Origin of the sequence: Paramesorhizobium endophyticum, from assembly GCF_014640615.1 — a bacterium.
GTDB classification, from domain to species: Bacteria; Pseudomonadota; Alphaproteobacteria; order Rhizobiales; family Rhizobiaceae; genus Paramesorhizobium; species Paramesorhizobium endophyticum.
Map to the genome: position 1 here is coordinate 1 of NZ_BMHH01000002.1, position 55,072 is coordinate 55,072.

General features: G+C 60.7%; 62 protein-coding genes and 3 tRNA genes. 56 read left to right on the forward strand and 9 right to left on the reverse strand.

The window, feature by feature from the left end:
• The first annotated feature begins 656 nt into the window (after positions 1-656).
• From proS to IEX53_RS02415, 3 genes are read left to right on the forward strand one after another with little or no spacing between them, the layout of a single operon-like run.
• Positions 657-1,985 carry a proline--tRNA ligase gene (gene proS / locus IEX53_RS02405; RefSeq protein WP_188821128.1) on the forward strand — a complete coding sequence of 443 codons (1,329 nt, stop codon included), beginning with the start codon at positions 657-659 and terminating at the stop codon, positions 1,983-1,985.
• Positions 1,982-3,271 (forward strand): lipoprotein-releasing ABC transporter permease subunit, encoded by a 1,290-nt coding sequence (locus tag IEX53_RS02410; protein ID WP_188821130.1) that lies wholly within the window; start codon positions 1,982-1,984, stop codon positions 3,269-3,271. The genes proS and IEX53_RS02410 overlap by 4 nt, the downstream gene beginning before the upstream one ends.
• Positions 3,271-3,969: an ABC transporter ATP-binding protein gene (locus IEX53_RS02415; protein WP_188821788.1), complete on the forward strand. Its 699-nt coding sequence runs from the start codon at positions 3,271-3,273 to the stop codon at positions 3,967-3,969. Before IEX53_RS02410 ends, IEX53_RS02415 begins: the two co-directional genes overlap by 1 nt.
• A 120-nt stretch (positions 3,970-4,089) precedes the next feature.
• Here the strand turns inward: IEX53_RS02415 and IEX53_RS02420 are convergent, their stop codons facing one another.
• Both IEX53_RS02420 and IEX53_RS02425 read right to left on the reverse strand, forming a co-directional pair.
• Positions 4,090-4,689: a PilZ domain-containing protein gene (locus IEX53_RS02420; protein WP_188821132.1), complete on the reverse strand. Its 600-nt coding sequence runs from the start codon at positions 4,687-4,689 to the stop codon at positions 4,090-4,092.
• A gap of 76 nt (positions 4,690-4,765) precedes the next feature.
• Entirely contained in the window at positions 4,766-5,383 is a 618-nt protein-coding gene (locus tag IEX53_RS02425) for a PAS domain-containing protein (RefSeq protein ID WP_188821134.1), read from the reverse strand.
• A gap of 412 nt (positions 5,384-5,795) precedes the next feature.
• On the opposite strand from IEX53_RS02425, the gene IEX53_RS02430 reads away from it, so the two are divergent.
• Together IEX53_RS02430 and IEX53_RS02435 are read left to right on the forward strand one after the other, a co-directional pair.
• A complete protein-coding gene (locus IEX53_RS02430; protein ID WP_188821143.1) occupies positions 5,796-6,515 on the forward strand; it encodes a rhomboid family intramembrane serine protease in 720 nt (239 codons plus the stop codon).
• Positions 6,516-6,622: 107 nt separating this feature from the next.
• A complete protein-coding gene (locus IEX53_RS02435) occupies positions 6,623-7,054 on the forward strand; it encodes a CBS domain-containing protein (RefSeq protein WP_188821145.1) in 432 nt (143 codons plus the stop codon).
• Between the two features lie 42 nt (positions 7,055-7,096).
• Here the strand turns inward: IEX53_RS02435 and rlmB are convergent, their stop codons facing one another.
• Complete coding sequence (rlmB, locus tag IEX53_RS02440) at positions 7,097-7,951, reverse strand: 23S rRNA (guanosine(2251)-2'-O)-methyltransferase RlmB (RefSeq protein WP_188821147.1); 855 nt, start codon at positions 7,949-7,951, stop codon at positions 7,097-7,099.
• Positions 7,952-8,172: 221 nt separating this feature from the next.
• On the opposite strand from rlmB, the gene IEX53_RS02445 reads away from it, so the two are divergent.
• The 13 genes from IEX53_RS02445 to IEX53_RS02505 all read left to right on the forward strand — a co-directional run bounded on the left by IEX53_RS02445 (position 8,173) and on the right by IEX53_RS02505 (position 23,221).
• A tRNA-Tyr gene (locus IEX53_RS02445) sits at positions 8,173-8,257 on the forward strand.
• Positions 8,258-8,284: 27 nt separating this feature from the next.
• A tRNA-Gly gene (locus IEX53_RS02450) sits at positions 8,285-8,358 on the forward strand.
• A 135-nt stretch (positions 8,359-8,493) separates the two neighbouring features.
• Positions 8,494-9,669, forward strand: a complete 1,176-nt coding sequence (gene tuf / locus IEX53_RS02455) for an elongation factor Tu (protein ID WP_188821149.1) — start codon at positions 8,494-8,496, stop codon at positions 9,667-9,669.
• A gap of 161 nt (positions 9,670-9,830) precedes the next feature.
• A tRNA-Trp gene (locus IEX53_RS02460) sits at positions 9,831-9,906 on the forward strand.
• A gap of 317 nt (positions 9,907-10,223) precedes the next feature.
• Entirely contained in the window at positions 10,224-10,424 is a 201-nt protein-coding gene (gene secE / locus IEX53_RS02465) for a preprotein translocase subunit SecE (RefSeq protein ID WP_110754669.1), read from the forward strand.
• Between the two features lie 22 nt (positions 10,425-10,446).
• Entirely contained in the window at positions 10,447-10,977 is a 531-nt protein-coding gene (gene nusG / locus IEX53_RS02470) for a transcription termination/antitermination protein NusG (protein WP_188821151.1), read from the forward strand.
• Positions 10,978-11,209: 232 nt separating this feature from the next.
• A complete protein-coding gene (gene rplK / locus IEX53_RS02475) occupies positions 11,210-11,638 on the forward strand; it encodes a 50S ribosomal protein L11 (protein WP_188821153.1) in 429 nt (142 codons plus the stop codon).
• A 4-nt stretch (positions 11,639-11,642) separates the two neighbouring features.
• A complete protein-coding gene (gene rplA / locus IEX53_RS02480; RefSeq protein ID WP_188821154.1) occupies positions 11,643-12,341 on the forward strand; it encodes a 50S ribosomal protein L1 in 699 nt (232 codons plus the stop codon).
• Positions 12,342-12,692: 351 nt separating this feature from the next.
• Positions 12,693-13,211, forward strand: coding sequence for a 50S ribosomal protein L10 (rplJ, locus tag IEX53_RS02485; RefSeq protein ID WP_188821156.1), 519 nt, complete (start codon positions 12,693-12,695; stop codon positions 13,209-13,211).
• 48 nt (positions 13,212-13,259) lie between these two features.
• On the forward strand, positions 13,260-13,634 hold the full coding sequence (rplL, locus tag IEX53_RS02490) for a 50S ribosomal protein L7/L12 (protein ID WP_188821158.1): 375 nt from the start codon (positions 13,260-13,262) through the stop codon (positions 13,632-13,634).
• A gap of 232 nt (positions 13,635-13,866) precedes the next feature.
• Positions 13,867-18,009 carry a DNA-directed RNA polymerase subunit beta gene (rpoB, locus tag IEX53_RS02495; RefSeq protein ID WP_188821160.1) on the forward strand — a complete coding sequence of 1,381 codons (4,143 nt, stop codon included), beginning with the start codon at positions 13,867-13,869 and terminating at the stop codon, positions 18,007-18,009.
• Between the two features lie 204 nt (positions 18,010-18,213).
• Positions 18,214-22,416, forward strand: a complete 4,203-nt coding sequence (rpoC, locus tag IEX53_RS02500; RefSeq protein WP_188821162.1) for a DNA-directed RNA polymerase subunit beta' — start codon at positions 18,214-18,216, stop codon at positions 22,414-22,416.
• A gap of 130 nt (positions 22,417-22,546) precedes the next feature.
• The gene (locus IEX53_RS02505) at positions 22,547-23,221 is read left to right on the forward strand and encodes an ATP-dependent Clp protease proteolytic subunit (RefSeq protein ID WP_188821164.1); all 675 of its coding nucleotides are present in this window, start codon (positions 22,547-22,549) and stop codon (positions 23,219-23,221) included.
• Between the two features lie 5 nt (positions 23,222-23,226).
• On the opposite strand, the gene IEX53_RS02510 is transcribed toward IEX53_RS02505, so the two are convergent.
• A complete protein-coding gene (locus IEX53_RS02510) occupies positions 23,227-23,511 on the reverse strand; it encodes a hypothetical protein (protein WP_188821166.1) in 285 nt (94 codons plus the stop codon).
• 463 nt (positions 23,512-23,974) lie between these two features.
• Between IEX53_RS02510 and rpsL the strand changes: the two genes are divergently transcribed.
• The 31 genes from rpsL to rplQ all read left to right on the forward strand — a co-directional run bounded on the left by rpsL (position 23,975) and on the right by rplQ (position 42,709).
• The gene (gene rpsL / locus IEX53_RS02515) at positions 23,975-24,346 is read left to right on the forward strand and encodes a 30S ribosomal protein S12 (protein ID WP_188821167.1); all 372 of its coding nucleotides are present in this window, start codon (positions 23,975-23,977) and stop codon (positions 24,344-24,346) included.
• A gap of 62 nt (positions 24,347-24,408) precedes the next feature.
• Complete coding sequence (rpsG, locus tag IEX53_RS02520; protein ID WP_188821169.1) at positions 24,409-24,879, forward strand: 30S ribosomal protein S7; 471 nt, start codon at positions 24,409-24,411, stop codon at positions 24,877-24,879.
• A gap of 30 nt (positions 24,880-24,909) precedes the next feature.
• The gene (gene fusA / locus IEX53_RS02525) at positions 24,910-26,997 is read left to right on the forward strand and encodes an elongation factor G (protein WP_188821171.1); all 2,088 of its coding nucleotides are present in this window, start codon (positions 24,910-24,912) and stop codon (positions 26,995-26,997) included.
• A gap of 61 nt (positions 26,998-27,058) precedes the next feature.
• Positions 27,059-28,234, forward strand: a complete 1,176-nt coding sequence (gene tuf, locus IEX53_RS02530; protein WP_188821149.1) for an elongation factor Tu — start codon at positions 27,059-27,061, stop codon at positions 28,232-28,234.
• A 73-nt stretch (positions 28,235-28,307) separates the two neighbouring features.
• Positions 28,308-28,616, forward strand: coding sequence for a 30S ribosomal protein S10 (rpsJ, locus tag IEX53_RS02535; RefSeq protein ID WP_002964363.1), 309 nt, complete (start codon positions 28,308-28,310; stop codon positions 28,614-28,616).
• Between the two features lie 27 nt (positions 28,617-28,643).
• Positions 28,644-29,381 carry a 50S ribosomal protein L3 gene (rplC, locus tag IEX53_RS02540; RefSeq protein ID WP_188821173.1) on the forward strand — a complete coding sequence of 246 codons (738 nt, stop codon included), beginning with the start codon at positions 28,644-28,646 and terminating at the stop codon, positions 29,379-29,381.
• Positions 29,381-30,019 carry a 50S ribosomal protein L4 gene (rplD, locus tag IEX53_RS02545; protein WP_188821175.1) on the forward strand — a complete coding sequence of 213 codons (639 nt, stop codon included), beginning with the start codon at positions 29,381-29,383 and terminating at the stop codon, positions 30,017-30,019. The genes rplC and rplD overlap by 1 nt, the downstream gene beginning before the upstream one ends.
• Positions 30,012-30,305 (forward strand): 50S ribosomal protein L23, encoded by a 294-nt coding sequence (locus tag IEX53_RS02550; RefSeq protein ID WP_188821176.1) that lies wholly within the window; start codon positions 30,012-30,014, stop codon positions 30,303-30,305. Before rplD ends, IEX53_RS02550 begins: the two co-directional genes overlap by 8 nt.
• A gap of 21 nt (positions 30,306-30,326) precedes the next feature.
• On the forward strand, positions 30,327-31,160 hold the full coding sequence (rplB, locus tag IEX53_RS02555) for a 50S ribosomal protein L2 (protein ID WP_188821178.1): 834 nt from the start codon (positions 30,327-30,329) through the stop codon (positions 31,158-31,160).
• Between the two features lie 14 nt (positions 31,161-31,174).
• A complete protein-coding gene (gene rpsS, locus IEX53_RS02560; RefSeq protein WP_188821180.1) occupies positions 31,175-31,453 on the forward strand; it encodes a 30S ribosomal protein S19 in 279 nt (92 codons plus the stop codon).
• A gap of 2 nt (positions 31,454-31,455) precedes the next feature.
• On the forward strand, positions 31,456-31,845 hold the full coding sequence (gene rplV / locus IEX53_RS02565) for a 50S ribosomal protein L22 (RefSeq protein WP_188821182.1): 390 nt from the start codon (positions 31,456-31,458) through the stop codon (positions 31,843-31,845).
• Positions 31,845-32,555: a 30S ribosomal protein S3 gene (gene rpsC, locus IEX53_RS02570; RefSeq protein ID WP_188821184.1), complete on the forward strand. Its 711-nt coding sequence runs from the start codon at positions 31,845-31,847 to the stop codon at positions 32,553-32,555. Before rplV ends, rpsC begins: the two co-directional genes overlap by 1 nt.
• 26 nt (positions 32,556-32,581) lie before the next feature.
• Entirely contained in the window at positions 32,582-32,995 is a 414-nt protein-coding gene (gene rplP, locus IEX53_RS02575; protein WP_188821185.1) for a 50S ribosomal protein L16, read from the forward strand.
• Between the two features lie 67 nt (positions 32,996-33,062).
• Positions 33,063-33,263 (forward strand): 50S ribosomal protein L29, encoded by a 201-nt coding sequence (rpmC, locus tag IEX53_RS02580; protein ID WP_188821187.1) that lies wholly within the window; start codon positions 33,063-33,065, stop codon positions 33,261-33,263.
• Positions 33,264-33,276: 13 nt separating this feature from the next.
• Positions 33,277-33,519, forward strand: coding sequence for a 30S ribosomal protein S17 (rpsQ, locus tag IEX53_RS02585; RefSeq protein ID WP_188821189.1), 243 nt, complete (start codon positions 33,277-33,279; stop codon positions 33,517-33,519).
• 67 nt (positions 33,520-33,586) lie between these two features.
• Complete coding sequence (gene rplN, locus IEX53_RS02590) at positions 33,587-33,955, forward strand: 50S ribosomal protein L14 (protein ID WP_068881785.1); 369 nt, start codon at positions 33,587-33,589, stop codon at positions 33,953-33,955.
• Between the two features lie 12 nt (positions 33,956-33,967).
• Positions 33,968-34,282, forward strand: coding sequence for a 50S ribosomal protein L24 (gene rplX, locus IEX53_RS02595; RefSeq protein WP_188821191.1), 315 nt, complete (start codon positions 33,968-33,970; stop codon positions 34,280-34,282).
• Complete coding sequence (rplE, locus tag IEX53_RS02600; protein ID WP_188821193.1) at positions 34,275-34,832, forward strand: 50S ribosomal protein L5; 558 nt, start codon at positions 34,275-34,277, stop codon at positions 34,830-34,832. The genes rplX and rplE overlap by 8 nt, the downstream gene beginning before the upstream one ends.
• Positions 34,833-34,857: 25 nt before the next feature.
• Positions 34,858-35,163 (forward strand): 30S ribosomal protein S14, encoded by a 306-nt coding sequence (gene rpsN / locus IEX53_RS02605; protein ID WP_188821195.1) that lies wholly within the window; start codon positions 34,858-34,860, stop codon positions 35,161-35,163.
• A 12-nt stretch (positions 35,164-35,175) separates the two neighbouring features.
• A complete protein-coding gene (gene rpsH, locus IEX53_RS02610; protein WP_188821197.1) occupies positions 35,176-35,574 on the forward strand; it encodes a 30S ribosomal protein S8 in 399 nt (132 codons plus the stop codon).
• A 39-nt stretch (positions 35,575-35,613) separates the two neighbouring features.
• A complete protein-coding gene (gene rplF, locus IEX53_RS02615) occupies positions 35,614-36,147 on the forward strand; it encodes a 50S ribosomal protein L6 (RefSeq protein WP_188821198.1) in 534 nt (177 codons plus the stop codon).
• Between the two features lie 12 nt (positions 36,148-36,159).
• Complete coding sequence (gene rplR, locus IEX53_RS02620) at positions 36,160-36,522, forward strand: 50S ribosomal protein L18 (protein WP_188821200.1); 363 nt, start codon at positions 36,160-36,162, stop codon at positions 36,520-36,522.
• Between the two features lie 78 nt (positions 36,523-36,600).
• Positions 36,601-37,164 carry a 30S ribosomal protein S5 gene (gene rpsE / locus IEX53_RS02625; protein ID WP_188821202.1) on the forward strand — a complete coding sequence of 188 codons (564 nt, stop codon included), beginning with the start codon at positions 36,601-36,603 and terminating at the stop codon, positions 37,162-37,164.
• A 29-nt stretch (positions 37,165-37,193) separates the two neighbouring features.
• Entirely contained in the window at positions 37,194-37,394 is a 201-nt protein-coding gene (rpmD, locus tag IEX53_RS02630; protein WP_188821203.1) for a 50S ribosomal protein L30, read from the forward strand.
• 21 nt (positions 37,395-37,415) lie between these two features.
• The gene (gene rplO / locus IEX53_RS02635) at positions 37,416-37,892 is read left to right on the forward strand and encodes a 50S ribosomal protein L15 (RefSeq protein WP_188821205.1); all 477 of its coding nucleotides are present in this window, start codon (positions 37,416-37,418) and stop codon (positions 37,890-37,892) included.
• 164 nt (positions 37,893-38,056) lie between these two features.
• Entirely contained in the window at positions 38,057-39,397 is a 1,341-nt protein-coding gene (secY, locus tag IEX53_RS02640; protein WP_188821207.1) for a preprotein translocase subunit SecY, read from the forward strand.
• Entirely contained in the window at positions 39,394-39,978 is a 585-nt protein-coding gene (locus IEX53_RS02645) for an adenylate kinase (protein ID WP_188821209.1), read from the forward strand. Before secY ends, IEX53_RS02645 begins: the two co-directional genes overlap by 4 nt.
• 238 nt (positions 39,979-40,216) lie before the next feature.
• Positions 40,217-40,585, forward strand: a complete 369-nt coding sequence (rpsM, locus tag IEX53_RS02650) for a 30S ribosomal protein S13 (RefSeq protein WP_188821211.1) — start codon at positions 40,217-40,219, stop codon at positions 40,583-40,585.
• Between the two features lie 146 nt (positions 40,586-40,731).
• Positions 40,732-41,121 (forward strand): 30S ribosomal protein S11, encoded by a 390-nt coding sequence (rpsK, locus tag IEX53_RS02655; RefSeq protein WP_068881772.1) that lies wholly within the window; start codon positions 40,732-40,734, stop codon positions 41,119-41,121.
• A 105-nt stretch (positions 41,122-41,226) separates the two neighbouring features.
• Entirely contained in the window at positions 41,227-42,237 is a 1,011-nt protein-coding gene (locus IEX53_RS02660; protein WP_188821213.1) for a DNA-directed RNA polymerase subunit alpha, read from the forward strand.
• 46 nt (positions 42,238-42,283) lie between these two features.
• Positions 42,284-42,709: a 50S ribosomal protein L17 gene (gene rplQ / locus IEX53_RS02665; RefSeq protein ID WP_188821215.1), complete on the forward strand. Its 426-nt coding sequence runs from the start codon at positions 42,284-42,286 to the stop codon at positions 42,707-42,709.
• A 310-nt stretch (positions 42,710-43,019) separates the two neighbouring features.
• On the opposite strand, the gene IEX53_RS02670 is transcribed toward rplQ, so the two are convergent.
• Complete coding sequence (locus tag IEX53_RS02670) at positions 43,020-43,268, reverse strand: type II toxin-antitoxin system Phd/YefM family antitoxin (RefSeq protein WP_188821217.1); 249 nt, start codon at positions 43,266-43,268, stop codon at positions 43,020-43,022.
• A 178-nt stretch (positions 43,269-43,446) separates the two neighbouring features.
• On the opposite strand from IEX53_RS02670, the gene IEX53_RS02675 reads away from it, so the two are divergent.
• Entirely contained in the window at positions 43,447-44,931 is a 1,485-nt protein-coding gene (locus IEX53_RS02675; RefSeq protein WP_236016003.1) for a DegQ family serine endoprotease, read from the forward strand.
• Between the two features lie 16 nt (positions 44,932-44,947).
• Positions 44,948-46,255, forward strand: coding sequence for a replication-associated recombination protein A (locus IEX53_RS02680; RefSeq protein WP_188821219.1), 1,308 nt, complete (start codon positions 44,948-44,950; stop codon positions 46,253-46,255).
• 97 nt (positions 46,256-46,352) lie between these two features.
• Here IEX53_RS02680 and IEX53_RS02685 read toward each other — a convergent pair whose 3' ends face one another.
• Complete coding sequence (locus IEX53_RS02685; protein WP_188821221.1) at positions 46,353-46,994, reverse strand: TetR/AcrR family transcriptional regulator; 642 nt, start codon at positions 46,992-46,994, stop codon at positions 46,353-46,355.
• 168 nt (positions 46,995-47,162) lie between these two features.
• Between IEX53_RS02685 and IEX53_RS02690 the strand changes: the two genes are divergently transcribed.
• Positions 47,163-48,197, forward strand: coding sequence for an aldo/keto reductase (locus IEX53_RS02690; protein ID WP_188821223.1), 1,035 nt, complete (start codon positions 47,163-47,165; stop codon positions 48,195-48,197).
• 118 nt (positions 48,198-48,315) lie between these two features.
• Here IEX53_RS02690 and IEX53_RS02695 read toward each other — a convergent pair whose 3' ends face one another.
• On the reverse strand, positions 48,316-50,097 hold the full coding sequence (locus IEX53_RS02695) for a glucan ABC transporter ATP-binding protein/ permease (protein WP_188821225.1): 1,782 nt from the start codon (positions 50,095-50,097) through the stop codon (positions 48,316-48,318).
• A 349-nt stretch (positions 50,098-50,446) separates the two neighbouring features.
• Here IEX53_RS02695 and IEX53_RS02700 point away from each other — a divergent pair, with 349 nt between their 5' ends.
• The 4 genes from IEX53_RS02700 to IEX53_RS02715 all read left to right on the forward strand — a co-directional run bounded on the left by IEX53_RS02700 (position 50,447) and on the right by IEX53_RS02715 (position 53,101).
• Positions 50,447-51,430, forward strand: a complete 984-nt coding sequence (locus tag IEX53_RS02700) for an RluA family pseudouridine synthase (protein WP_188821227.1) — start codon at positions 50,447-50,449, stop codon at positions 51,428-51,430.
• Positions 51,430-52,101, forward strand: coding sequence for an HAD-IA family hydrolase (locus tag IEX53_RS02705; protein ID WP_188821792.1), 672 nt, complete (start codon positions 51,430-51,432; stop codon positions 52,099-52,101). The genes IEX53_RS02700 and IEX53_RS02705 overlap by 1 nt, the downstream gene beginning before the upstream one ends.
• Complete coding sequence (locus IEX53_RS02710) at positions 52,094-52,879, forward strand: ATP12 family chaperone protein (protein ID WP_188821228.1); 786 nt, start codon at positions 52,094-52,096, stop codon at positions 52,877-52,879. Before IEX53_RS02705 ends, IEX53_RS02710 begins: the two co-directional genes overlap by 8 nt.
• A 72-nt stretch (positions 52,880-52,951) precedes the next feature.
• Positions 52,952-53,101 carry a hypothetical protein gene (locus IEX53_RS02715; RefSeq protein ID WP_188821229.1) on the forward strand — a complete coding sequence of 50 codons (150 nt, stop codon included), beginning with the start codon at positions 52,952-52,954 and terminating at the stop codon, positions 53,099-53,101.
• Positions 53,102-53,176: 75 nt separating this feature from the next.
• Here IEX53_RS02715 and glnA read toward each other — a convergent pair whose 3' ends face one another.
• A complete protein-coding gene (gene glnA / locus IEX53_RS02720; protein WP_188821230.1) occupies positions 53,177-54,586 on the reverse strand; it encodes a type I glutamate--ammonia ligase in 1,410 nt (469 codons plus the stop codon).
• 58 nt (positions 54,587-54,644) lie between these two features.
• Positions 54,645-54,983, reverse strand: a complete 339-nt coding sequence (locus IEX53_RS02725; protein ID WP_188821231.1) for a P-II family nitrogen regulator — start codon at positions 54,981-54,983, stop codon at positions 54,645-54,647.
• Positions 54,984-55,072 lie beyond the last annotated feature (89 nt).

The window sequence follows — 55,072 nt, forward strand, 5'->3', positions numbered from 1 at the left end:
CAAGATCAAAGGCAGACCGCCTTCGACTTTGCCTTGGGCTAAACCGGACAGTAGTGGGCTTGTCCCGAGGATCTACCGTGGCTTAATCTGTCAGGACGGTAACAGCTTATCTTTTTTCTTATGGCAGATCCTCGGGACAAGCCCGAGGATGACGGCAGGATTACACGCCTTTTCTTCACAACGTTTCAGTTGAGCTCTGACAGACTCTAATGTCGAGGGCTACTTGTCGGTGAGTTTATACGGAGCGCTGAGGGCGAGGACGGAAGGGAGGCTCGCTCAAAAAAAAAGCAAGGCTTGCGCCTTGCAATTCAATACGCGTCCGATCTCTTCTCCGTATAGTCGGCGGCAGCGGAAAATCGCGCCGAGATCGCATCCTCCCAAGACTTTGACCGCGTAGGAAAGCAGTTTTATACCCGCTTTCTCTTTATGCTTAAAAAAATAGCGGAATGCTCACGGATTGTCACGCAATTTTTTCATTCCCGCCTATTGTGGTGAATCAGAGTGCAGGAGGCGAAAGCCTTTATCCGGCTGCGATTTGGCGCGCTTATGTCCTGCCGGGTTTGCAACCGCATGAGAAGCCGCTAAGAACCCTTTAGCTTTGCTCATGCTTTCGCCTGATTCTGCAAGCATTCAGGTTTCTTAAGGTCGGTGGTCCCATGCGTCTTTCGCGTTATTTCTTGCCCATTCTGAAGGAAAACCCCAAGGAGGCGGAGATCGTCTCGCACCGGCTGATGCTGCGCGCGGGCATGATCCGCCAGCAATCCGCCGGTATTTACTCCTGGCTGCCGCTGGGCCTGAAGGTGCTGAACAAGGTCTGCGACATCATCCGTGAGGAGCAGAACCGGGCAGGGGCGAACGAGATCCTAATGCCGACCATCCAGTCGGCGGATCTGTGGCGCGAAAGCGGCCGCTACGATGCCTATGGCAAGGAGATGCTGCGCATCAAGGACCGGCAGGACCGCGACATGCTGTTCGGCCCGACGAACGAGGAAATGGTCACGGACATTTTCCGCTCCTATGTCCGCTCCTACAAGGACCTGCCGCTCAATCTCTATCATATCCAGTGGAAGTTCCGCGACGAGGTGCGTCCGCGCTTCGGCGTCATGCGCTCGCGTGAATTCCTGATGAAGGACGCCTACTCCTTCGACCTCGATTTCGAGGGCGCGAAGATGGCTTATTATCGCATGTTCGTCGCCTATCTGCGCACCTTCGCCCGCGTCGGCCTGCAGGCGATCCCGATGCGCGCCGATACCGGCCCCATTGGCGGCGATCTCAGCCATGAGTTCATCATTCTGGCCGATACGGGCGAAAGCCAGGTCTATTGCGACCGCGCCTATCTCGATCTCACCGTTCCCGGCGCCGACACCGACTTCCGCAATGACCGGCAGCTGACCGATATCGTCACCAAATGGACGACGCCCTACGCCGCGACCGACGAGATGCATGACGAAGCGGCTTGGGTCCAGGTGAAGCCCGAGGATCAGGTCTCCGCGCGCGGCATCGAGGTCGGCCACATCTTCCATTTCGGCACCAAATATTCCGAGCCCATGGGCGCGAAAGTGCAGGGGCCTGACGGCAAGGAGCATCTGGTCTCCATGGGCTCTTACGGCATCGGCCCGTCGCGCCTCGTCGCGGCGACGATCGAAGCCTTCCATGACGAGAACGGCATCGTCTGGCCGAAGTCGATTGCGCCCTTCGGCGTCGGCATCGTCAATATGAAGCCGGGCGACGAAGCCTGCGACGCGGTTGCCGAAAAGCTCTATGCGGCCTTCACCAAGGCCGGTCTCGATCCGCTGCTCGACGACACTGACGAGCGCCCCGGCGCGAAATTCGCCACCATGGATCTGATCGGCCTGCCGGTGCAGGTCATCGTCGGCCCGCGCGGCGTCGCGGCGGGCGAGGTCGAGGTGAAGGACCGCGCGACGGGCGAGCGTGAGACGCTTTCCGTCGAGGCGGCAATCAACAAGCTGGCAGGGCAGGCATGAGCGAGACGGCACCAGCCGAGACGAGGAGGGGCTCCGGCCCCTTTTCCGCATTTGAGCGGATGATCGCGTGGCGCTATTTGCGCTCGCGCCGCCGCGAGGCGTTCATCTCGGTCATCGCCGGTTTCTCTTTCACTGGCATCATGCTGGGCGTCGCGACGCTCATCATCGTCATGGCCGTCATGAACGGCTTCCGCGCCGAGCTTCTGACCCGTATCCTCGGCATTAACGGCCATCTGGTCATGCAGCCCATGGACCGGCCTTTCGATGACTATGCCGACCTCATCAAGCGCATCGACGGAATTCCCGGCGTCTCCTTCGCCGTGCCGCTTGTCGAGGGACAGGCACTCGTGCAGGGCAATGTCGGCACGCCGACCGGCGCTCTGGTCCGCGGCCTGCGCGGCGAGGATCTCGACAAGCTGAAGCTCATTTCCGGCAATGTGAAGCAGGGGACGCTCGCGAATTTCGACAATAGCGGCGGTGTCGCCATCGGCACGCGCATGGCGCAGAATCTCGGTGTTTCCATCGGCGACAGCCTGACGATCATATCGCCCGATGGCGACATTACGCCCTTTGGCGTCAATCCGCGCGTCAAGGCCTACAAGATCGTCGCGATTTTCGAAATCGGCATGTCGGAGTTCGACGCCTCCATCGTCATCATGCCGCTGAACCAGGCCCAGCTCTTCTTCAACCAGGAGAACAAGGTCCAGTCCATCGAGGTTTACGTCAACAATCCCGATAATGTCGACGCGCTGAAGAAGCCGATTGAGGAGGTTGCCGGTCGCCAGCTGATGCTGACCGACTGGCGCCAGCGCAACCAGGCGTTCTTCTCCACGCTCCAGGTGGAGCGCAACGTGATGTTCATGATCCTGACGCTGATCGTGCTGGTGGCGGCGCTCAATATCATCTCCGGCCTGATCATGCTGGTGAAGGACAAGGGCAGCGACATCGCCATCCTGCGCACCATGGGCGCGACGAGCGGTTCCATCCTGCGCATTTTCCTGATGACGGGCGCCGCCATCGGCACCGCCGGCACCCTGGCGGGCGTGGTGCTGGGCGTCGTGGTCTGCCTCAATGTGGAGCGCATCCGCGAATTCTTCTCCTGGATCACAGGCACGGTCATCTTCAATCCGGAGTTCTATTTCCTGAGCCAGCTGCCGGCCAAGATGGACCCCGGCGAGACGATCTCGGTCATCGTGATGGCGCTGGGCCTCTCCTTCCTCGCCACGCTCTTCCCCGCATGGCGGGCGGCGAAGCTCGATCCGGTCGAAGCCCTGAGGTATGAGTGATGGCGCGAAAGCCGGTTAAAACGACTCCCATCCTCCAACTGTCAGGCGTCAATCGCGCCTATTCGGAGGCCGGACGCGATCTGGTCATCCTGAAGAAGGCCGATTTTACGCTCGGGCGCGGCGAGATGGTCGCGCTCGTCGCCCCGTCGGGCGCGGGCAAATCGACGCTTCTGCACACGGCGGGCCTGCTTGAGCATCCCGACAGCGGCGATGTGGTGCTGGATGGGCGGCCTTGCAGCGGCCTTTCCGATGAGGAACGCACGGCCATCCGCCGCAACGATGTCGGCTTCGTCTATCAGTTTCATCACCTCCTGCCGGAATTCACGGCGCTGGAAAATGTGATGATTCCCCAAATGGTGCGCGGCCTCTCCAAGACGGCCGCCGCCGAGCGGGCGCAACAATTGCTCGATTACATGAAAATCGGCCAGCGCGCCGCGCATCGCCCGGCGGAGCTTTCCGGTGGCGAGCAGCAGCGCGTGGCAATCGCCCGCGCCGTCGCCAACGCGCCCTTGGTGCTGCTCGCCGACGAGCCCACCGGCAATCTCGACCCTCAGACGGCGGGCTATGTCTTCGACGCGCTGGAAGCCCTGGTGCGCCAATCCGGCCTCTCCGCCCTCATCGCCACCCACAATCACGAACTCGCCGCCCGCATGGACCGGCGGGTGACGCTGAAAGATGGGAAAGTGGTGGATGTGTAAGTGAGTGAGATAGTGAGATAGTGAGATAGTGAGGTAGTGAGGTAGTGAACAGTGAGATAGGATTTTTTTGCCTACTACCTCACTACCTCACTACCTCACTATTCACTATCTCACTTTCCTCTAAAGCCGCTCCAGCATTTCCCGCTGCTGCACATGCGCGAACTCTATCGCGATGCCGTCCTCGAAATGGCGGACCACTGAGCCGCGCATGGTCCCGAGCGTGACTGATGTGCGCAGCGCAGGGCGCACATCGATTTCGATGGCGGCGCCCGAGAGCGAAAGGTCGATGATCCGGCAGGGATATTGCCGCCCGTCAGCGAGGGTCAGCACATTGTTCGGGTTGCGCGGCGCGATGCGCTCATGGCGGCGGTCTTCCGGCAGATCCAACTCATGCTTGTTGGCAAGCCAGGTCAATTGCGCCGCAAGCTTGTCCTTCTTGCGCTCCGAGGCGGTCAGCAACAAGAGAAAGCCGTCCGGTGTCTGACGCAGCACGCTGCCCTCGATGCGCCCGACATGATCGACATAGGCAATGATTCGCTCACCGACCCGGCCCAGCCGCTCGCCGTGAAGCAGCGCGCTGCCTGGTGACATCTCAGCGACGATGCAGGAATATTCCGACCGGTCCTCGAGCATGTAGCGCCCGTGAAGGTTCACCGTCACAGGATTGAAGTTCTTGTGCGGAGCGTCGTCCCCGGTCCGGCTGTCCGCCTGTGCGTGCATTTTTTCCTGCGCAAGTGCTCATATGGTTGCTCACAAGGGTAAATGGCGCGCGTTAATATCGGGTAAGGAATATTCCTCAGGACTTCCCCCCATTGAGGACGGTCAGATGGCGGAACCGTCGCGACACGGCGGGGCCGGTGAAATGCACAGGCTCCTGCAGATAGACGGAAGGAGCGCCCGCGCCCGCGGCTGCCTTGAGCGCGACCTGTAATTCCCGGCGCGGGTCGATCAGATCGATCGCGCGCGCGGTGTTTTCGGTGATTCTATCGGCGCCGAGCCAATAGGCCGGATCGACAGCGGCCATCGATCCGATCAGCCGGGAGTCGGCCAACGGGAGGAGCAGGGTTTCGAAAGCCGCGCTGCGGCCAGATTGGCTCTTCCCTTCCTGCTCGATGATTGCGGCTCGCTTGTCCTCGAACACCATTTGCAGGATCTGCCGGATGCCCGTGCGGTCCTCCGCCTTCCAGAGCGAAAGGAAGCTCGCATTCTTCAATTCGCCGCCGTAGACCGTGCAAAGCCGTGTCCCGGCAAGCCGGAAGCGCGCATCCGAATCCACCGGCAGTTCCAGGATAAAGATATCGGGCAACTGCCTTGCTATCGCCCCCGGCTCGATCTCGGCCTGCTCCGGGGCAGGGCGCTTACCGCGGATGCGGTTCCAGTAAGCCAGAAGCTCTGCTGTGCCATCATGCTTCATCGGTATGTCTCATTTCCGGATCATGTGCCGTGGCGGCACATTCTTGGCCTGGGTTCTCGCTCGCCAGACTCGGGGTGCAGGAACCGTGCCATCCGGAAGGGTTAATGGCTACCTTAACCCTTTATTCATCCACCGCGCCGCCCGGTTAAGGTTAACAAATGCTTTCTATTGCATGGGTGGCTGATATATGGCTAAGGTAGCAATCGGAAGAAACCTTTGTCATTGCAGCACTTTCTCCAGACTTACACGAGCACGGGTGGGGGCCCGGCCAGGCCGTTCAGGTTTTCCTGAACGGCCTTTTTTTTACCACTGGCCGTTCATAATTGAGCATGGGCTGAAAAAGTTGCAGGGTATTTCGGATAAGTCATGCGGCTGAGATGAGCCTGAGCCGACTCAATTACCGGAGAATCACTTGAGCCAAGCGCGGACGTCCGAACCGGTTTTCAATATTCCGGGCATCATCCTGTTCTTCATCGGCCTCTGCGTCGTGGCGTATCTCGCCCAGAATTATGTGCTCGACGCCGGGCAGAATCTCTGGGTCATGGTCAATCTCGCCTTCTGGCCCGTGCGCTTTTCGCAAGGCGGAGGCTTCGCCGATCCGGCCGCCTGGGGCTCTGCCGTCACCTATTCCTTCCTGCATGGCGGCTTTGCGCACATCGCGGTCAACATGGTGTGGCTCGCCGCCTTCGGTTCGCCGCTCGCAGGCCGCATCGGCACGGTGCGGATGGTGATCTTCTGGATCGTCACCTCCATCGCCGCGGCCTTCGCCCAGTACATCGTCAATCCCGACATGGCGGCCCCGCTGGTTGGCGCTTCCGGCGCGATTTCCGGCATGATGGGTGCCGCCGCCCGTTATGGCTTCCGCCGGGTGCCAGAGCCTTCGCACAGGAACAGGTCGGAGTTCGCAGGCCCGTTGCTGCCCATCGGCGTCGCATTGACCTCCCGCACCGTCCTTACCTTCCTCGCGGTCTGGTTCATCACCAATCTCCTGGTGGGGCTGGTGTCCCTGACGCCATCGATGGAAGCCGCGAATATCGCCTGGGAAGCGCATATCGGCGGCTTTATCGTCGGGTTCTTCGGCATAAGCCTTCTCGACCGGCCGAATCCTCTCGATCATTCAAGGTATCGTTGAAATATTTCTGGCGCCCAGCTTTACCGCGTGCTTCTCTGCGCCATATTATTCTATCAGGCCGGAAGAGGAGGGATCATGCGGCTGGTAAATACTTGGTGGAGGAAGCTATGACAGTCAGATCTATCCTCGAAAGCAAGGGGCGCAATGTCATCAGCATTATGCCCGATGCCACGCTCATGGAGGCCGTCGCGATTCTGGCGCTGCATCGCATCGGCGCAATCGTCGTCTGCGATGGCGGCAAGGCAATCAAGGGCATCCTGTCGGAACGCGATATCGTCCGCGCCATCGCCGGGGAGGGCGCCCGGGCGCTGGAGCTGAAGGTTTCCGATTTAATGACCAGCAAGGTCCATGTCTGTCGTGAGAATCACACCATCAACGAGGTGATGGAAATCATGACGGTCAACCGCTTCCGCCATCTGCCGGTCGAACGCGACGGCTGCCTCGACGGCATCGTCTCCATCGGCGACGTGGTCAAGAAGCGCATCGAGGAAGTCGAACGCGAGGCGGAAGAGATCAAGGCGTATATCGCGACGGCGTAAGGTTGGCGCCTCCTTCCCCCTTGCGGGGAAGGTGGTGCGAGCTTACTGCCCTAGATACCGCCTCACCGCATAAAGCGAAATCGCCGCCGCGTTCGAGACGTTGAGCGATTTGATCGCGCCGGGCATGTCGAGGCGCGCGAGCGTGGTCACCGTTTCGCGCGTCTTCTGCCGTAGGCCCTTGCCCTCGGCACCCAGCACTAGCGCGATACGCTCACCGGCCAGAGCTGATTCGAGCTCTGCCGGTCCCTCCGAATCAAGGCCGATGGTGGTGAAGCCAAGCTCGTGAAGCTCGCCCAGCGCGTCCGCCAGATTGCGCACTTCGATATGGGGAATCATTTCCAGCGCGCCGGAAGCGGCCTTGGCAAGAACGCCTGATTCCTGCGGGCTGTGGCGCGCCGTGGTGATGAGCGCGCCTGCGCCGAAAGCCACCGCCGAGCGCATGATCGCGCCGACATTGTGCGGATCGGTCACCTGGTCGAGCACCAGCAGCAGCGTGCTTTCCTCGAGATCAGCAAGTCTTTTGGCCGGCAGCGGCTCGGCCTCGATCATCACCCCCTGATGCACCGCCTCCGAGCCGGTCTCCTTGTCGATCGCCCTCGGCTCGACGATTTCCACAGGGAAGGGAAAGGCTTGTGATTCTGCGATTTCGAGCCGCGCCGCCGCGTTCTTCGTCACCAGCATCCGCCGGATCCGCCGTTCGGGATTGTCGATCGCGGCGCGAACCGTATGCAAGCCGTAAAGTCGGACCAAACCTTCAGGCGCGGACGTGCCTTCCGTCGCCAGTCTTGCCGGGCGCGTTTTCTGCCCGCCCGCACCCGCCTTCGTGTCGCGATGCTGGCGGCGGAGGCGCGCATAGTGGGAATCTTTGGGTGTTTTCGAGGACTGATTATCGTTCATGGCGGGGCTTATAACCTGTTGCGTAGCGGGGCGATAGGGAGCAGGCCGCTATCGGCCAGCCGGAATTTGCGCGTCTGGCTAAACTCTTCAAGACTTTTGCGATATCCCCTGTTGACAGGCGAGGGGCTTCTCTGCATAACGCGCCCCACGGATGAGCCACCTGCTTTCCAGGCGGAGCGCCCGTATAAATGCCTAGTCGCTCGACTCCGCTGGCAGTGACCGGAGGGGTGCCCGAGTGGTTAAAGGGGACGGACTGTAAATCCGTTGGCTTGGCCTACGTTGGTTCGAATCCAACCCCCTCCACCACTGCCGGAGTTCGGAGTCGTTGAGTGTGCGGGTATAGCTCAATGGTAGAGCAGCAGCCTTCCAAGCTGAATATGCGGGTTCGATTCCCGCTACCCGCTCCAGATTTTTCGAAGAGCGGTCTAGCGTAAGGAAGTAGCGGGTAGATGGGTGACCGTCTGCCCATGGAATTATATGTAACATGGGCCGGGTAAACCGGTCGGACGCAACCGGTTCTAGAAGACGAGAGAACGACGGCGATGGCGAAGAGTAAGTTTGAACGTACGAAGCCGCATGTTAACATTGGCACGATCGGCCACGTCGACCATGGCAAGACGTCGCTGACGGCGGCGATCACCAAGTATTTCGGCGAGTTCAAGGCGTATGACCAGATCGACGCCGCTCCGGAAGAGAAGGCGCGCGGCATCACCATCTCGACCGCGCACGTCGAGTACGAGACGGAGAACCGTCACTACGCCCACGTCGATTGCCCCGGCCACGCCGACTATGTGAAGAACATGATCACCGGCGCGGCGCAGATGGACGGCGCGATCCTGGTTTGCTCTGCTGCCGACGGCCCGATGCCGCAGACCCGCGAGCACATCCTGCTCGCCCGTCAGGTCGGCGTTCCCGCGATCGTCGTGTTCCTGAACAAGGTCGACCAGGTCGACGATCCGGAGCTGCTCGAGCTGGTTGAGCTCGAAGTCCGCGAGCTTCTGTCGAAGTACGACTTCCCCGGCGACGATATCCCCATCGTCAAGGGTTCGGCTCTGGCTGCTCTCGAAGACTCCAACAAGGAGATCGGTGAGGATGCGGTTCGCGAGCTGATGAAGGCCGTCGATGCCTACATCCCGACGCCTGAGCGTCCGATCAACATGCCGTTCCTGATGCCGATCGAAGACGTGTTCTCGATCTCGGGCCGCGGCACGGTTGTCACGGGCCGCGTCGAGCGCGGTGTCGTCAAGGTCGGTGAGGAAGTCGAGATCGTCGGCATCAAGCCGTCGACCAAGACGACCGTCACCGGCGTTGAAATGTTCCGCAAGCTGCTCGATCAGGGCCAGGCCGGCGACAACATCGGCGCGCTGATCCGTGGTGTAGGCCGTGAAGACGTCGAGCGCGGCCAGGTGCTGTGCAAGCCGGGTTCTGTGAAGCCGCACACGAAGTTCGTGGCCGAGGCTTACATCCTGACCAAGGACGAAGGTGGCCGTCATACGCCGTTCTTCACCAACTACCGCCCGCAGTTCTACTTCCGCACGACGGACGTGACCGGCGTGGTGACGCTGCCCGAGGGCACGGAGATGGTGATGCCCGGCGACAACGTGACGATGGACGTGACGCTGATCGTTCCGATCGCCATGGAAGAGAAGCTGCGCTTCGCTATCCGTGAAGGCGGCCGCACCGTCGGCGCCGGCATCGTGTCGAAGATCGTCGAGTAATCGATTTCGAAAGCGGCGGTTCGTATCGGATCGCCGCTTTTCGCCCATAAAATCCTCTTGAAGAAATTTTCAATTGGGGCTAATGGGCTTTCGGGTTCGGAATGAGCCTTGGGCATGATCTTGAGAAGCTAGAAACTTCCAGATAAGATCATGTTGAGAGTAGGGGTATAGCTCAGTTGGTAGAGCGACGGTCTCCAAAACCGTAGGTCGCGGGTTCAAGCCCTGCTGCCCCTGCCAGTTTTCAGGTGCGGTCTAAAAAAGCGAATGCTTGAAAGATTGAACCTTAAATATAGTTGGTTCGCACGCGATTGGATGGCGGTAAATCAACGTTCGTATGGGATTGTATCGACAGGCAAGCCGAAGGGCTTGTTTTTTGTTGGAATCAGTTCTATGTAACTCAACAGACACGCGGTGCGTGGAGCTGTCTATGCAGCTTACGCGCCGTATACGTGTGAGTACGGTTGACCGATTCGGTCATTATGGCAGGATTATAGTCCGGTAATGATTGATGTGTGGTCCTCTGGCTTCATGCGTGCACACAGCTAGAGCGGCAGATGGCATCCAAAACAAATCCGATCACTTTCTTTCAGCAGGTTCGTGCGGAGACGGCCAAGGTAACGTGGCCGACCCGGCGTGAAACGGTGATTTCCACTATCATGGTGATCGTGATGGCCTTTCTGGCTGCGGCGTTCTTTTTCGCCGCCGATCAGCTTATGGCCTATGTTGTAGAGCTGTTGCTGGGTCTCGGACGCTAACGGATATACGGGAGAGCTCGGGATGACTGCGCGCTGGTACATTGTCCACGCCTATTCGAATTTCGAAAAGAAGGTGGCGGAAGATATCGAGAATAAGGCCCGTCAGAAGGGTCTTTCTCATCTTTTCGAGAAAATCCTGGTTCCGACCGAGAAGGTCGTCGAAGTGCGCCGTGGCCGTAAGGTCGATGCGGAGCGCAAATTTTTTCCGGGGTATGTGCTCGTCCGCGCTGATTTGACGGATGATGTCTATCACCTGATCAAGAATACGCCGAAGGTGACGGGCTTCCTGGGTTCGGACTCGAAGCCGGTTCCCATTTCCGACCGTGAGGCCGAGCAGATCCTGATGCAGGTGCAGGAAGGTGTCGATCGTCCGAAGCCGTCCGTGTCCTTTGAAATCGGCGAGTCGGTGCGTGTGTCGGATGGTCCCTTCGCCTCGTTCAACGGCGTCGTGCAGGAAGTGGACGAGGAACGTTCGCGCCTCAAGGTGGAAGTTTCGATCTTCGGTCGGGCGACGCCTGTGGATCTTGAATTCGGTCAGGTCGAAAAGCTCTGATCGTTTTGGTCCGGCAAGGACCGTCAGGCCCGTCAGGGCCTGAAAGCGCAGCTTCCAGAACTTTCGAGTGAGTGGAGCGCGCGTCTGGTGGAAGGGGAGGTGGCTTTAGCCGGCCATGGAACCGCACCACCAAGCTGCCCGCCGGTTATCCGGCGATATCGGTAATGCCGGAGAAATCCGGCGATTTCTAGGAAATGCCGGTTTTCCGGCTTGAATATGAAGGCAGAAGCTCATGGCTAAGAAAGTAGCAGGCCAGCTGAAGCTCCAGGTCTCCGCGGGTTCGGCGAATCCCTCGCCCCCGATCGGTCCTGCGCTCGGTCAGCGTGGCATCAACATCATGGAATTCTGCAAGGCGTTCAATGCCGCCTCGCAGGAAATGGAAAAGGGTTCGCCCGTTCCCGTCGTGATTACCTATTATCAGGACAAGTCTTTCACTTTTGTGATGAAGACGCCTCCGGTGTCTTATTTCCTGAAAAAGGCCGCGAACCTGAAGTCTGGTTCGAAGGAGCCTGGCAAGGTTTCCGCCGGAACGATCACCCGCGACAAGGTGCGCGAGATCGCCGAGAAAAAGTTGAAGGACCTGAACGCGGCCGACGTTGAAGCCGCCATGCGCATGGTCGAAGGTTCCGCCCGTTCGATGGGCCTGGAAGTGGTGGGCTGAGAACATGGCGAAGATTGCAAAGCGTACTGCCAAGCTGCGTGAAGGCGTCGACCGGAACAAGCTCTATGATTTGACGTCGGCCATCGGCCTCGTCAAGGAGCGCGCCACCGCCAAGTTCGATGAGACCATCGAAGTCGCGCTGAACCTGGGCGTCGATCCCCGCCATGCGGACCAGATGGTCCGTGGCGTCGTCAACCTGCCGAACGGCACGGGCCGCACCGTGCGCGTCGCCGTGTTCGCCCGTGGCGACAAGGCCGAGGAAGCCAAGAAGGCCGGTGCGGATATCGTCGGCGCCGAGGATCTCGTTGAGATCGTCAATGGCGGCACGATCGATTTCGACCGCTGCATCGCCACCCCGGACATGATGCCGCTCGTCGGCCGTCTGGGTAAGGTGCTGGGTCCGCGCGGCATGATGCCGAACCCGAAGGTCGGCACCGTCACGGTCGATGTGGCAGGCGCGGTCAAGGCCTCCAAGGGCGGCGCCGTCGAGTTCCGCGTCGAGAAGGCCGGTATCATCCATGCCGGCGTCGGCAAGGCCTCTTTCGACCCCAAGGCCCTGGAAGAGAACATCAAGGCGTTCGCCGATGCCGTTCTCAAGGCGAAGCCTGCCGGTGCGAAAGGTGAATACCTGAAGCGCGTGGCGATTTCGTCCACCATGGGCGTCGGCGTCAAGGTCGACCCGTCCTCCGTCAAGATCGCTTGACGCATAAATTCGTGTCCCGGGGCTGAGTCCCTGGGATCGATGAATTCCGGGCCTTGAGAGATCGGGGCCCGGATCGCCGGGGGAAACCCTGGTTGTCCTGTCCGAGATTGCAGGCGGCTTGCCTTAATAATCAAAGCCTGCATGAGACGTGGAATGACCGAATTCTCCGGGGTCTCCCCGATGGATGAGGTTTGAACCGTAGTTGCCTTTGGTCCGCCCCGCCGTTCGCGGTGGGAGGCGAAAGGGGGCAGGATCCTCGAGCGTCGTTCGGGTGGTCCTTTTGGAAAACCCGTTCGACAAAGGCAAACCGGCGGGGACGCATGATGCGCTCCCGTCAACTGGAGAGAGACAGTGGAAAAAGCGGAAAAGCGCGAATTTGTCGCGTGGCTGAACGGAGCCTTCAAGGAATCCGGTTCGGTCGTCGTGGCCCACTATACCGGTCTCACCGTGGCGCAGATGAACGATCTTCGTTCGAAAATGCGCGCTGCCGGTGGCACCGTTAAAGTCGCGAAAAACCGCCTTGCCAAAATCGCTCTTCAGGGCACGGAATCGGAAGGCATCGCAGATCTGTTCACCGGACAGACGCTCGTTGCCTACGCGACCGATCCGATTACGGCTCCGAAAGTGGCCGTCGAGTTCGCCAAGGGTAACGACAAGCTCGTCATCCTCGGCGGTGCAATGGGGTCCACGACGCTGAACGCCGATGGCGTCAAGTCGCTTGCCTCGCTGCCGTCGCTCGACGAACTGCGCGCAAAGCTGGTTGGTATGATCCAGACCCCGGCCCAGCGTCTTGCAGTGCTCACCAGCGCGCCGGCGGGCCAGATCGCCCGCGTTATCGGAGCCTATGCCCGGAAGAACGAGGCGGCGTAAGGCCGTTTCTCGCTGTACTCACGTTCAAACCTCTAAAGGAATATCAAAATGGCTGATCTCGCAAAGATCGTTGAAGACCTGTCCAACCTGACCGTTCTGGAAGCTGCCGAGCTGTCCAAGCTTCTCGAAGAGAAGTGGGGCGTTTCCGCTGCTGCTCCCGTGGCCGTTGCTGCTGCCGGCGGTGCTGCTCCCGCTGCTGCGGTCGAAGAGAAGACCGAGTTCGACGTCGTGCTCGTCGATGGCGGCGCCCAGAAGATCAACGTGATCAAGGAAGTGCGCGCGATCACCGGTCTGGGCCTCAAGGAAGCCAAGGACCTCGTCGAAGGCGCTCCGAAGGCGGTCAAGGAAGCTGTGTCCAAGGACGAAGCCGAGAAGGTCAAGGCCCAGCTCGAAGGCGCTGGCGCCAAGGTCGAGCTCAAGTAATTGAGCTGAAAAATCCGGCGGATGGGTTTCCTATCCGCCGGTTTCCGCCTGTTTTGGCACCGGGTTTGTGGCCTTTTCTAGGTTACATCAGGGCAAAAGGCGGGAAAGCAGGTGGTGCCGAACCCTTTTCCTGACAGTTTGGGGGCTGTCAGGAAACGGGTTTTGTCCCGTTTAGGTGACCAGAGGCCGCAAGGCACGAAACAGCCGCAAGGCTACAGAACGAGGAGCGACGATGGCTCAGACCCACTCTTTTAACGGTCGCAAGCGCGTACGCAAGTTTTTTGGCAAGATTCCTGAAGTCGCGGAGATGCCGAACCTGATTGAGGTTCAGAAGGCGTCCTACGATCAGTTTCTCATGGTCAAGGAGCCGGAAGGCGGGCGTCTGGATGAAGGCTTGCAGGCGGTTTTCAAATCGGTCTTTCCGATTGGAGACTTTTCCGGCGCCTCCATGCTCGAATTCGTCAAATATGAGTTCGACGCGCCGAAATTCGACGTTGATGAGTGCCGCCAGCGTGACCTGACCTATGCCGCGCCGCTGAAGGTGACGCTGCGCCTGATCGTATTCGATATCGACGAGGATACCGGCGCCAAGTCGATCAAGGACATCAAGGAGCAGGATGTCTACATGGGCGACATGCCGCTCATGACCGACAACGGCACCTTCATCGTCAACGGCACCGAGCGCGTCATCGTCTCGCAGATGCACCGTTCGCCGGGCGTCTTCTTCGATCACGACAAGGGCAAGTCGCACTCCTCGGGCAAGCTCCTGTTCGCCGCTCGCGTCATTCCCTATCGCGGTTCCTGGCTTGACATCGAGTTCGACGCCAAGGACGTCGTGCATGCGCGTATCGACCGCCGCCGCAAGATCCCGGTGACGTCGCTGCTGATGGCGCTGGGCATGGATGGCGAGGAAATTCTCTCGACCTTCTATAACCAGATCGTCTACACGCGCGACGGCGACAATTGGCGCATCCCGTTCTCGGTCGAGCGCTTCAAGGGCATGAAGGTCATCACCGACCTGGTCGACGCCGACACCGGCGAGGTCGTGCTCGAGGGCGGCAAGAAGCTGACCGCGCGCGCCGCCCGCCAGCTCGCCGAAAAGGGCCTGAAGGCGATCAAGGCGACCGAGGACGATCTGTTCGGCAGCTATCTCGCCGAGGACATCGTCAATTATGCGACGGGCGAGATTTTCCTCGAGGCCGGTGACGAGCTTGACGAAAAGACCCTCAAGGTTCTTCTCGACACGGGCGTCGACGAGATCAAGGTGCTCGATATCGATCATATCAATATCGGCGCCTATATCCGCAACACGCTTGCCGTCGACAAGAATGAGGGCCGCCAGGACGCGCTGTTCGATATCTACCGCGTCATGCGCCCGGGCGAGCCGCCCACGATGGACACGGCGGAAGCCATGTTCCATTCGCTGTTCTTCGATTCCGAGCGCTACGACCTTTCCGCGGTCGGCCGCGTCAAGATGAACATGCGCCTGGACCTGGACTGCCCGGACACTGTCCGCGTGCTGCGCAAGGAAGACATCATCGCTGTCGTCAGGACGCTCGTCGAGCTGCGTGACGGCAAGGGCGAGATCGACGACATCGACAATCTCGGCAACCGCCGTGTGCGTTCGGTCGGCGAGTTGATGGAGAACCAGTACCGCGTCGGCCTGCTTCGCATGGAGCGCGCCATCAAGGAGCGCATGTCGTCGATCGAGATCGACACCGTCATGCCGCAGGACCTGATCAACGCCAAGCCGGCGGCTGCCGCCGTGCGCGAGTTCTTCGGCTCCTCGCAGCTCTCGCAGTTCATGGACCAGACCAACCCGCTGTCGGAAATCACCCACAAGCGCCGCCTCTCGGCTCTTGGACCCGGCGGTCTGACCCGCGAGCGTGCCGGCTTCGAGGTGCGCGACGTGCACCCGACGCATTATGGCCGTATCTGCCCGATCGAGACGCCGGAAGGCCCGAATATCGGCCTCATCAACTCGCTCGCCACCTTCGCGCGCGTCAACAAGTACGGCTTCATCGAGAGCCCGTACCGCAAGATCGTTGACGGCAAGGTGACGGAAGAGGTCGTCTATCTCTCCGCCATGGAAGAGGCCAAGCACTATGTTGCGCAGGCCAACGCCGTGCTTGGGGCCGATGGCAGCTTCACCGACGAGTTCGTGGTCTGCCGCCATGCGGGCGAAGTCATGATGGCGCCGCGTGAAAACGTGGACCTGATGGACGTTTCGCCGAAGCAGCTCGTGTCCGTCGCCGCGGCGCTCATCCCGTTCCTCGAGAACGACGACGCCAACCGCGCGCTCATGGGCTCGAACATGCAGCGTCAGGCCGTGCCGCTGGTGCGCGCCGAGGCGCCGTTTGTCGGCACCGGCATGGAGCCGATCGTGGCCCGCGATTCCGGCGCGGCGATTGGCGCACGGCGCACGGGCATTGTCGATCAGGTCGATGCGACCCGTATCGTCATCCGCGCGACGGAAGACCTCGATCCGGCCCGTTCCGGCGTCGATATCTATCGCCTGATGAAGTACCAGCGCTCGAACCAGAACACCTGCATCAACCAGCGTCCGCTGGTTCGTGTCGGCGACCGCATCCAGAAGGGCGACATCATCGCCGACGGTCCTTCGACCGATCTGGGCGATCTGGCGCTCGGCCGCAACGTGCTCGTCGCGTTCATGCCGTGGAACGGCTACAACTACGAGGATTCGATCCTTCTTTCCGAGAAGATCGTGTCGGATGACGTCTTCACCTCGATCCATATCGAGGAGTTCGAGGTTGCCGCCCGCGATACCAAGCTTGGACCTGAGGAAATTACGCGCGATATTCCGAACGTTTCGGAAGAAGCGCTTAAGAATCTCGACGAAGCCGGCATCGTCTATATCGGCGCGGAAGTGCATCCGGGCGACATTCTCGTCGGCAAGATCACGCCGAAGGGTGAAAGCCCGATGACGCCGGAAGAAAAGCTCCTGCGCGCCATCTTCGGCGAGAAGGCTTCCGATGTCCGCGACACCTCCATGCGTATGCCCCCCGGGACCTACGGCACGGTCGTCGAAGTGCGCGTCTTCAACCGCCACGGCGTGGAGAAAGACGAGCGCGCCATGGCCATCGAGCGCGAGGAAATCGAGCGTCTCGCCAAGGACCGCGACGACGAGCAGGCGATTCTCGACCGCAACACCTACGGCCGCCTGGCCGACGTGCTTGACGGCAAGGCCGCCATCGCCGGACCGAAGGGCTTCAAGAAGGGCACGACTGTCACCCGCGAAGTGCTGAGCGAGTATCCGCGTTCGCAATGGTGGCAGTTCGCCGTCGAGGACGAGAAGCAGCAGGGCGAGATCGAGGCGCTGCGCAACCAGTACGACGACTCCAAGAAGCTGCTCGAGCAGCGCTTCATGGATAAGGTCGAGAAGGTGCAGCGCGGCGACGAGATGCCTCCTGGCGTCATGAAGATGGTCAAGGTCTTCGTCGCCGTGAAGCGCAAGATCCAGCCGGGCGACAAGATGGCCGGCCGTCACGGCAACAAGGGTGTCGTGTCGCGCATCGTGCCGGTCGAGGACATGCCGTTCCTTGAGGATGGCACCCACGCCGATATCGTGCTGAATCCGCTCGGCGTGCCTTCGCGCATGAATGTCGGACAGATCCTTGAAACCCATCTGGGTTGGGCCTGCGCCGGCATGGGCAAGAAGATCGGCGAGCTGCTGGAGATCTATCGCGCTCAGGGCGACATCAAGCCGCTGCGCCAGACGATCGAGCACATCATCCCGGACAACGACCGCAATGAGCCGGTTCGTGAGTACGACGATGAGAGCATCGTGCGCCTGGCCGACCAGATGAAGCGCGGCGTGTCGATTGCAACGCCCGTCTTCGACGGCGCGCATGAATCCGACATCAATGCGATGCTGGCGGATGCGGGTCTGGCGACTTCGGGCCAATCGACGCTCTATGACGGGCGTACTGGTGAACCCTTCGATCGTCAGGTGACGATGGGCTATATTTACATGCTCAAGCTTCACCATCTGGTCGACGACAAGATCCATGCCCGTTCGATTGGGCCTTACTCGCTCGTCACCCAGCAGCCTCTGGGCGGCAAGGCGCAGTTCGGCGGCCAGCGCTTCGGCGAAATGGAGGTCTGGGCGCTCGAGGCTTACGGCGCGGCATACACCTTGCAGGAAATGCTCACCATCAAGTCGGACGACGTGGCGGGCAGAACCAAGGTCTACGAGGCCATCGTGCGCGGCGACGACACGTTTGAGGCGGGTATCCCCGAGAGCTTCAACGTTCTCGTCAAGGAAATGCGCTCGCTGGGCCTGAATGTCGAGCTCGACAACACCCGCGATCTGCCTGCGCCGCAGCAGGACGCGCTGCCCGACGCGGCGGAATGAGGATGAAGAGGCGAGGGGCGTCACTGCCCCTCGCTTGGCCCTTTGGCTTATGAGAGAGGAAGTAAGGGAGTAAGGGAGTAAGGGAGTATGTTTTTGAGAACATATTCCTCTACTCCCCTATTCCCTTGCTCCCCTTCCGGGCGCATCGAGGGCGACCACGGAATTCAAACGGGGGTTACGAAGGACCCCGATAAGGAGAACGGCATGAACCAAGAGGTCATGAATCTTTTCAATCCGCAGACTCCGGCGCAGACCTTCGATTCCATCCGGATTTCGATCGCGTCGCCGGAGAAGATTCTCTCCTGGTCCTACGGTGAGATCAAGAAGCCGGAGACGATCAACTATCGTACGTTCAAGCCCGAACGCGACGGTCTCTTCTGCGCGCGCATCTTCGGCCCGATCAAGGACTATGAATGCTTGTGCGGCAAGTACAAGCGCATGAAGTACAAGGGCATCATCTGCGAGAAGTGCGGCGTGGAAGTCACGCTGTCGCGCGTGCGCCGCGAGCGCATGGGCCATATCGAGCTCGCCGCCCCGGTCGCCCATATCTGGTTCCTGAAGTCGCTGCCGAGCCGCATCGGCACGCTGCTCGACATGACGCTGAAGGATATCGAGCGCGTCCTCTATTTCGAGAACTACATCGTCACCGAGCCGGGCCTCACCTCGCTGAAGGAGCATCAGCTCCTTTCGGAAGAGGAATATATGATGGCCGTCGACGAGTTCGGCGAGGACCAGTTCACCGCCCTCATCGGTGCGGAAGCCATCTATGAGCTTCTGGCCTCGATGGAGCTCGAGAAGATCGCCGGCGACCTGCGCTCCGACCTGGCTAGCACCACGTCCGAGTTGAAGCAGAAGAAGCTGATGAAGCGTCTCAAGATCGTTGAGAACTTCCTCGAATCCGGCAACCGTCCGGAATGGATGATCATGAAGATCGTCCCGGTCATCCCGCCGGACCTGCGCCCGCTCGTCCCGCTCGATGGCGGCCGGTTCGCGACGTCGGATCTCAACGATCTCTATCGCCGCGTCATCAACCGTAACAACCGCCTGAAGCGCCTCATCGAGCTTCGCGCGCCGGGCATCATCATCCGCAACGAGAAGCGCATGCTTCAGGAAGCGGTCGATGCGCTGTTCGACAACGGCCGCCGCGGCCGCGTCATCACGGGCGCCAACAAGCGCCCGCTGAAGTCGCTCTCCGACATGCTGAAGGGCAAGCAGGGCCGCTTCCGCCAGAACCTGCTCGGCAAGCGCGTCGACTATTCGGGCCGTTCGGTCATCGTGACCGGTCCGGAGCTGAAGCTGCACCAGTGCGGCCTGCCGAAGAAGATGGCGCTCGAGCTGTTCAAGCCCTTCATCTACGCCCGTCTCGACGCCAAGGGTTATTCCTCCACCGTCAAGCAGGCGAAGAAGCTGGTCGAGAAGGAAAAGCCCGAGGTCTGGGATATCCTCGACGAGGTCATCCGCGAGCATCCGGTGCTTCTCAACCGCGCGCCGACGCTGCACCGCCTCGGCATCCAGGCTTTCGAGCCGATCCTGATCGAAGGCAAGGCGATCCAGCTGCATCCGCTCGTCTGCACGGCCTTCAACGCCGACTTCGACGGTGACCAGATGGCCGTTCACGTGCCGCTGTCACTGGAAGCGCAGCTCGAAGCCCGCGTTCTGATGATGTCGACCAACAACATCCTGCACCCGGCCAACGGCCTGCCGATCATCGTGCCGTCGCAGGACATGGTCCTCGGCCTCTATTATCTGTCCATCGTGGCGGAGAACGAGCCGGGGCAGGGCATGGCGTTTGCCGACCAGGGCGAGCTTCTGCACGCCATCGAAAGCAAGGCGGTCACGCTGCACACCAAGATCAAGGGCCGCTTCAAGACCGTCGATGCCGAAGGCAAGCCGGTGTCGAAGATCTATGACACGACCCCCGGTCGCATGCTCATCGGCGAACTGCTGCCGAAGAACCACAACGTGCCCTTCGACATCGCCAACCAGGAGATGACGAAGAAGAACATCTCCAAGATGATCGACCTCGTCTACCGCCATTGCGGCCAGAAAGAGACGGTTATCTTCTGCGACCGCATCATGCAGTTGGGCTTCGCCCATGCCTGCCGCGCCGGCATTTCGTTCGGCAAGGACGACATGGTCATCCCAGATGCCAAGGCCCGCATCGTTGCCGAGACCGAGGCGCTCGCCAAGGAATACGAGCAGCAGTATAATGACGGCCTGATCACCCAGGGCGAGAAGTACAACAAGGTCGTGGATGCCTGGGGCAAGGCCACCGAAAAGGTGACCGAGGAGATGATGGCCCGCATTAAGGCCGTCGAATTCGACCCGGCGACCGGCCGCCAGAAGCAGATGAACTCGATCTACATGATGTCGCACTCCGGCGCCCGCGGTTCGGTGAACCAGATGCGCCAGCTGGGCGGCATGCGCGGCCTCATGGCCAAGCCGTCGGGCGAGATCATCGAGACGCCGATCATCTCGAACTTCAAGGAAGGCCTGACCGTGAACGAGTACTTCAACTCGACCCACGGCGCCCGTAAGGGCCTGGCGGACACCGCCTTGAAGACCGCGAACTCCGGCTACCTGACCCGCCGTCTCGTCGACGTGGCGCAGGACGCGATTATTTCGGAAGTGGATTGCGGCACTGAGAAGGGCCTCACCATCCAGCCGATCGTCGACGCCGGCCAGATCGTCGCTCCGCTCGGCCAGCGCGTCCTCGGACGTACCGCGCTTGACGACATCCTGCACCCGGTGACGGGCGAGATCATCGTCGAAGCGGGCCGCATGATCGAGGAGCGCGACGTCGACATCATCGAGAAGGCCGGTATCCAGACGATCCGCATCCGCTCGGCGCTGACCTGCGAAACCCGCTCGGGTGTTTGCGCGAAGTGCTATGGCCGCGATCTGGCGCGCGGCACGCCCGTCAACCAGGGCGAAGCCGTCGGTGTCATCGCCGCTCAGTCGATCGGCGAGCCGGGCACCCAGCTCACCATGCGTACCTTCCACCTTGGCGGCACGGCGCAGGTGGTGGACTCCTCCTATCTGGAGGCGAGCTATGAGGGCACGGTGCAGATCCGCAACCGCAACGTGGTGCGCAACTCGGACGGCAATCTCGTCGTCATGGGCCGCAACATGGCGGTCGTCATCGTCGATTCCTCCGGCAAGGAGCGCGCGGTGCATCGCGTGACCTATGGTTCGCGCCTGTTCGTGGACGAGGGCGACGCGGTGAAGCGCGGCCAGCGTATCGCCGAGTGGGATCCGTATACCCGTCCGATCATGACGGAAGTCGAGGGTATCGTCGAGTTCGAGGACATGGTCGACGGCCTGTCCGTGCAGGAAACGACCGATGAATCGACCGGCATCACCAAGCGCGTCGTCATCGACTGGCGTTCGACGCCGCGCGGCTCCGACCTGAAGCCCGCCATTGTCATCAAGGACAAGAGCGGCAAACTTCTGAAGCTGTCCAAGGGCGGAGATGCCCGCTTCCAGCTCTCCGTGGAGACCATTCTCTCCGTCGAGCCGGGCGCGCATGTGAGGGCCGGCGACGTCATCGCCCGTCTGCCGATGGAAAGCGCCAAGACCAAGGACATCACGGGCGGTCTGCCGCGCGTGGCGGAACTGTTCGAGGCGCGCCGTCCGAAGGATCACGCCATCATCGCCGAGATCGACGGCACGGTGCGGTTCGGCCGCGATTACAAGAACAAGCGCCGCATCATCATCGAGCCGAACGATGAGACGATCGAGCCGGTGGAATATCTGATCCCGAAGGGCAAGCCGTTCCATCTGCAGGACGGCGACGCCATCGAGAAGGGCGACTACATCCTGGACGGCAACCCGGCGCCGCATGACATCCTGGCGATCAAGGGCGTGGAGGCTCTGGCTTCCTACCTCGTCAACGAGATCCAGGAAGTCTACCGTCTGCAGGGCGTGTTGATCAACGACAAGCACATCGAGGTGATCGTTCGCCAGATGCTGCAGAAGGTCGAGATCACCGAGTCCGGCGATTCCGGCTATATCGCCGGCGATCATGTCGACCGCATCGAGATGGATGAGATCAACGAGAAGCTGGTCGAGGAAGGCAAGGCGCCTGCATCGGGCACTCCTGTTCTGCTCGGCATCACCAAGGCCTCGCTGCAGACGCCGTCCTTCATCTCCGCCGCGTCGTTCCAGGAGACGACCCGCGTCCTCACCGAGGCGGCCGTTGCCGGCAAGGTTGATACGCTGCAGGGCCTGAAGGAGAACGTCATCGTCGGCCGTCTGATCCCCGCAGGCACCGGCGGTCAGGTCAGCCAGATCCGTCGCATCGCCATGGCCCGCGACGAGCTGATCATCGACGAGCGCCGCAAATCGAGCGGCGCAGAGACGGCCAGCGCAATGCTGACCGACATGACCGGCAAAGCCGCCGAGTAAGATCGGCTCACAACCAAAAAGCAAAAAGCCGCCTCCGGGCGGCTTTTTCATTTGGCCTTAAATCAGGCCAAATCACGATTTACGTGTAATGCGGGCTCTTCAATAATTGCGGTGGTTGCGAGTGGGCCTGATGAAGAAGATTTTCGTTCCGATCGTTGCTCTTGCGTCCGTGCTGGCGCACACGGCTCTCGCCGATGTCAGATATGTTCTTCCTCACGACAATTCGAAACTGTCCGGCCAGGATGTGAATGTTCAATTCTGGGGCGCCATCAACGCCGCGAAGATCGTCGATCTGGAAACCGTGATCGACAAGATCAACCTCGAATACCCCGAGGTTCACGCCATCAACCTTTATATCAATAGCGGCGGCGGCGATATGGATAGCGGCTGGGTCGGTTATACCGCGATCAAAAGCTCGAAAATCCCCATCCGGGCGATCAATGTGGCGAAAACGGATTCAGCGGCGACCTTGCTCTTCTGCGGCGCATCGCAGCGCTACGTCATGGAGGGCGCGAGCTTTCTCCTGCACCCGGCGGCGATTTCGCTGAGTTCGTTTGATTACAAACCGGATATGCTGGATAGGAAAGTCGAGTATCTGAAGAACCTGAACAAATACTTCTTCAAAGCCTATCGTGGATGCACCAATCTGAAGGAGGAGGACATTCGCAAGATGCTTTCAGCCGAGGAGTCCTCCAGGTCGGCTGACGATACCGAGGCCATCAGGATCGGGCTCGCCAGCAAGATACTGACCGCCGAGTTTCCGGGCGGGGCGTCGGCCTATATCCTCGACCCCGCCAGGGGGTGAGGGGGCTATTCCCCCTCGAACTCGATCAGCGCAGCCTCGCCGCTGAGCGCGGTCTTCCAGGCGCTCTTGTACGGCTCTTCCTCGGGTTCCTCGGTGATGGTCCCGACTTCGGTCACTTCCGCTTCTTCGTAATCCTGGTCGGCAAGAATATTGAGCGCCGTCGTCACGATGTCTTCCTCGCCGCCGGCTGTCAGCAGCAGGTGAACGAGAACGGGCTCGCTGTCCTTCTCCTTCCAGACATCGGCGACGATGAGGAAAACTTCTTTCGGTGTATTTTCGGCTGACGGCATGGGCGATTCTTTCGTTTGCTGTGATTATCCGCTGAGTCTATTCCGATTTCTGTGACAGGAGAAACAGGAAGTGGCGGTAATCTCGAAATAATGGGTTGAATTTCGTGTGCCGGCTGCAATATTCTGTCCGAGCTGCCTGAAACTGCGGGTTTCCCGGCCTTTTCGCCTAAATTCTTAACCTCTGGACTTGACGCGGGGCGGGGGAAGACGTATCAGCAGCCCATCTGAGCCGATGTGAGGCTGGCTGTTTCGGAGCGACACGCTCTGGAGTTCGCCTCAAACAGGGTTCGTTTTACGACCGATATACAAATTGCCGTTCGCATGAAGCGATGAGCTTCCTCTGCTTTAGTTCGGGCAAGCCGCTGGGAAACACGCGGTTTAAGGCCCGAATTTGTGCATGAAGATGCCGGTGGAACGGCCCGATTGGGCTTATGATACGAGATTCGATAAAGAGGAAGGTTGAATGCCTACCGTAAACCAGCTGATCCGCAAGCCGCGCGTTGCGCCGGTGAAGCGTAATAAGGTTCCCGCCCTCCAGGCGAACCCGCAGAAGCGTGGTGTCTGCACCCGCGTCTACACGACGACCCCGAAGAAGCCGAACTCGGCGCTTCGTAAGGTTGCCAAGGTGCGTCTGACCAATGGCTTCGAAGTCATCGGCTATATCCCGGGCGAGGGGCATAATCTCCAGGAGCACTCGGTTGTCATGATCCGTGGCGGCCGTGTCAAGGACTTGCCCGGCGTGCGCTACCACATCATCCGTGGCGTGCTCGATACGCAGGGTGTGAAGAACCGCAAGCAGCGCCGCTCCAAATACGGTGCGAAGCGTCCGAAGTAATTTTCCGGGGATACCGGCCGCCCGAGGGCGGATGAGCCCGATGTAATTAGAAAGACAAGAACATGTCCCGTCGCCATAGAGCAGAAAAGCGTGAGATCAATCCGGACCCGAAGTTCGGCGATCTCGTCATCACCAAGTTCATGAATGCCATCATGTTGCATGGCAAGAAGTCGATCGCCGAGAAGATCGTCTATGGTGCGCTTGACTCTGTCGAGGTCAAGGCGAAGCAGGAGCCGGTCGCGCTGTTCCATCAGGCGCTGGACAATGTCGCTCCGCACGTCGAGGTTCGCTCTCGCCGCGTCGGTGGCGCCACCTATCAGGTGCCGGTCGATGTTCGTCCGGAGCGCCGTCAGGCTCTGGCCATCCGCTGGCTCATCAATGCCGCTCGCGGTCGCAATGAAACCACGATGGTCGATCGTCTCTCGGGTGAGCTCATGGACGCCGCCAACAATCGCGGCTCGGCTGTGAAGAAGCGTGAAGACACGCATCGCATGGCGGAAGCCAACCGCGCATTTTCGCATTACCGCTGGTAATCATCGAACCTGTTCAAAGAGGCAGCCACCATGGCCCGCGAATACAAAATCGAAGACTACCGTAATTTCGGTATCATGGCGCATATCGACGCTGGCAAGACCACGACGACCGAGCGCATCCTGTACTACACCGGCAAGTCGCACAAGATCGGCGAAGTCCATGACGGCGCCGCGACGATGGACTGGATGGAGCAGGAGCAGGAACGCGGCATCACCATCACCTCGGCTGCCACGACCACGTTCTGGCAGGGCCGCGATGGCAAGAAGCGCCGCTTCAACATCATCGACACCCCGGGCCACGTGGACTTCACCATCGAGGTCGAGCGCAGTTTGCGCGTTCTCGACGGCGCTGTCGCGCTGCTGGATGCCAATGCCGGCGTCGAGCCGCAGACCGAAACCGTATGGCGCCAGGCTGAGAAGTATCATGTCCCGCGCATGTTCTTCGTCAACAAGATGGACAAGATCGGTGCTGACTTCTACCGCTCGGTCGAGATGATCAAGACCCGCCTCGGCGCCAAGGCTGTCGTCATGCAGCTGCCCGTCGGCGCGGAAAGCGATTTCAAGGGCGTCGTCGACCTGATCGAGATGAAGGCCCTGATCTGGCGCGACGAGACGCTCGGCGCTGCCTGGGATGTCGTCGATATCCCTGCCGACCTCAAGGACAAGGCCGAAGAATACCGCGAGTTGCTGATCGAGAGCGCCGTCGAAGTCGACGAGGCCGCGATGGAAGCCTATCTCGAGGGCAAGATGCCGTCGAATGAAGAGCTGCGCGCTCTGATCCGCAAGGGCACCTGCAACGTCGAATTCCACCCGGTTTTCTGCGGCTCCGCCTTCAAGAACAAGGGCGTCCAGCCGCTCCTCGACGGTGTGGTGGACTATCTGCCGTCGCCGGTCGACGTTCCCGCCATCAAGGGCATCGACGCCAAGACCGAAGCCGAGACCACGCGCGAATCCTCCGACGAAGCGCCGCTGGCCATGCTCGCCTTCAAGATCATGAATGACCCGTTCGTCGGCTCGCTCACTTTTGCTCGTATCTATTCCGGCAAGATGACCAAGGGCGTTTCGCTCGAGAACACGGTCAAGGGAAAGAAAGAGCGCATCGGCCGTATGCTGCAGATGCACTCCAATTCCCGTGAGGATATCGACGAAGCCTTTGCCGGCGACATCGTCGCTCTGGCAGGCCTCAAGGAGACCACCACGGGCGATACGCTCTGCGATCCGCTGAAGCCGGTTATCCTCGAGCGCATGGAATTCCCTGAGCCGGTCATCGAGATCGCGATCGAGCCCAAGACCAAGGCCGACCAGGAAAAGATGGGCATCGCGCTCAACCGCCTGGCCGCCGAGGATCCTTCCTTCCGCGTCAAGTCGGACGAAGAGTCGGGCCAGACCATCATCGCCGGCATGGGCGAGCTGCATCTCGACATTCTCGTGGACCGTATGCGTCGCGAGTACAAGGTCGAGGCGAATATCGGCCAGCCGCAGGTTGCCTATCGTGAATCGATCACGAAGACCGCCGAAATCGACTACACCCATAAGAAGCAGTCCGGCGGTTCGGGCCAGTTCGCCCGCGTCAAGATCGTCTTCGAGCCGCATGATGGCGACGATTTCATCTTCGAATCGAAGATCGTCGGCGGATCGGTTCCGAAGGAATACATCCCGGGCGTGCAGAAGGGTATCGAGAGCGTCATGGGCGCCGGTCCGCTTGCGGGCTTCCCGATGCTCGGCGTCAAGGCGACGCTGATCGACGGCGCGTACCACGATGTTGACTCGTCCGTGCTGGCATTCGAAATCGCGGCCCGCGCCGCGTTCCGCGAAGGCGCGCAGAAGGCTGGCGCCCAGCTCCTCGAGCCGATCATGAAGGTCGAGGTTGTGACGCCGGAAGATTACGTCGGTGACGTGATTGGCGACCTGAACTCCCGCCGTGGCCAGATCTCGGGCACGGAGGCCCGTGGCATTGCTACGGTCGTCAATGCAAACGTGCCGCTCGCCAACATGTTTGGCTATGTGAACACGCTGCGTTCGATGAGCCAGGGACGCGCCCAGTACACCATGCAGTTCGACCATTATGAGCCGGTTCCGACCGCGGTCGCACAGGAAATCCAGAAGAAGTTTGCGTAACCTGTTCGGTTCCGCTTGATCCACAAATGCCCGAGCAGGCTATAATTACGGAGTAGCTCAAATGGCGAAGAGTAAGTTTGAACGTACGAAGCCGCATGTTAACATTGGCACGATCGGCCATGTCGACCACGGCAAGACGTCGCTGACGGCGGCGATCACGAAGTATTTCGGTGAGTTCAAGGCGTATGACCAGATCGACGCCGCTCCGGAAGAGAAGGCGCGCGGCATCACCATCTCGACCGCGCATGTCGAGTACGAGACGGAGAACCGTCACTACGCCCACGTCGACTGCCCTGGCCACGCCGACTATGTGAAGAACATGATCACCGGCGCGGCGCAGATGGACGGCGCGATCCTGGTTTGCTCGGCTGCCGACGGCCCGATGCCCCAGACCCGCGAGCACATCCTGCTCGCCCGTCAGGTCGGCGTTCCCGCGATCGTCGTGTTCCTGAACAAGGTCGACCAGGTCGACGATCCGGAGCTGCTCGAGCTGGTTGAGCTCGAAGTCCGCGAGCTTCTGTCGAAGTACGACTTCCCCGGCGACGATATCCCCATCGTCAAGGGCTCGGCTCTGGCTGCTCTCGAAGACTCCAACAAGGAGATCGGTGAGGATGCGGTTCGCGAGTTGATGAAGGCCGTCGATGCCTACATCCCGACGCCAGAGCGTCCGATCAACATGCCGTTCCTGATGCCGATCGAAGACGTGTTCTCGATCTCGGGCCGCGGCACGGTTGTCACGGGCCGCGTCGAGCGCGGTGTCGTCAAGGTCGGCGAGGAAGTCGAGATCGTCGGCATCAAGCCGTCAACCAAGACGACTGTCACCGGCGTTGAAATGTTCCGCAAGCTGCTCGATCAGGGCCAGGCCGGCGACAATATCGGCGCGCTGATCCGTGGTGTCGGCCGTGAAGACGTCGAGCGCGGCCAGGTGCTGTGCAAGCCGGGTTCTGTGAAGCCGCACACGAAGTTCGTGGCCGAGGCTTACATCCTGACCAAGGACGAAGGTGGCCGTCATACGCCGTTCTTCACCAACTACCGCCCGCAGTTCTACTTCCGCACGACGGACGTGACCGGCGTGGTGACGCTGCCCGAGGGCACGGAGATGGTGATGCCCGGCGACAACGTGACGATGGACGTGACGCTGATCGTTCCGATCGCCATGGAAGAGAAGCTGCGCTTCGCTATCCGTGAAGGCGGCCGCACCGTCGGCGCCGGCATCGTGTCGAAGATCGTCGAGTAATAAGAAGATTGTGCAGGGGGCGCCTATCCGTCCACACCGGATAGGCGTCAGCCGCGAACAAGGAACAGATGAAATGAACGGTCAAAACATCCGCATTCGCCTCAAGGCGTTTGATCATCGGATCCTTGACGCTTCGACGCGGGAAATCGTGTCGACTGCCAAGCGTACCGGTGCCAATGTGCGCGGACCGATCCCGCTTCCGACGCGGATCGAGAAGTTCACGGTCAACCGGTCGCCGCACATCGACAAGAAGAGCCGCGAGCAGTTCGAGATGCGCACGCACAAGCGTCTTCTCGATATCGTTGACCCGACCCCGCAGACCGTCGATGCGCTGATGAAGCTCGACCTCTCCGCTGGTGTCGATGTCGAGATCAAGCTTTAAGGCTTGAGGACGGAAGGAACGAACCCGATGCGTTCAGGTGTTATTGCACAGAAGCTGGGCATGACGCGCGTCTACAATGACGCTGGCGAGCATGTGCCGGTGACGGTTCTCCGGATGGAGAGCTGCCACGTGGTGGCCCAGCGTACAGTTGAAAAGAACGGCTACACGGCTGTCCAGCTTGGTGTTGGACTTGCCAAGGTCAAGAACACGACCAAGGCGTTGCGCGGACATTTCGCCGCTGCCTCCGTCGAGCCCAAGGCCAAGGTAGCCGAATTCCGCGTTTCGCCCGACAATCTTCTTGATGTCGGCGTCGAGATCACGGCTGAGCATTTCGTGCCCGGCCAGAAGGTCGACGTAACCGGCACTTCGGTCGGCAAGGGCTTCCAGGGCGTCATGAAGCGCCACAATTTCGGCGGCCATCGCGCTTCGCACGGTAACTCGGTTACCCACCGCGCGCATGGTTCGACCGGTCAGCGCCAGGACCCCGGCAAGGTGTTCAAGGGCAAGAAGATGGCCGGTCACATGGGCCAGACCCGCGTGACCACGCAGAACATCGAAGTCGTGTCCACCGACCTCGACCGCGGCCTCATTCTGGTTCGCGGCGCCGTTCCGGGTTCGAAGGGCGCATGGATCCTGGTGCGCGATGCCGTGAAGAGCTCGCTGCCCGAGAATGCGCCGAAGCCGGCGGCTCTGCGCCAGGCGGCAAAGACCGAAGCAGCGTCCTCCGCGCCGGAAGCGGCCGCAGCGACTGAGGGAGCCGAATAATGGATCTCACGATTACAACTCTTGAAGGCAAGGACGCCGGCAAGGTGAAGCTCTCCGAGGAGATCTTCGGCCTCGACCCGCGCGAGGACATCCTGCAGCGCGTCGTGCGCTGGCAGCTTGCCCGCCGCCAGCAGGGCACGCATCAGACCAAGACGCGCGGCGAAATCTCCCGCACCGGCGCCAAGATGTACAAGCAGAAGGGTACGGGCCGCGCCCGCCATCACTCCGCTCGTGCTCCGCAGTTCCGTGGCGGCGGCAAGGCCCATGGCCCGGTTGTCCGCAGCCATGACCATGACCTGCCGAAGAAGGTCCGTGCGCTCGGCCTGCGTCATGCGCTTTCGGCCAAGGCCAAGTCCTCCGACCTGATCATCATCGACGATCTGGCGGCGAGCGAAGCCAAGACCAAGCTGCTGACGGCACAGTTCGCCAAGCTCGGCCTCGACAACGCGCTGCTCATCGGCGGCACGGAACTCGACGCCAACTTCAAGAACGCGGCGTCGAACATTCCGAACATCGATGTGCTGCCGGTGCAGGGCATCAACGTTTACGACATCCTTCGTCGTGGCAAGCTCGTTCTTTCCAAGGCGGCGATCGAAGCCCTAGAAGTTCGTTTCAAGGGGAGCGTTTCAAATGACTGATCTTCGCCACTACGACGTGATCGTCAGCCCTGTCATCACCGAGAAGTCCACCATGGTTTCCGAGCATAACCAGGTGGTCTTCAACGTGGCCCGCAAGGCGACGAAACCGGAAATCAAGGCTGCGGTCGAAGCGCTGTTCGGCGTGAAGGTCACTGCTGTGAACACCGCCGTGCGCAAAGGCAAGGTGAAGCGGTTCAAAGGCACCATCGGACGCCAGAGCGATGTCAAGAAGGCGGTCGTGACGATTGCCGAAGGCCAAACCATCGACGTTTCGACTGGTCTTTGAGAGGCCGTGGAGTAAAAGACAATGGCACTCAAGCATTATAACCCAACCACGCCCGGCCAGCGTCAGCTGGTTCTCGTGGATCGCTCCGAGCTCTACAAGGGCAAGCCGGTCAAGTCCCTGACCGAAGGCCTGACGAAGAAGGGCGGACGCAACAATTACGGCCGCATCACCGCCCGTTACCAGGGCGGCGGTCACAAGCGGACCTATCGTTTCGTCGACTTCAAGCGCCGCAAGCACGATGTTGCCGCGACGGTCGAGCGTCTTGAGTACGATCCGAACCGCACGGCTTTCATCGCGCTCATCCGTTATGCCGATGACGAGCTGTCCTACATTCTGGCGCCGCAGCGCCTGGCGGTCGGCGACACGGTCATCTCCGGCCAGTCCGTCGACGTGAAGCCGGGCAATGCGATGCCTCTGGCCTCCATGCCCGTCGGCACCATCATCCACAATGTGGAGATGAAGCCGGGCAAGGGCGGCCAGATCGCCCGCTCCGCCGGTACGTATGCCCAGCTCGTGGGCCGCGACCAGGGAATGGCGATCCTTCGCCTGAACTCCGGCGAACAGCGTCTGGTTCACGGTTCCTGCTTCGCCACGGTCGGCGCGGTTTCGAACCCGGACCATGGCAACATCAGCCTGGGCAAGGCCGGCCGCCGTATCTGGCTCGGCAAGCGTCCGAGCGTCCGCGGCGTCGCGATGAACCCGGTCGACCATCCGCATGGCGGTGGTGAAGGCCGTACCTCCGGTGGTCGTCATCCTGTTTCTCCGTGGGGCAAGCCCACGAAGGGCAAGAAGACGCGCTCCAACAAGGCGACGGACAAGTTCATCATGCGTTCGCGTCACCAGCGCAAGAAATAAGAGGGTAGTCTGAAATGGCTCGTTCAGTTTGGAAAGGACCGTTCATCGACGGCTATCTTCTCAAGAAGGCTGAGAAGGTACGCGATGGCGGTCGTAATGAGGTCATCAAGATCTGGAGCCGTCGCTCCACGATCCTGCCGCAGTTCGTCGGCCTGACCTTCGGCGTCTACAACGGCAACAAGCATGTGCCGGTGTCGGTGTCCGAGGAAATGGTTGGACACAAGTTCGGTGAATTCGCACCCACCCGGACCTATTACGGTCACGGTGCGGACAAGAAGGCGAAGAGGAAGTAACGATGGGCAAGGCCAAGGCTCCGCGCCAGCTTAAGGATAACGAGGCGAAAGCCGTCGCCCGCACACTCCGCGTCAGCCCGCAGAAGCTCAACCTGGTGGCGAGCTTGATCCGTGGCAAGAAGGTGAGTGCGGCTCTGGCCGATCTGGAGTTCTCGCGCAAGCGGATCGCCGGAACGGTGAAGAAGACGCTGGAATCGGCGATCGCCAACGCAGAAAACAATCACGATCTCGATGTCGATGCTCTGGTCGTCGCGGAAGCCTATGTCGGCAAGTCGATCGTCATGAAGCGCTTCCACGTCCGTGGCCGCGGCCGCGCGAGCCGGATCGAGAAGCCGTTCTCGCATCTCACCATCGTCGTCCGCGAAGCCGCGGAAAAAGGGGAGGCCGCATAATGGGCCAGAAGATTAATCCGATCGGCTTCCGCCTCGGCATCAATCGCACCTGGGATTCGCGCTGGTATGCGAATACCGGCGAGTACGGCAAGCTTCTGCATGAGGACCTCAAGATCCGTCAGTACCTGATGGAAGAGCTCAAGCAGGCCGCGATCTCCAAGGTTGTCATCGAACGCCCGCACAAGAAGTGCCGCGTGACGATTCACTCGGCTCGTCCGGGCATCATCATCGGCAAGAAGGGCGCCGACATCGAGAAGCTGCGCAAGAAGCTTTCCGAGATGACGAATTCCGACGCCGCGCTCAACATCGTCGAAGTCCGCAAGCCGGAGATCGACGCGGTGCTGATCGCCCAGTCGATCGCACAGCAGCTGGAACGCCGTGTGGCATTCCGCCGCGCGATGAAGCGCGCCGTGCAGTCGGCCATGCGTCTTGGCGCCGAAGGCATCCGTATCAATTGCTCGGGCCGTCTTGGCGGCGCGGAAATCGCGCGCATGGAATGGTACCGTGAAGGCCGCGTACCGCTGCACACGCTGCGCGCCGATATCGATTACGGCACGGCCGAAGCCCAGACCGCCTATGGCATCTGCGGCGTCAAGGTGTGGGTGTTCAAGGGCGAGATCCTCGAGCACGACCCGATGGCTTCCGAGCGCCGCGGCATCGAGGGCGACGCCCAGGGCCAGTCTTCGAACCGCCGTCGCGAAAACGCCTGACGGTTAGGGAATTGGAGTAGAGAACAATGTTGCAGCCTAAGCGCACAAAGTTCCGCAAGCAGTTCAAGGGCCGTATCCACGGCGCGTCGAAGGGCGGCACGGAACTCAATTTCGGCGCCTTCGGATTGAAGGCCCTGGAGCCGGAGCGGGTCACCGCGCGTCAGATCGAAGCGGCCCGCCGCGCGATCACGCGCCAGATGAAGCGTCAGGGCCGGGTCTGGATCCGTATTTTCCCGGACGTGCCGGTCACCTCGAAGCCGACCGAAGTCCGTATGGGTAAGGGCAAGGGCGGCGTGGACTACTGGGCGGCGCGCGTTGCCCCCGGTCGTGTCATGTTCGAGCTTGACGGCGTACCGGAGGATGTGGCACGTGAGGCGCTCCGACTCGGGGCGGCCAAGCTCCCGATCAAGACGCGCTTCATCCAGCGTATCGCAGAATAAAAGCATGGTCCCGAAAAGTTGCGAGACTTTTCGGGTCAGATCATGCGCTTAGATAAGGGAAGCAGCCATGAAAGCCGCTGAAGTACGGTTGCAAACCGTTGACCAGATGAATGATGAGCTGGCCAAGCTGAAGAAAGAGCAGTTCAACCTGCGTTTCCAGAAGGCAACCGGCCAGCTCGAGAAGACCGCGCGGGTCAAGCAGGTCCGCCGGGATATCGCACGTATCAAGACTATCGCCCGCCAGAAGGCGGCCGAAAGCAAGGCATAAGGAAAAGAAAATCATGCCTAAGCGCGTTCTGCAGGGCGTTGTCGTCAGCGACAAGAACGACAAGACTATTGTCGTCAAGGTCGAGCGGCGCTATTCGCATCCGCTCCTCCAGAAGACCGTGCGCCAGTCCAAGAAGTACAAGGCGCATGACGAAAACAATCAGTTCAAGGTCGGTGACCTGGTTTCCATCGAGGAATCCAAGCCGATTTCGAAGGACAAGTGCTGGGTCGTCGTTACCGACGGGTCGGCGGGCTAACAAACAACAGCAATCGAGGGCAGGGCGGAACGTCCGGTCCGGCTGAACGAAAAGAAGGCGGCCAGTCATGATTCAGATGCAAACAAACCTCGACGTCGCGGATAATTCCGGCGCCCGTCGTGTCATGTGCATCAAGGTGCTGGGCGGCTCGAAGCGGAAATATGCTTCGGTCGGCGACATCATCGTCGTTTCGATCAAGGAAGCAATTCCGCGCGGCCGCGTGAAGAAGGGTGACGTGATGAAGGCGGTTGTCGTGCGCACCGCCAAGGATATCCGTCGCGCCGATGGCAGCGTTATCCGGTTCGATAAGAACGCTGCCGTTTTGATCGATAACAAGAAAGAGCCTATCGGCACCCGTATCTTCGGACCGGTTCCGCGCGAGCTGCGCGCCAAGAACCACATGAAGATCATCTCGCTGGCTCCGGAAGTTCTTTAAGGGTACGAGACGATGCAGAAGATTCGCAAAGGCGACACGGTCGTCGTTTTGGCCGGCAAGGACAAGGGGCGTACGGGCGAAGTGCTCAGCGTCTCCCCCAAGGAAGACAAGGCCGTCGTGCGCGGCATAAATATGGTTAAGCGCCATCAGCGTCAGACCCAGACGCAGGAAGCGGGCATCATCACCAAGGAAGCCCCGATCCACCTGTCCAACCTGGGCGTTCGCGATCCGAAGGACGGCAAGCCGACACGCGTCGGTTTCCGTATCGAGGATGGCGGCAAGAAGGTGCGTGTGGCAAAGCGTTCTGGAGAGTTGATCGATGGCTGAGGCAAAGATCGAACCGCGCTTGAAGAAGCAATACCAGGACGTAGTCCGCAAGGCGCTTCTCGAGCAGTTCAAATATGATAACGAGATGCAGATTCCGCGCGTCGAGAAGGTCGTGCTGAATATGGGTATCGGTGAAGCGACGGGCGACTCCAAGAAACCCACCGTTGCCGCCGAGGATCTCGCTCAGATCGCGGGCCAGAAACCGGTGATTACGCGCGCTCGCAATTCCATCGCGACCTTCAAGGTCCGTGAGAATATGCCGATCGGCGCGAAGGTTACGCTCCGCAAGGACCGTATGTACGAGTTCCTGGATCGCCTGATCACGATTGCGCTGCCGCGCGTTCGCGACTTCCGCGGCCTGAACCCGAAGAGCTTTGATGGTCGTGGCAACTTCGCCATGGGTATCAAGGAGCACATCGTGTTCCCGGAGATCAACTACGACAAGGTTGATCAGATCTGGGGCATGGACATCATCGTTTGCACGACTGCTACGACGGATGATGAAGCACGCGCCCTGCTGCGCGCCTTCAACTTCCCGTTCCGGCAGTAACGGCAAGCGTAGCGAGGTAATTGAAATGGCCAAGACTAGCGCAGTTGAAAAGAACAGGCGCCGTGAAAAGTTGGTTAAGCGTTACGCTGCGAAGCGCGCGCGTTTGAAGGCGGTTGTCATGAACCAGGGCCTTCCGCTGGACGAGCGCTTCCGCGCCACCATCCAGCTAGCCGAACTCCCGCGTAACTCGTCCAAGGTTCGCATCCGCAATCGTTGCGAGGTGTCGGGTCGTCCGCGCGGTTTCTACCGCAAGCTCAAAATGTCGCGTATCGCGCTGCGCCAGCTGGGTTCGCTCGGCCAGGTGCCGGGCGTGGTCAAGTCGAGCTGGTAAGGGAGAAGCCCCATGTCTATGTCAGATCCTCTCGGCGATATGCTGACCCGTATCCGTAACGCGATTGGCCGCAAGAAGACGAAGGTGTCTACGCCTGCGTCGAAGCTGCGCGCCCGCGTTCTGGATGTGCTCCAGTCCGAAGGTTATATCCGCGGCTACAGCCAGACTGAGTTCGAGAACGGCAAGGCCGAGATCGAAATCGAGCTGAAGTACTACGAAGGCGCGCCGGTGATCCGCGAGATCACCCGCGTTTCGAAGCCTGGCCGCCGCGTCTATGTATCGGTCAAGTCGATTCCGCATGTTGCGAACGGCCTTGGTATCTCGATCCTCTCCACGCCGAAGGGCGTGATGGCGGATCACGAGGCCCGCGAACAGAACGTTGGTGGTGAGCTGCTCTGCCGCATTTTCTAATGCGGTTGAGAGCTTGCAGATAAACGGACAGGTAAAAAAATGTCTCGTATCGGTAAAAAACCCGTGCCGGTCCCGGCAGGTGTGACCGCCACCGTTGAAGGTCAGACCATCAAGGCCAAAGGCGCGAAGGGCGAGCTTTCGTTCGTCGTCAATGATGAAGTGCTGGTGAAGCTGGAAGACAACGCGGTTCATGTCGAGCCGCGCGACCAGTCGAAGGCGGCGCGGTCGAAGTGGGGCATGTCCCGCACGATGATCGCCAATATCCTCAGCGGCGTGAAAGACGGCGTCGAGAAGAAGCTCGAGATCACGGGCGTCGGCTATCGCGCGGCGATGCAGGGCAAGAACCTGCAGCTTTCGCTGGGCTTCAGCCACGAAGTGATCTACGAGGTTCCGGCTGGAATCACTGTTGCTGTGCCGAAGCCGACGGAAATCGTCGTCACCGGCATCGACAAGCAGCAGGTCGGCCAGGTCGCCGCGGAGATTCGCGAGTATCGCGGCCCCGAGCCCTACAAGGGCAAGGGCGTCCGGTACGCCGGCGAAAAGATCGTCCGCAAAGAAGGCAAGAAGAAGTAAGGGGCTCGCGTCATGGCATCGCCGAAAGAAACCATTCAGCGCCGCGCATCGCGCGTTCGCCGTCAGATCAAGGCGGTCGCCAATGGCCGTCCGCGGCTCAGCGTGCATCGCTCTTCGAAGAACATCTACGCTCAGATCATCGACGATGCACGCGGCGTCACCATTGCCGCCGCTTCCACGCTCGATGGCGAGCTGAAGGGCTCGTTGAAGACCGGTGCGGACACGGCTGCGGCCGCCGCCGTTGGTAAGCTCGTCGCCGAGCGCGCCTCGAAGGCCGGTGTGAAAGAAGTCGTGTTCGATCGCGGCTCGTTCATCTACCACGGCCGCGTCAAGGCGCTGGCTGAGGCCGCCCGCGAAGGTGGCCTGAGCTTCTAAGCTTTTAGCCGGATAGCCCCGTCAGCGGGGCTATCCATTTATCAATTGTGCTTCCGGAAAAGAAAAAGGAACTAGGAAATGGCACAGAGAGAACGTAACCGCGACGACCGCGGCGGTCGCGAGGAACGCGACAGCGAGTTCGTCGATAAGCTGGTTCACATTAACCGCGTCGCCAAGGTCGTCAAGGGCGGCCGTCGCTTCGGTTTTGCTGCGCTCGTCGTCGTCGGCGACCAGAAGGGCAGGGTGGGCTTCGGTCATGGCAAGGCGCGCGAAGTGCCGGAAGCCATCCGCAAGGCCACAGAGGCTGCCAAGCGCGATCTGATCTTCGTGCCGCTGCGTTCGGGCCGCACGCTTCATCATGACGTCGAAGGCCGTCATGGCGCTGGCAAGGTGCTCGTTCGCGCCGCCGCTCCCGGTACCGGTATCATCGCCGGTGGTCCGATGCGCGCCGTCTTCGAAACGCTCGGCGTGCAGGACGTCGTCGCCAAGTCGCTCGGATCGTCGAACCCGTACAACATGGTTCGCGCCACCTTCGATGCGCTGAAGCATCAGATGCATCCGAAGGATGTGGCTGCCCAGCGCGGCATCAAGTACTCGACCCTTCAGGCCCGCCGCCACACTGTGGTCGGCGCCGAAGAATAGTCGCCTGCGCAAGACAAGGAAGATAAGTGATGGCTGAGAAGAAGAAGGGCAAGACGGTTACGGTCGAACAGACCGGCAGCCCCATCCGTCGTCCGTCCGAGCAGCGCGCAACGCTGATTGGTCTGGGTCTTAACAAAATGCATCGTCGCAGCACCCTGGAAGATACCCCGTCCGTTCGCGGCATGATCGCCAAGGTTCAGCATCTCGTCCGCGTTGTGGACGAGGCCTGATAATTTGGGAGATTGAACAAGATGAAACTCAACGATCTGCGTGACAAGCCGGGCGCAACCAAGGCCCGCAAGCGCGTTGCCCGTGGTATCGGCTCCGGCACCGGCAAGACTGCCGGTCGCGGCGTCAAGGGTCAGAAGGCTCGTTCCGGCGTTGCCATCAATGGCTTCGAAGGCGGCCAGATGCCGATCTATCGGCGCCTGCCGAAGCGCGGCTTCACCAACATCTTCGCCAAGAGCTACAATGTCGTTTCAGTCGGCCGCGTCCAGCAGGCCATCGACGCCGGCAAACTCGATGCGAAGGAAGTGGTGAATGCCGAGACGCTCATCGCCGCCGGCGTCATCCGCCGCGCGAAAGATGGCGTACGCCTGCTCGCCGATGGCGAACTCACCGCCAAGGTGAGCTTCGACATCGCCGGCGCGTCCAAGGCCGCCATCGAGAAGGTCGAGAAATCGGGCGGCTCGGTGAAGCTGCCGGAAGCCGCGGCAGCCGCCGAGTAAGCATAGAGTCGGCAAGCGGTGACAAGTATGTGCAGCCGGGTGGAAACACCCGGCATTGCATAATGCGGCAAACGAACTAATCTCACCGCTTGCACCTTTATGCCCGTGCGCATATCTGGGGTAGGACCGCCCTTGGTTGGCGGGGGACAGACCGGAGATCTTCCATGGCATCGGCTGCAGAACAGCTTGCATCCAATCTTAATTTTGCGGCCTTTTCTAAGGCCGATGAGCTGAAGCGGCGAATCTGGTTCACGCTGGGCGCGCTGCTCGTCTACCGGTTCGGTACCTATATCCCGCTGCCCGGCATCAATCCTGACGCGCTCGCGCAGGCTTTCCAGCAGCACAGCCAGGGCGTGCTCGGACTTTTCAACATGTTCGCCGGTGGCGCCGTGGGCCGTATGGCCATTTTCGCGCTCGGCATCATGCCTTACATCTCCGCTTCGATCATCGTGCAGCTCATGACGTCGGTTGTCCCGTCGCTTGAAGCGCTGAAGAAGGAAGGGGAGGCGGGCCGCAAGGTCATCAATCAATATACCCGCTACGGCACGGTGCTGCTTGCCACCGTCCAGGCCTATGCCATCGCGGCGGGTCTCGAATCGGGCAATGGCATCGTCACCGATCCCGGCCTGTTCTTCCGAATCTCCACGGTCATCACGCTGGTCGGCGGCACGATGTTCCTGATGTGGCTGGGTGAGCAGATCACCGCGCGCGGCATCGGCAACGGCATTTCGCTGATCATCTTCTCCGGTATCGTCGCGAACCTGCCCCATGCCATCGGTGGCACGCTCGAACTGGGCCGCACCGGTGCGCTTTCGACCGCGCTGATTCTCGGCATCATCATTCTGGCCGTCGCGCTCATCGCCATCATCGTCTTCGTCGAGCGAGCGCAGCGCCGTCTTCTGATCCAATATCCGAAGCGCCAGGTCGGCAACCGCATGTTCCAGGGCGACACGTCGCACCTGCCGCTGAAGCTCAACACTGCCGGCGTCATTCCGCCGATCTTCGCCTCGTCGCTGTTGCTTCTGCCGGCGACCGTCGCGGGCTTTGCCAATACGCAGGAAATGCCCGGCTGGGCGACGACGCTTCTTGCCGCGCTCGGCCATGGCCAGCCCATCTATATGGCGCTCTATGCTGCGCTGATGGTGTTCTTCTGCTTCTTCTACACGGCTATCGTCTTCAATCCGAAGGATACGGCCGACCAGCTCAAGAAGCATTCGGGCTTCATCCCCGGCATTCGTCCGGGCGAGCGGACCGCGGAGTATATCGATTACGTCTTGACCCGCATCACGGTCGTCGGCGCCATCTACATCGTGCTGGTTTGCATGCTGCCCGAGTTTCTGATTTCCGCTACCGGCGTCCCCTTCTATCTTGGCGGCACTTCGCTGCTCATCGTGGTCAGCGTGACGCTCGATACGGTCGCGCAGATCCAGGGCCATCTGATCGCCCATCAATATGAGGGGCTCATCAAGAAATCGAAGCTTCGGGGAGGAAAGCGCAACAAATGAGACTGATTTTTCTTGGTCCTCCGGGGGCAGGCAAGGGGACGCAGGCCAAGTATCTGAGCGAGAAACATGGCATTCCGCAATTGTCGACCGGTGACATGCTCCGTGCAGCGGTTGCCGCCGAGACGGAAGTCGGCAAGCGCGCCAAGGCTGTGATGGATGCCGGGCAACTCGTTTCGGATGACATCGTCAACCAGATTGTCTCGGAACGGATCGACCAGCCGGACTGCGCCAAAGGGTTCATCCTCGATGGATACCCCCGCACCGTTCCGCAGGCAAAGGCGCTGGCCCGGATGCTGGAGGAGAAGGGCCTCGCTCTCGATGCAGTAATCGAACTGAAGGTCGATGAGGCTGCCCTGGTTCGCCGTATGGAAAACCGGGTTGCCGAGACGACCGCCGCAGGCGGCAATGTCCGCTCCGACGACAATCCGGAGGCATTCCGCAAGCGTCTGGTGGAGTATCGCGAGAAGACCGCGCCTTTGTCGGCCTATTATGCCGAGACGGGCGAGTTGAAAGTGGTCAACGGCATGGCCGATGTCGATACGGTGACCGCCGAAATCGAAAGAATACTGATACCGGCCTGAAAACTTTGCAGCCAGGCTATCTTGGCAGGAAGCAAAGCATCGGGGCGATATTGGAAAAGAATGGCCGGGGAGTTGACTTTTCCCGGCGATTCCGCCAAAGACTGCACCAATCATCTCGTTTTTGAATGGTCGGTGCCGGCGAAAACAACAAGAGCCGATACCGGGCATTTTTATGCTGTCTGGTTGAAATTCATTAGAATGTCCGGACAGGGCAGCGGTAACATCAAGGAGAACAGGCGTGGCTCGTATTGCTGGCGTCAACATCCCGACGAACAAGCGCGTTATCATTGCGCTTCAGTACATCCACGGGATCGGGCAGAAGTTTGCCCAGGAAATCATCGACAAGGTCGGCATTCCCGCCGAGCGTCGCGTTCATCAGCTGACGGATGCTGAAGTGCTTCAGATCCGTGAGACCATCGACCGTGATTATCAGGTCGAGGGCGATCTGCGTCGCGAAGTGTCGATGAATATCAAGCGTCTGATGGACCTTGGCTGCTACCGCGGCCTGCGTCATCGCCGCTCGCTCCCGGTTCGCGGCCAGCGCACGCATACCAATGCGCGCACCCGTAAGGGCCCGGCCAAGGCGATTGCCGGCAAGAAGAAGTAATTGAGAGGGTAGTGAGGTAGTGAGTGGTGAGATAGTGAGTAGGGGTAGAAATCCTCTATTCGCTATCTCACTATCTCACTACTCACTATTCCCTCCGGTGTAGCCGCTGGCGTTACGGCGGCGTTGAGATCAACGGAAGGACTACCATGGCCAAGGAAGCCACACGCGTTCGCCGCCGCGAGCGTAAAAACATTTCGTCGGGTGTCGCTCACGTCAATTCGACGTTCAACAACACGATGATCACCATCACGGACGCGCAGGGCAATGCGATTGCCTGGTCCTCCGCCGGTGCGCAGGGGTTCAAGGGCTCGCGCAAGTCGACGCCGTTCGCCGCGCAGATGGCCGCCGAGGATTGCGCCAAGAAGGCGCAGGAGCATGGCATGCGCTCGCTGGAAGTCGAGGTTTGCGGTCCGGGTTCGGGCCGTGAGTCGGCGCTTCGCGCTCTGCAGGCCGCGGGCTTCATGATCACCTCGATCCGTGACGTGACCCCGATCCCGCACAATGGCTGCCGCCCGCGCAAGAAGCGCCGCGTCTAGTAAACTGCGATCTTTTAGCCGCATGAGCCTTTCGGGGCTCCTCTGCGGTTCCACGCTCTGTCACCACGATTGGATGGTGGTGAAGGCAAGGACAAGGAAAATCAAATGATCCAGAAAAACTGGCAGGAACTGATCAAGCCGAACAAGGTCGAGTTCCAGACCTCCGGCAAGACCAAGGCGACCGTCATCGCTGAGCCGCTGGAGCGCGGCTATGGCCTGACGCTGGGCAATGCGCTTCGCCGCGTGCTGCTTTCGTCGCTGCGCGGAGCCGCCGTCACGGCGGTGCAGATCGACGGCGTTCTGCATGAGTTCTCCTCGATCTCTGGCGTGCGTGAGGACGTCACCGATATCGTCCTCAACATCAAGGAAATCGCCATCAAGATGGAAGGCGATGGTCCCAAGCGCATGGTCGTCCGCAAGGAAGGCCCGGGCGTGGTGACGGCCGGCGATATCCAGACGGTTGGCGATGTCGAAATCCTCAATCCGGATCATGTGATCTGCACCCTTGACGAGGGCGCGGAGATCCGCATGGAGTTCACCGTCAACACCGGCAAGGGCTATGTGCCCGCCGACCGCAACCGCGCCGAGGATGCGCCGATTGGGCTCATCCCGGTCGACAGTCTCTATTCGCCGGTGCGCAAGGTGTCGTACAAGGTGGAGAACACCCGTGAGGGCCAGGTTCTCGACTATGACAAGCTGACGCTGAGCATCGAGACCGACGGTTCGATCACCGGTGAGGACGCCGTGGCTTACGCCGCGCGCATCCTGCAGGACCAACTGTCGATCTTCGTCAATTTCGACGAGCCGCAGAAGGAAATGCCGCAGGAGCAGGTGGCGGAACTCGCCTTCAACCCGGCGCTGCTGAAGAAGGTGGACGAGCTGGAGTTGTCGGTGCGTTCGGCGAACTGCCTGAAGAACGACAACATCGTCTATATCGGCGACCTGATCCAGAAGACGGAAGCCGAGATGCTGCGGACGCCGAACTTCGGCCGCAAGTCGCTGAACGAGATCAAGGAAGTTCTGGCATCCATGGGCCTCCATCTTGGCATGGAAATCCCGTCCTGGCCGCCGGAAAACATCGAAGATCTCGCCAAGCGTTACGAAGACCAATATTGAGAATTGCCGGGCCTAGCCCGAAGTTGAAAATTGAAGGAGAAGGCTCATGCGCCACGGTAATTCAGGCCGCAAGCTGAACCGGACTGCCAGCCACCGCAAGGCGATGTTTGCCAATATGGCCGCTTCGCTGATCGAGCATGAGCAGATCGTGACGACGCTGCCCAAGGCCAAGGAAATCCGCCCGATCGTCGAGAAGCTTGTCACGCTCGGCAAGCGCGGCGATCTGCACGCCCGCCGTCAGGCGATTTCGGCGATCCGCGATGTGAAGCTCGTTGCCAAGCTGTTCGATACGCTGGCCACCCGCTACGCGCAGCGCAATGGCGGCTACATCCGCATCATGAAGGCCGGCTTCCGCGCCGGCGACAACGCGCCTCTGGCTGTTGTCGAGTTCGTGGAGCGTGACGTCAACGCCAAGGGCGCCAAGGACATCGCCCGCACCGAGGCGGAAGCCTCCGAAGCAGAAGCGGCCTAATTTCGCATCTGCAATCGAAATTGAACGAGGGGCCGAAAGGCCCCTTTTTCTTTGGGGCCGGATATCAGTTATCGTTGACAATATATCGGAGTTCCCTGGATCCCTTCACCCTCGTGGTTCGAGGCTCATTCCGCTTCGCTCCAATCGCACCTCACCATGAGGGTGAAGGGGCGCCGGCGCTTCCTACAGTCATCAAGCGGAGGAAAGATCGGCGCTCCAGTAGCTCCTCATGGTGAGGTGCTCGTGCAGCGCAGCGGAACGAGCCTCGAACCACGAGGGGCGCTTGGCGCTGCCCTCAATAGGCAATACTCTAGAAAGCGTTTCGCGAGGGCGAGGCACCGCGCTCGAACTCCCCGCCGGGAAATGTTTTCAGATAGGAAAGAAGACTTGGCCGGTTCTTCTTGTTGATGGATGCTCGCGCAATCTCTGCTGCTTCAAGCGGAACCAGTGCGGCGATGGGCTTTCCGCGCCGCGTAATGGTGACGATTTCACCTTTGTTTGCCTCATCGATATAGGCCGACAGGCTGGCTTTTGCATCCTTGAGGCTGACGGTGGACATGATAATCTCGCACACAACGGATATAGGGCGAATCTATATAGCTTTCAGTTGCGAATCAAGCTGACGTTTCCGCCTACGTTTGTCCATTCCCGCCCCTATCGATTTGTAGCTGTCTATGGCTTGGCTGGTTCGAATCTGTTCCTATCTATCCACTCGATATCGATTCAGGAGTTCGCTCATGCCCTTCCGTTCTTCGAGCATTGCCGCTTTTCTTGCGCTGGCGATGGCCGTTGCCCCCATGGCTCCATCCTTCGCGCAGGAAAAGACGACAGGCGGGACGATCACCGATACGATCAAGGGTTTTCTGAGTAGCGGGTCGGACAAGGCCGCACCGTCCGGCAAGCAGGTTCCGGTGAGTCGCGAGCAGATCGAGTGGTCCTATGCGCCGCTGGTGAAAAAGACCGCGCCGGCGGTGGTGAATGTCTATGCCGCACGCGCAGTGGTCACGCGCTCGCCCTTTGCCGGCGATCCGTTCTTCGAGCAATTCTTCGGCAGCCGGTTTCAGGGCCGCCCGCGCATCCAGTCTTCGCTAGGTTCGGGCGTAATCGTCGATCCCAGCGGCATCGTCGTCACCAATTACCATGTCATCAAGGATGCGGACGACATCAAGGTGGCGCTTTCCGATGGACGCGAGTTCGAAAGCCGCATCTTGCTGAAGGACGAGAGCACCGATCTCGCCATCCTCAAGATCGACGCCAAGGAAGCCTTCCCGACCATCCCGCTCGGCAATTCGGACAATGTCGAGGTCGGCGATCTCGTACTGGCGATCGGCAATCCCTTCGGCGTCGGCCAGACGGTGACGAGCGGCATTGTTTCGGCCCAAGCGCGCACCCGCGTCGGCGTTTCCGACATGGATTTCTTCATCCAGACCGACGCTGCCATCAACCCCGGCAATTCCGGCGGCGCGCTTATCGACATGCAGGGCGAACTGATCGGCATCAACACCGCGATCTATTCGCGCTCCGGCGGCTCCATCGGCATCGGCTTCGCCATTCCGTCCAACATGGTGCGCGCTGTTGTGGAAACGGCGAAGAAGGGCGGCAAGAGCTTCGAGCGTCCCTTCATCGGCGCGACCTTCCAGTCGGTGACGCCCGATGTCGCCGATAGCCTGGGGCTCAACCAGCCCTATGGCGCCCTGATCACGGCCATCGACAAGGGCGGTCCGGCGGATAAAGCAGGGCTGAAGGTGGGCGATCTCATCCTCTCCGCCGATGGCCAGCGCGTCGATAATCCGGATGTCCTCGCCTATCGGACCCTGACGACCGGCATCGGCAATCCCATCAAGCTCAATGTGCTGACGAATTCCGCCCAGCACGAAGTGACCGTGACGCTGGCGACCCCGCCCAAGGAAGCCGCCACTAAAACGCAGACGCTGGATGGCGATACGCCGCTGGCCGGTGCTGATGTGGCCGATTTGACGCCGACCCTCGCCCGCAAGTTCCGGCTCGGCAATTCGACGAGCGGCGTGGTGGTGACAGGCGTCTATCGCGGCTCGCCCGCGGCGCAATTGAACTTGCGTCCCGGCGACATCATCCGGCGCGTCAATGGCGTGGATATCGCGTCGACGAGCGACCTGGCGCAGGTCCTCTCGGCGGGCACCAGCCTGCTGTGGCGCTTCGAGTTCGAGCGCAACGGCGCGATCATTCGACAATACATACGCTAATTCCTAGATATAGCGTATGACAGACCTATTCACAGCCAGCATCGACCCGCAGGCCGACCGCAACAGGCCGCTCGCCGACCGCATGCGCCCCCGCCACCTCTCGGAGGTGACGGGGCAGGGGCATTTGACCGGTCCGGAGGGGGTGTTGACCCGCATGATCGCCTCCGGCACCCTCGGCTCCATGATCTTCTGGGGGCCTCCGGGCACCGGCAAGACCACCGTGGCACGGCTTTTGGCGGGCGAAACCAACCTCGCCTTCGAGCAGATATCGGCGATCTTCTCCGGCGTAGCGGATTTGAAGAAGATGTTCGAGGCCGCCCGCGCGCGCCGCATGTCTGGACGCCAGACGCTGCTTTTCGTTGATGAGATTCATCGCTTCAACCGCGCGCAGCAGGACAGTTTCCTGCCTGTCATGGAGGACGGCACGGTCATTCTGATCGGCGCGACGACCGAGAACCCATCCTTCGAGCTCAACGCCGCGCTCCTCTCCCGCGCGCGTGTGCTGACCTTCCACCCGCACGACGCCGACAGCATCGCCACCCTGCTGGCGCGGGCTGAAGAGAGCGAGGGCCGTCCGCTACCGCTCGACGAGGAGGGCAGGGCGAGCCTCATCCGCATGGCCGATGGCGATGGCCGCGCCGCCCTGACGCTGGCCGAAGAGGTCTGGCGCGCCGCCCGCAAGGACGAGATTTTCGACGCCGTGCAATTGCAGGAGGTCGTGCAGCGTCGCGCGCCGGTCTATGACAAGAGCCAGGACGGCCATTACAATCTGATTTCAGCCCTGCATAAATCCGTGCGGGGGTCGGACCCTGACGCCGCGCTCTATTATCTCTGCCGCATGTTCGACGCGGGCGAGGACCCGCTTTATCTGGGGCGGCGTCTGGTGCGCATGGCCTCGGAGGATATCGGCCTTGCCGACCCGCAGGCGCTCGTCATCGCCAATGCCGCCAAGGATGCCTATGATTATCTAGGCTCGCCGGAGGGCGAACTGGCGCTGGCGGAGGCCTGCGTCTACCTCGCCACCGCGCCGAAATCGAACGCCATATATGTGGCCTACAAGGTGGCCATGCGCGCCGCGAAGGAAAACGGCTCACTCGTGCCGCCCAAGCATATCCTGAACGCGCCGACCAAGCTGATGAAGGGCGAAGGTTACGGCGCCGGCTATGCCTATGATCACGACCAGCCGGATGCATTTTCCGGACAGGACTATTTCCCCGAAGCCATGGGGCGTCACATTTTTTATGACCCGCCGGAGCGCGGGTTTGAGCGGGAAATACGTAAAAGGCTGGATTATTGGGCGAAGCTGCGGCGGGAGCGGGGGTAGGGAATTAATCCATACCCTCGGCGCTATTCACCCCCCTCTGTCCTGCCGACGCTTCCGATAATATCTCAACCCATAGGTTCCCCGAATAGCACGCGCGCTACAGCGTCCGCACTTTCGGCGTGGAAGCGATATTGGTTGAACCAGGACTGCCAAACCGCACCCCATCGATGAGCAATCCGACCATCCGCCGGGCTTCTTCCGTATCACCATTGCTGGCGGGCGTTGCCAGGCGCAGGCAGGCGAAGAGCAGTTCGCGGGCGTTGATATCCTTGCGGATCGCGCCGGCTGCTGCGGCAGCGTCGAGCAGGCCTTGCAGCGCCGGGGTGAGTTGGCCTTCCACATAATCGGGCAGGGACTGATAGGCCGGGTCGCCTGAATGCAGCGCGGGGCCGAGGCCGCGCTTGGTCGCGACGAAATCCACCAGCCGCTCCACCCAAAGCGCCAGCGCTTCGTCGGGCGTATGTGTCTCGCGCAGTGTCGCGGCGGTTTCCACGCAAGCGTCCACCTCCCGCTGGATGATCGCCTTGATCATGTCCGAGCGCTGCGGGAAATGCCGGTAGAGCGTGCCGACGCCGACACCGGCCTCCGCCGCAATCGCGCGCATCGGCGCGTCTATTCCCGATTCCGCGAACACTTTCATCGCCGCCTGCAGCACCGCATCGAGATTGCGCCGCGCATCGGCCCGCATCGGGCGGTCCTGCTCGTTGCCTACATCCAGCGTCCCCGCACTCTTTCCCATGATAACCTCTTGCTAAACGGAACAGTGTTCCGTATATAAACGGACGAACGTTCCGTTTATATATCCTCCCGGCCGGGATTTCGCCAGAGCATAATCCCCGAAAAGTTTCCGGACTTTTCGGAAGAGATTCTGCGGCAAAGACAAAGATCTCACACAAGGAGAATTCGCATGCACTATCGTCCGCTGGGCCGTACCGGCATTAGGGTCAGTCCCTGGTGCCTGGGCGCGATGATGTTCGGAAAGATCGCCAATGCCGATCATGACGAATGCGTCCGCATGATCCACAAAGCCCTCGATTTCGGCATCAATTTCATCGACACCGCCGACGCTTACAGCCAGGGCGAGTCCGAGGAGATTGTCGGCAAGGCGCTGAAAGGGCGCAGGGACAATGTCGTGCTCGCCACCAAGGCCTTCCTGCCGATGGGCGACGATCCGAACAGCCAGGGCGGCTCGCGCCGCTGGATTACCCGCGCGGTCGAGGATTCGCTGCGCCGCCTTCAGACAGATTATATCGATGTCTATCAGGTCCACCGGCCTGCGCCGGATACGGACATCGAGGAAACTCTCTCGGTGCTGACAGACCTTATGCGCGCGGGCAAGGTGCGCGCCATCGGTTCCTCCACCTTCCCAGCCGCCGATATCGTGGAAGCGCAATGGGTGGCCGAACGCCGTGGCATCGCGCGCTTCCGCACCGAGCAGCCGCCATATTCGATCCTGAACCGGGCGATCGAGCGCGAGGTGCTTCCCGCCTGCCAGCGCTACGGCATGGGCGTGATGGCGTGGAGCCCGCTCGCCAAGGGCATGCTCACGGGCAAATACCGCAAGGGCGCGCCGCAGCCGGACTCGCTGCGTGTTAGGTTCATGCCGAAGGCCATGTCGGACGAGGGGAGCCTCGATGCGGTAGAGCAGCTTATCCCGCTGGCGGAAAGCGCTGGCATGTCGTTGATGCACATGGCGCTGGCCTTCGTCACATCGCACCCTGCCATTACCGCGGCGATCATCGGCCCACGCACGATGGAGCAGCTTGACGGTCTGCTTGCCGGGGCAGGGGTGGCGCTCTCCGATGAAATCCTCGACCGGATCGATGAGATCGTCCCGCCTGGCGTCGATGTTGCCCCACTGGACCGCGCGGCCTATATCCCGCCGTCGATTGCCGATGTGTCGCAACGGCGCAGGCCGGTGTCGGAGAGGGTGGTGGGATGAGAGTCAAATAAGATCACTGGCCGGGCAGCGGGTGCGCTCGCACCCAGCTAAACCAACGATCCCAACAAAAAAGCCCGGGCACTGCCGGGCTTTTCCACATTCATCAAGCAGATCCTACTTACGCCGCCGCGCCCTTCAGCGGAAAGGGCGTCACATTGCTCTTCTCCGCCGTGTCCTCGGCCAGCAGACCGCCGGCGCGGAGCAGGGAGGCGAAGCGGCCGTTCTGGGCGGCGAGCTCGTCGAATTTACCGGCCTCGATCAGATGGCCCTTGTCGAGGAAGAGCACGAGATCGGCATTGCGCACCGTCGAAAGCCGGTGGGCGATGATGAAGGTGGTGCGATTGCTGGAAAGCTCGTCAATCGCATTCTTCACCTGCGCCTCGGTTTCGACGTCAAGCGCGCTGGTCGCCTCGTCCAGCACCAGGATCGGTGCGTTCTTCAACACCGCGCGGGCAATCGCCAGCCGCTGCCGTTCGCCGCCCGAAAGCTGTGAGCCCCGCTCGCCGACAACCGTGTCGTAGCCAGCGCTCTTCGAGAGGATGAACTCATGCGCTGCAGCGGCGCGAGCGGCTGCATGCACGTCTTCATTAGAGGCGTCAGCGCGGCCGATGCGGATATTGTCCTCGATCGAGCGGTTGAACATGCCTGCATCCTGGAAGACGGTCGCGATGGCATGGCGCAGCGAATGGCGGCTGATCTCGCGGGTATCGATGCCGTCGATGAGGATGCGGCCGCGCTGCGGGTCATAGACGCGCTGCAAAAGGTTGATGAGCGTCGTCTTGCCGGCGCCCGTCGGGCCGACGATGGCGATGGTCTGCCCGGCCTTGGCCTCGAAGGACACGTCATAGACGCCCTGGCCCGAATTGGCGAACTCGAAGGTCACATTGTCGAAGACGATGTTGCCTTCCACATGTTCGAGCGAGCGGACGGAGGCGGGCTCCTGCCGGTCGGCGGTGGAATCCTCCATCTCGAAGAACTCTTCCAGCTTGGCGCGAGCCGTCACCGTCTGGTTGACGAAATTGCTGACCTGGTCGAGACGGGCGATCATGAGCTGGGCAAAGCCGATAAAGGCCACCACTTCGCCGACGCGCAACTCGCCCTTGGTGACGAGATAAGCGCCCAGCAAGAGCACGATCACCATGGAAATAGTCGACGCCATACGGTTGAGGCCGCTGGCGAGCGCCCACCAGTTCAAAACCGGGTTCTGCGCCTGCAGGAGGCGGTCGGTGAACTGCTGCAGCGAGCGGGCTTCCTCGGTGATGCGGTTATAGCTCTGCAGCACGGCGACATTGCTGATCGAGTCGCTGACATGCTCGAAGACCTTGTGATGGTGGCGCTCGACGGCAGCCTGCCCATCCTTGGTCTTGCGGGTGACGAGCTGGCCGATCATCACATAGATGACGCCGAGCACGATGAGCACCAGCGACAGGCGCAGGTCCATCTGCATCGCGGTCGGCACGAGGATGGCGAGGCCCACGACCGTCGAAAGGTGATTGCGCAGGAACTCGAGCCACAGGGTAAACAGAGTTTCCGTGGCGCGCAGCAGCGTATGCAGCGCATTCGACGTGCCGCGCTGGTGGTGCCAGGAAAGCGGCATGGTGATGACGCGCTCGAAGGAATCCGAGAGAACGCCCAGCCGCCGCTTGTGCGCCAGCCGGTCCGCGCCGCGGGCCACCAGCACCACGGCGATGATGTTGAACGCGCCGAGGCCGGCCCACATCGCCAGCGTCGGCAGGATCGCGGTCTTGTCGGATATGGAATCGATCACGCGCCCGAAGAGGATCGGCTCGGCCACCATAACGCCAGCAAGGACGATGTTGGCCACGCAAAGGAGCACGGTCGCCGACTTATCGGCTCCGAGATACCGCAGCGATCTCCAGTAAATGCTCAGCAAGGACAATGTGCCACTCCAACCGTTAGAGGGTAATCCCGGCGCAAAAAGCGTCATGATATTCCACTGGAATAGGTAGTGGCGGTCTCGCTATTAATGAAACCATAATTTGCTACGCCCTGTAACTGGCCGTGATCAAAGGACTTTTTCCATCCCGCTGACACTTTGCATCAACATTCTTTACATCGCGTGAGGACCCGCCGCAAGAAGCGAAACGAGCCTTGGTTTACGCGCACGGGCCTTGCGGTTGGAGCACGAAAGGTTCTAGAGCATGATCCCAAAAGGTTGCAGACTTTTTGGACAAGATCATGCGGCTAAACAAAAAGTAGGCGATAACGAGCATGGATATCGGAAAAACATGGCAGGCGTAGAGCAAAAGACGGTGGAAGCGGGCGAGACGGGCATGCGGCTCGACCGCTGGTTCAAGGTGCATTATCCGGGGCTGGGCTTCGGCCATCTCCAGAAGCTGCTGCGCTCGGGCCAGATCCGGGTCGATGGCGGACGCGCCAAGGCCGACACGCGCATTCAGCCAGGCCAGACCATCCGCATTCCTCCGCTGGGCGTCGATGAGAAAGCCCCCGGGCCGCTGACGGGCCGCACCATCCGCAATCAGGGTGATGCGGACGTTCTGGCGCAGATGCTGCTCTACGAAGACGCGAAGGTCTATGTCTTCAACAAGCCGGCGGGGCTCGCCGTTCAGGGCGGCTCCGGCGTCACGCGCCATGTCGATGATATGCTCGAGGCCTGGCGCAACAAGAAGGGCGAAAAACCCCGGCTCGTGCACCGTCTCGACCGGGATACCTCGGGCGTGCTGGTGGTGGCTAAAACGCGGGGCGCGGCGCAGGCTCTGACCAAGGCTTTCCGTGAGCGCGATACGAAGAAAACCTACTGGGCGCTGGTAAAGGGCGTGCCGCGCAGGCGCGAGGACAAGATTTCCACTTGGCTCGTTCGGGAAACGACGCCTGACGGAGACCGGATGCGCGTTTGCGAGCATGGCGAGCCGGATGCGGATCACGCCGTTTCCTTTTATCGCATCGTGGAATCGGCGGGCCGCAATTTGACTTGGGTCGAAATGGAGCCCTATACGGGCCGCACCCATCAATTGCGCGTTCATGCCGCTCATATCGGCAATCCCATCATCGGCGACCCCAAATATTTCGAGGCGGACACGAATTGGGATTTCCCCGGCGGCATCCAGAACCGCCTGCATCTGCACGCCCGCCGCATCCGCATTCCCAACCCCGGCGGCGGCATCATCGACGTCACCGCGCCCCTGCCGCCGCATATGGTGCAAAGCTGGAACCTGCTTGGCTTCGATGAAGCGACGGCGGAGGCGGAATGATGCGGCTCGTCCTGTTCGATTGCGACGGCACGCTGGTGGACAGCGCGGGCGTCATCCATCGCTGCATGGCGCGGACCTTCGCCGAAGCGGGACTGGCTGAGCTTCAGGAAGCGGAGACCCGCTCCATCATCGGCCTTTCGCTGGATAATGCCATTGCGAAGCTGCTAAACTGCGAGATCGATGCGTCCATCCAGGCACTGACCGCGCGGTATAAATATCATTTCCACGCCATTCGCGATGAGCCGGGCTTTGCCGAACCGTGCTTCCCCGGCATTGCCGAACTGCTCGCCGATCTCGCGCGCCGCGATGATGTGTGTGTGGGCATGGTGACCGGCAAGTCCCGACGCGGTGTGCAATGGGTGCTGGAAGCGCACGGCTTCACCAAGCATTTCCTGGTGGTGCGGACGGCGGATGATTGCCCCTCCAAGCCGCACCCGGCCATGGTGCTGGAAGCCTGCTCGGAGGCCGGATTCGATCCAAGCGACGCACTGGTCGTCGGTGACGCCATATACGACATGCAGATGGCCCGGGCTGCGGGAGCGCTGGCGGTAGGGGTGTCGTGGGGCTATCATACGCCGGAAGCCCTACGCGCCAGCGGAGCACACCAAATACTCGAAACGCCGTCAGACCTTCTGCCAATTCTGGAACGAAAAGAGATGCTCCATGCGTGACATTCTGAACGATCTCGAAAGCGGCGAAGGCCCCGATCCCGTCCGCCGCGCGCAGGAAGCGATGAAGACTCCGCTGCCTAAGAGATTTTACAGTGCCGTCACCGTGGAGGAGCTGGAAGGCGGCTATGGCGTTCATCTCGACGGCAAGCCGGTGCGCACGCCTGGCCGCAGGGCGCTCATCCTGCCCACCCGCGCCGTGGCACAGATCGTCGCCGACGAGTTCGCCCGACAGGAAAAGGTCATCAACCCCGCGAAAATGCCCGCGACCCGCCTCGCCAACACGGCGGTCGATGGCATTGCGGAAGACCCGCAGGCGGTGATTGAGGATCTGCTACGCTTTGCCAATTCCGACATGCTGTTCTATCGCGCCGAGGGACCGGAGGCGCTGGTGAAGCGGCAGGCGGAGCGCTGGGACCCGCTTCTCGATTGGGCCTCCTCGGCACTGGGGGCGCATTTCATCCTCGCCGAGGGCGTCATGCCGGTGGCCCAGCCGCGCGAGGCGCTGGCGGCCTTCGGCGTCCATGTGAACGGCGTCCGCGATCCCGTTGCGCTGGCCGCGCTCCATACCATGACCACTCTCACCGGCTCGGCCATCCTGGCGCTCGCCATAGCCAAGGGGCAGATCGGTGCGAAGGAGGGCTGGGATATCGCCCATCTCGATGAGGACTGGACCGTTGAGCACTGGGGCGAAGACGCGGAAGCGCAGGCCCGGCGCGTCCGGCGCGAAGAGGAAATGATGGCAGCGGCGGCTATGTTTGCCGCAACCTCTTCATCTTGATGTCCTTAAACTGCCCGGTTTGCTGGGTCAGATCGCGCCCAAGGCTCGAAGGCTCGAACAGAGGAGTGTCCTATGATGTCACGTCCTTACGTCTATCTGACGCTGACCTTTTTCATGGTGCTGCTTTCGTCGATGCATCCCTTTGGAACCCCGCAGGATGCGGAGACAAAATCGGAAAACCGGGAAGAGTTCGCAAAGGACTTCATATCCAGGGCAAAATAACCGGTTCCTCCCAAGGTGCCATAAAAAAACCCCGGCGTTTTCCGCCGGGGTTTCTTTTTGGCACTGATCGCAGGATCAGACCGAGTAGTACATGTCGTACTCGACCGGATGCGGCGTCGTCTCGTAACGCAGCGTCTCGGCCATCTTCAGCTCGATGAAAGCGTCGATCTGGTCGTCGTCGAACACGCCGCCGGCCTTCAGGAAGCCGCGATCCTTGTCGAGGCTCTGCAGCGCCTCGCGGAGCGAACCGCAGACGGTCGGAATCTTCTTCAGTTCCTTCGCCGGCAGGTCGTAGAGATCCTTGTCCATGGCCTGGCCCGGATGGATCTTGTTCTTGATGCCGTCGAGGCCGGCCATCAGCAGCGCGGCGAAAGCGAGATACGGATTGGCCGACGGGTCGGGGAAGCGGATTTCCACGCGCTTCGCCTTCGGCGAGGAGCCGAACGGAATACGGCAGGAAGCCGAGCGGTTGCGCGCCGAATAGGCCAGCAGCACGGGCGCCTCATAGCCCGGAACCAGACGCTTGTAGGAGTTGGTCGACGGGTTGGTGAAGGCGTTGATCGCCTTGGCATGCTTGATGATGCCGCCGATGAAGAACAGGCAATTCTCGGAAAGGCCGGCATATTCATTGCCCGCGAAGGTCGGCTTGCCGTCCTTCCAGATCGACATATGAACGTGCATGCCCGAGCCGTTGTCGCCGAAGATCGGCTTCGGCATGAAGGTCGCGGTCTTGCCATAGGCGTTGGCGACCTGATGCACGACGTACTTGTAGATCTGCATCTTGTCGGCGTTGCGGACCAGCGTGTCGAACTTGACGCCCAGCTCATGCTGCGCGGCGGCCACTTCGTGGTGATGCTTCTCGACGGTGACGCCCATCTCGGTCAGCACGGAGAGCATTTCCGAGCGCATGTCCTGCGCGCTGTCGACCGGCGGAACCGGGAAATAGCCGCCCTTGACGCGCGGACGGTGGCCGAGATTGCCCGTCTCGTAATCGGTGTCGTCGTTGGACGGCAGTTCGGAAGAGTCGAGCTTGAAGCCGGTATTGTAGGGATCGACCTTGTACTTCACATCGTCGAAGACGAAGAATTCGGCTTCCGGGCCGACGAAGATCGTGTCGCCGATGCCGAGCGACTTCAAATAGGCTTCGGCCTTCTTGGCGGTCGTGCGCGGGTCGCGATTATAGGCCTCGCCGGAGACCGGGTCGAGGATGTCGCACATGACGACCATGGTCGACTGCGCGAAGAACGGATCGATATGGGCGGTCTCGACATCGGGCATCAGCACCATGTCGGATTCGTTGATCGCCTTCCAGCCGGCGATCGAGGAGCCGTCGAACATCACGCCGTCAACGAACATGTCCTCATCGACGACGCACACATCCATCGTCACATGCTGGAGCTTGCCCTTGGGGTCCGTGAAGCGGAGATCGACGAACTTTACGTCGTTGTCCTTGATCTGTTTCAGAATGTCATTTGCAGTCGTCATTTCGATTTTTCCTCAATTCACACGACATTGCGACGATGGATGATGGGGGAACCCCAAGTCAGATCGCGTCGATACCGGATTCGCCGGTACGGATGCGGATGACTTCTTCGATGTTGGAAACAAAGATCTTTCCGTCGCCGATCCGGCCGGTCTGCGCGGCCTTGCGGATTGCTTCGATCGCCGCTTCCACGGATTCGTCGCCAAGAACCACTTCCACCTTCACCTTCGGCAGGAAGTCCACGACATATTCAGCCCCGCGGTAAAGTTCCGTATGGCCTTTCTGTCGTCCGAAACCCTTGGCTTCAGTGACCGTGATCCCTTGAAGTCCGACTTCCTGAAGCGCTTCCTTCACTTCGTCGAGCTTGAACGGTTTGATGATGGCTTCGATCTTTTTCATCAGAGAACGGACTCCGCTTTCCTTAAAGGCGAAACGGACCTTGCGCCCGCTTCGCTCTTTTGTAAGCAGGAACCATGCCAAATGGTGGG

Bases quoted from the DNA above. Each gene is read 5' to 3' on its own strand.
- proS (WP_188821128.1), top strand. From the start codon at position 657: ATGCGTCTTTCGCGTTATTTCTTGCCCATTCTGAAGGAAAACCCCAAG.
- IEX53_RS02410 (WP_188821130.1), top strand. From the start codon at position 1,982: ATGAGCGAGACGGCACCAGCCGAGACGAGGAGGGGCTCCGGCCCCTTT.
- IEX53_RS02415 (WP_188821788.1), top strand. From the start codon at position 3,271: ATGGCGCGAAAGCCGGTTAAAACGACTCCCATCCTCCAACTGTCAGGC.
- IEX53_RS02420 (WP_188821132.1), bottom strand. From the start codon at position 4,689: ATGCACGCACAGGCGGACAGCCGGACCGGGGACGACGCTCCGCACAAG.
- IEX53_RS02425 (WP_188821134.1), bottom strand. From the start codon at position 5,383: ATGAAGCATGATGGCACAGCAGAGCTTCTGGCTTACTGGAACCGCATC.
- IEX53_RS02435 (WP_188821145.1), top strand. From the start codon at position 6,623: ATGACAGTCAGATCTATCCTCGAAAGCAAGGGGCGCAATGTCATCAGC.
- rlmB (WP_188821147.1), bottom strand. From the start codon at position 7,951: ATGAACGATAATCAGTCCTCGAAAACACCCAAAGATTCCCACTATGCG.
- tuf (WP_188821149.1), top strand. From the start codon at position 8,494: ATGGCGAAGAGTAAGTTTGAACGTACGAAGCCGCATGTTAACATTGGC.
- secE (WP_110754669.1), top strand. From the start codon at position 10,224: ATGGCATCCAAAACAAATCCGATCACTTTCTTTCAGCAGGTTCGTGCG.
- nusG (WP_188821151.1), top strand. From the start codon at position 10,447: ATGACTGCGCGCTGGTACATTGTCCACGCCTATTCGAATTTCGAAAAG.
- rplK (WP_188821153.1), top strand. From the start codon at position 11,210: ATGGCTAAGAAAGTAGCAGGCCAGCTGAAGCTCCAGGTCTCCGCGGGT.
- rplA (WP_188821154.1), top strand. From the start codon at position 11,643: ATGGCGAAGATTGCAAAGCGTACTGCCAAGCTGCGTGAAGGCGTCGAC.
- rplL (WP_188821158.1), top strand. From the start codon at position 13,260: ATGGCTGATCTCGCAAAGATCGTTGAAGACCTGTCCAACCTGACCGTT.
- rpoB (WP_188821160.1), top strand. From the start codon at position 13,867: ATGGCTCAGACCCACTCTTTTAACGGTCGCAAGCGCGTACGCAAGTTT.
- rpoC (WP_188821162.1), top strand. From the start codon at position 18,214: ATGAACCAAGAGGTCATGAATCTTTTCAATCCGCAGACTCCGGCGCAG.
- IEX53_RS02505 (WP_188821164.1), top strand. From the start codon at position 22,547: ATGAAGAAGATTTTCGTTCCGATCGTTGCTCTTGCGTCCGTGCTGGCG.
- IEX53_RS02510 (WP_188821166.1), bottom strand. From the start codon at position 23,511: ATGCCGTCAGCCGAAAATACACCGAAAGAAGTTTTCCTCATCGTCGCC.
- rpsL (WP_188821167.1), top strand. From the start codon at position 23,975: ATGCCTACCGTAAACCAGCTGATCCGCAAGCCGCGCGTTGCGCCGGTG.
- rpsG (WP_188821169.1), top strand. From the start codon at position 24,409: ATGTCCCGTCGCCATAGAGCAGAAAAGCGTGAGATCAATCCGGACCCG.
- fusA (WP_188821171.1), top strand. From the start codon at position 24,910: ATGGCCCGCGAATACAAAATCGAAGACTACCGTAATTTCGGTATCATG.
- tuf (WP_188821149.1), top strand. From the start codon at position 27,059: ATGGCGAAGAGTAAGTTTGAACGTACGAAGCCGCATGTTAACATTGGC.
- rpsJ (WP_002964363.1), top strand. From the start codon at position 28,308: ATGAACGGTCAAAACATCCGCATTCGCCTCAAGGCGTTTGATCATCGG.
- rplC (WP_188821173.1), top strand. From the start codon at position 28,644: ATGCGTTCAGGTGTTATTGCACAGAAGCTGGGCATGACGCGCGTCTAC.
- rplD (WP_188821175.1), top strand. From the start codon at position 29,381: ATGGATCTCACGATTACAACTCTTGAAGGCAAGGACGCCGGCAAGGTG.
- IEX53_RS02550 (WP_188821176.1), top strand. From the start codon at position 30,012: ATGACTGATCTTCGCCACTACGACGTGATCGTCAGCCCTGTCATCACC.
- rplB (WP_188821178.1), top strand. From the start codon at position 30,327: ATGGCACTCAAGCATTATAACCCAACCACGCCCGGCCAGCGTCAGCTG.
- rpsS (WP_188821180.1), top strand. From the start codon at position 31,175: ATGGCTCGTTCAGTTTGGAAAGGACCGTTCATCGACGGCTATCTTCTC.
- rplV (WP_188821182.1), top strand. From the start codon at position 31,456: ATGGGCAAGGCCAAGGCTCCGCGCCAGCTTAAGGATAACGAGGCGAAA.
- rpsC (WP_188821184.1), top strand. From the start codon at position 31,845: ATGGGCCAGAAGATTAATCCGATCGGCTTCCGCCTCGGCATCAATCGC.
- rplP (WP_188821185.1), top strand. From the start codon at position 32,582: ATGTTGCAGCCTAAGCGCACAAAGTTCCGCAAGCAGTTCAAGGGCCGT.
- rpmC (WP_188821187.1), top strand. From the start codon at position 33,063: ATGAAAGCCGCTGAAGTACGGTTGCAAACCGTTGACCAGATGAATGAT.
- rpsQ (WP_188821189.1), top strand. From the start codon at position 33,277: ATGCCTAAGCGCGTTCTGCAGGGCGTTGTCGTCAGCGACAAGAACGAC.
- rplN (WP_068881785.1), top strand. From the start codon at position 33,587: ATGATTCAGATGCAAACAAACCTCGACGTCGCGGATAATTCCGGCGCC.
- rplX (WP_188821191.1), top strand. From the start codon at position 33,968: ATGCAGAAGATTCGCAAAGGCGACACGGTCGTCGTTTTGGCCGGCAAG.
- rplE (WP_188821193.1), top strand. From the start codon at position 34,275: ATGGCTGAGGCAAAGATCGAACCGCGCTTGAAGAAGCAATACCAGGAC.
- rpsN (WP_188821195.1), top strand. From the start codon at position 34,858: ATGGCCAAGACTAGCGCAGTTGAAAAGAACAGGCGCCGTGAAAAGTTG.
- rpsH (WP_188821197.1), top strand. From the start codon at position 35,176: ATGTCTATGTCAGATCCTCTCGGCGATATGCTGACCCGTATCCGTAAC.
- rplF (WP_188821198.1), top strand. From the start codon at position 35,614: ATGTCTCGTATCGGTAAAAAACCCGTGCCGGTCCCGGCAGGTGTGACC.
- rplR (WP_188821200.1), top strand. From the start codon at position 36,160: ATGGCATCGCCGAAAGAAACCATTCAGCGCCGCGCATCGCGCGTTCGC.
- rpsE (WP_188821202.1), top strand. From the start codon at position 36,601: ATGGCACAGAGAGAACGTAACCGCGACGACCGCGGCGGTCGCGAGGAA.
- rpmD (WP_188821203.1), top strand. From the start codon at position 37,194: ATGGCTGAGAAGAAGAAGGGCAAGACGGTTACGGTCGAACAGACCGGC.
- rplO (WP_188821205.1), top strand. From the start codon at position 37,416: ATGAAACTCAACGATCTGCGTGACAAGCCGGGCGCAACCAAGGCCCGC.
- secY (WP_188821207.1), top strand. From the start codon at position 38,057: ATGGCATCGGCTGCAGAACAGCTTGCATCCAATCTTAATTTTGCGGCC.
- IEX53_RS02645 (WP_188821209.1), top strand. From the start codon at position 39,394: ATGAGACTGATTTTTCTTGGTCCTCCGGGGGCAGGCAAGGGGACGCAG.
- rpsK (WP_068881772.1), top strand. From the start codon at position 40,732: ATGGCCAAGGAAGCCACACGCGTTCGCCGCCGCGAGCGTAAAAACATT.
- IEX53_RS02660 (WP_188821213.1), top strand. From the start codon at position 41,227: ATGATCCAGAAAAACTGGCAGGAACTGATCAAGCCGAACAAGGTCGAG.
- rplQ (WP_188821215.1), top strand. From the start codon at position 42,284: ATGCGCCACGGTAATTCAGGCCGCAAGCTGAACCGGACTGCCAGCCAC.
- IEX53_RS02670 (WP_188821217.1), bottom strand. From the start codon at position 43,268: ATGTCCACCGTCAGCCTCAAGGATGCAAAAGCCAGCCTGTCGGCCTAT.
- IEX53_RS02675 (WP_236016003.1), top strand. From the start codon at position 43,447: ATGCCCTTCCGTTCTTCGAGCATTGCCGCTTTTCTTGCGCTGGCGATG.
- IEX53_RS02680 (WP_188821219.1), top strand. From the start codon at position 44,948: ATGACAGACCTATTCACAGCCAGCATCGACCCGCAGGCCGACCGCAAC.
- IEX53_RS02685 (WP_188821221.1), bottom strand. From the start codon at position 46,994: ATGGGAAAGAGTGCGGGGACGCTGGATGTAGGCAACGAGCAGGACCGC.
- IEX53_RS02690 (WP_188821223.1), top strand. From the start codon at position 47,163: ATGCACTATCGTCCGCTGGGCCGTACCGGCATTAGGGTCAGTCCCTGG.
- IEX53_RS02700 (WP_188821227.1), top strand. From the start codon at position 50,447: ATGGCAGGCGTAGAGCAAAAGACGGTGGAAGCGGGCGAGACGGGCATG.
- IEX53_RS02705 (WP_188821792.1), top strand. From the start codon at position 51,430: ATGCGGCTCGTCCTGTTCGATTGCGACGGCACGCTGGTGGACAGCGCG.
- IEX53_RS02710 (WP_188821228.1), top strand. From the start codon at position 52,094: ATGCGTGACATTCTGAACGATCTCGAAAGCGGCGAAGGCCCCGATCCC.
- IEX53_RS02715 (WP_188821229.1), top strand. From the start codon at position 52,952: ATGATGTCACGTCCTTACGTCTATCTGACGCTGACCTTTTTCATGGTG.
- glnA (WP_188821230.1), bottom strand. From the start codon at position 54,586: ATGACGACTGCAAATGACATTCTGAAACAGATCAAGGACAACGACGTA.
- IEX53_RS02725 (WP_188821231.1), bottom strand. From the start codon at position 54,983: ATGAAAAAGATCGAAGCCATCATCAAACCGTTCAAGCTCGACGAAGTG.